Consider the following 57,671-nt stretch of genomic DNA (forward strand, 5'->3'; position numbering starts at 1 on the left):
GACGAATTCGAAGAGATTGTGGATGCGATTACAGCCATTGATGTGGAAGAGCGCGATTATGAGCTGATCGGTCATTTGGGTAGAGCGCTGAACAATCTGGAACGTTATGAAGAGGCAGTTGAACAATTCCTGACAGTTGCTGAAGAGGGCCAGGACGACCCCTTGTGGCATTATCGCATCGGACTGGCTTACTATTATCTGGAGCAGTATGAGAAGGCACGTGCTGCTTTTGAGAATGCAGACCGACTGGACCCGGGAGATGAAGATACACAGGAGTTTCTTGAATGGATTCGCAGTAAAACAGCTGAGAAGCCTGCTGAGGAGACAGCTCAGGAGAAGGTTTACTCCGTCCCGGCAATCTCAATGGAGCAATCAATTGTAAGTGATCCGGATTCCACGGATTTCTGGAACGACCACGCTGAAGCGTTGGAGAATTGGGTAATGCTATCACCCACGGATGAACAAGTTGAGGCTGTGGAAGAGCGGCTGGTTTTCAAATTGCCAAGAGCCTACGTTGACATGATGAAAATACATAATGGTGGGGTCCCTCGTTACCGGTATATCCCTGTTAGCGAGGCAGGATCCGCTGAGAAGAGGCTCATTGAAATCTCGGGAATGCTGGGCATTGGCCAAGAGAAGAAGCATTCACTGTGCGGTGAAGAAGGCAGCAGGTTTATCATTGAGCAAGGCGGCTATCCGGAAATCGGTGTGGTTCTATGTAAGTGTCCATCGGAGTCTGAGGTCATCATGCTGGATTACCGTGCTTCCGATAATGCGGGTGAGCCTGAGGTTGTCCATGTGGATAAGGAAAATAACTATAAGATCACATGGCTTGCGCCAGACTTTGATACCTTTGTTCGCAGTTTGGTCAATGAGGACAATCGCCGTCCGGACATCACCGATTCAATCTAAGTTCATTTCACCCAATACCCTATCTGCTCTTTCAGTGGAAGAACAGAATAGGGTATTTTTAGTTTTGACATCATCCAAAATAAGTTAATCCGGGTTTTGGCATTGCATATGGGATTGTCCGATGTTATTATTTAGACATCTAATGGTTTTATATCTAAATAATAATTTTTGAGGTACGTTGAGCTGCTGATTGCCGGATCTATTTACACAACAATTCATTAAATTAACGTGAGGAGCATATTCCATGGGAAAATTGGAAGGTAAAGTAGCTATTATTACAGGCGGAGCTTCAGGCATTGGTGAGTGTATGGTGGATCTTTTTGCACAGGAAGGTGCCATCGTGATTGCAGCAGATATTAATGAGGCGGCGCTGGAGACAGCTAGCCAGAAGCAGAATGTCTATGGAATGAAATTAAACGTGGCGTCAGACGAGAACTGGGAGGCACTGGCGAAGGTCGTCAACGATCGCTTTGGCAAAATAGACATCTTGGTCAACAATGCTGGTATCTCATCCGAAAAACCATTTGAGGAGATCAACGCACAGGACTGGGAGAAGATGCTTTCCATTAACGGATTTGGCCCGTTTGCGGGCATGAAGCATGTGACTCCATACATGGCCGCTCAGAAGAAAGGCTCTATCGTTAATATTTCATCGTATACTGCAATGATTGGGCAGGGCTTCAATCACTACTCGGCGTCGAAGGGCGCGGTACGTGCGTTGTCCAAAGCAGCGGCTACGACGTTCGGACGTCAGGGCATTCGTGTCAATGCTCTTTTCCCAGGGATTATTGAAACCCCTATGACCCAATCCCTGAGCACGTCCCAAGAACTGCTTGGTCGGCTGATTCAGGCAACGCCTCTACAGCGTCTGGGTCAAGCTATGGATATTGCCAAAGCGGCACTGTTCCTGGCTTCCGATGATTCCTCGTATATTACCGGCTCCGAGCTGGTTATTGATGGTGGATACTCCGCACAATAGTGTGTAGAATAATGACAGCTCTTAATTTTCATTAGGGGCTGTCTTTTTTATGAGGAGGCAGTTATGGAAGAGAAAACAATTTTTGAAATCATACACAATATGGATACCTTCACCAACAAGTTGATTATACAGTGGAACAAATCATTTAATGAGGACCTGGGCGTATCTCATGTTCTTGTGCTTTCCCATTTGAAGCAAAACGGAAAAAGTCGACCATCCGATATTGCGAAAATACTGGGGCTTACCCCGCCGACTCTCAGCTATTTATCGGACAAGCTCGTCGGAAAGAAACTGGCTGTCAGGGTCGTTGATGAATCCGATCGCCGCAATAGTTACCTGGATATCACCGAGGATGGCTCCGAAGTTCTTGGCAGAGCATCCATGGAGGGACAAAAGCTGCGCAGAGCGTTATTTGAAAAGTTAACAGCACAGGACCGGGAGAAGTTGGCGGAAATTTTTGTCAAGCTAAATCGCTAACGCTGTGTTGAGTTTTATATGTAAGAATTGAGTGAATGTTGACAGAGGGCAACTTTTTTTCTTATGATAATTGGGACTGCACCATTTTGCTCTGAAGGAGACTGAGCCGTGATTGAAACCAACACGTCAAGACGCAATGAATCTCTTTTGCAAGTGCTGAACGTGCAGCACAAGGTCACCACTGACAATATTGCCAATGCTGACACACCCAATTACAAAAAGAAATCGGTGGAGTTTGAAGAAGCACTGAGACGTATCGTGGAAAATGGTACAACCCGGGAGCTGGATATGCACCGGACACATCCGAAGCATCTGCCTGCCAAAGATCTCAATTCTTCTGTCGTTCCATACCGGATTGTGGAGAACAACGAAACAACGATGAACAACAACGGCAATAATGTGGACATTGATGCCGAAATGGCGAACCTGTCGGAGAACCAGCTCATGTATAACTATATGGTTGACCGGGTAAGCGGGCATTACAACAAAATGAAAAACATTCTGCAGAGCTTGAAATGAAGAATGTCCAGCGGCCCCGAGGGCTGCTTTTTTTTATTGGCTCATAACGATGCACCATGGTCTATAATTAAATTGCAACTTGGATTGTATTGTAGACTAGAAGGGAAAATGGGTGTAGAGGGAGGCAGGAGATAAGTGCAAGAACCGATAAAAGTATATAATACTGCAGTCGAAGCTTTACTTGAAGTGATCGGCGGCAAATGGAAGCCCGTTATTCTGTTCCATCTTACTTTTGGCAAAAAACGTAATGGCGAATTGATGAAGCTCATGCCTGCCATTGCTCAGAAAGTATTGACCCAGCAGCTCGGTGAACTGATGGAGGCGGGAATCATATCCCGTATTTCCCATCATCAAATTCCACCGAAGGTTGAATATGAGCTAACGGAATATGGGTGGACTCTTAAGGAGATTCTCCATTCGATGTGCAGATGGGGAGATACCCATGTTGAAAAAGTATACGGTAATCGAGCGAAAATTCTGTTTAAGCCTCCCACCTCGGATGGTTAGAAATAAAACAAGCGGATTCCCGAGGTTTGGGAATGCGCTTGTTATGCATTTAATATTCCGTTACGGAATGATCCTGCGCTCACGCAAATTCGCGAATATATCCATAAACATCGATTCGGTTTCGACAAAATCATGAAAGCCAAAGCGGCGGGCTTTGGAACCATCTGCGAAGAAATCATAATCCCACGAGAATACAAAGTCGCCGAAGGCCCAGGAAGAGACGTCATCATAGGAGGTTTCCATCAAGCCATATTTCTCAATCATGGATTTCCACAGACTTTCTTTGTCTGCCATCACCGTTGCGAGCGAGAGCGGCAGTGGAGGTGCCGTTTCCAGTTCAAAAAAGGCAGCGATTTTGGGCCAAAGTTCATTCCAGCGAAATAAATCGCCATTGGTAATATTAAACGCCTGATTGGCGCAGCGGGGGTCGGTTGCCGCCCAAACGGTAGCACGAGCCAGCAGGGCAGCATCGGTCATTTCGAGCAGGGAGTGGTAAGCGCCTGGCTTACCGGGGAAGCGAAGTGGCAGCCCAAGTTCCTTGGAGATGGACGCATATATCCCAATAACCATGGCGAGATTCATTGGATTGCCGAGAGCGAAACCACATACAACAGACGGACGCAGGGCCGACCAAGTCCAGCCGCTTCCGGGCTGCCTTTTCTCAAGAAACTGCTGCTGATCCACATTGAATTCAGGTGGCATATGGTGTGCATCCGTTTCCCGTGCAGGTGTTTTAAACGGACCCAGATGAGCACCGTATACCTTATAACCTTGCATTAGACTGATATGCTGGAGGTTGGGAGCGATAGGCTCGATGGCATTGACCACATTGACGAGCATTGCCAGGTTGGGTTGTACCAATTCGGACCATGTAGGGCGATCTTGATAAGCAGCATAAAAAATATGAGTGACCGTCGTCAATGGACTAAGTTTGGCCTGAGTATCGGCTTCATTCAATAAATCCACCGATATATAACGAACTCTCGGAGAGTTTTGCCCTCCGCGGCGTGATACCCCAATGACATTCCATTCCGGAAGTGTCGTCAGATAATCAATAAGATTACTTCCAATGACTCCGCCCGCACCAATAACGAGAGCAGTGTGGCGTGAAATAGGTTGATCGGGTTTCAATGGGCATACTCCTTTCTTTTCCTGTACATTATTGTGAGCCAGCAAAAGGAAGGTGTGAAGTACGCACCTCAAAGTCATATACGCACTTGAAAGTAATAATCAGCTGTTAGGCAGGTTCACGGGCTTTTGAAATGTAGTAAAAAGACTCGGATGTTGCTATGCTGCATCGCTAATTTTCTAAAGATGAATACGTATGATACTATATACAACATTAGAAGCCCGAACGGTATTTGCAAGCACTAATCGGAGGCATGTAGGAGAAAGATATGCGTAATTGGCTTAAAAATGAGAATGTACAAATGATAGTGATCGCCCTGGCTACAGCCATTGGTGCGCAATTTAAGATAAATCCTTTTCAGGAAGACTATTTTCGAATCGGCTTGGGCGTGAGTATCCTATTATTCCTGCTTATGATCATGCCGCATCTGTCTTACGTGAAAACGGGGATTCTGACGGGCATCGTGAGCTTTCTCGTGCAATCCGTTGATTTACTGTACGATGTAAATTCGATGTCGGTCCTGGAAAGTTTGCATGACAACATTGGAGCTGGCATCTATTATATCGCCTTCTCTTATGGTCTTAGCAAGTTCAAGAACAGGTTTCACGTGATCCAACCACTTCTCCTGGGTGGCTTAATTACATGTGTTGATTTTTCCTCCAATCTCATTGAGCTTTTCATTCGCGGTGTATTGAATGGGACCAGCATCTTCGATATGAGAGAATGGCTGTATCTGCTCGTTGTGGGTGGGCTAAGAAGTTATTTTATCATCGGTTTGTATAACAGTATCGCGGTAAGACAGATGAGGCTCATGCATGCGGAGCAGGAGAAGCGAATGGAGCAGATGCTCAATGTAAACTCAGGCCTCTACGGAGAGGTCTTTTATCTTAAAAAGGCCATGAAGACAATCGAAGGCATAACGGCGGATAGCTACAACCTCTATCGGGATCTTAGGGAACAGGACATGAATCAATACAGTCAGAGGACACTGGGGATTGCTCAGCAGATCCATGAGGTGAAGAAAGACTCGCAGCGCATTCTGGCCGGACTGCTGAAACTATATGACAGCGAGAAGGCAGTCAACATGAGCCTGTCGGAGGTTCTGAATTTCGCGGTGAAGGGCAATCTTAAATACGCTGAGATGCTGGATAAAAGAATACAAATTCAAATGGAGCAGCTGTATGATTGCGAATCGCCCTTTTACATTCCACTCTTAACGGTGATGAACAATCTGATCGCCAATGCTGTGGAAGTGATCGAGCTCGAAGGGACTGTTCGGATACAGGTATATGAACAGGATGAGGATGTACATTTTGCAGTAATCGATTCGGGCAAAGGTATACCTGAAGCCAAGCGAAATATTATCTTCGAACCTGGCTATACGACAAAATTCAATCAGGCAGGCAGTGCCGCAACAGGAATTGGTCTATCCCATGTTCGAGATATTGTCCAGTCTCTGGAAGGGCACATTACCGTCGTATCGGCCGAGCGAAACGGGAAGGGAGCAGCCTTTGTTGTGTCCATCCCCAAGAGGAACCTTATTAAAGGAGCGGAAGCGGAGAACACGTTCCACCCGGATTGAAAGTCATGACAAACACAAACACAAACACAAACACAAACATAGAGATAGCGACTTTAACCACAGAGGGAGAGTCGCTATATTTATGTGATGAATTTTAATCCAAAATAACGTCTTTGGTGGGATGATCCAAAAATTCAAACATGGTCTTCACCTGCTCTGCTGTATTTCTTTCAAGCGAAAGCTCAGGCAGATCATGCCTGTCGAAGAACTGGACTGCACTGGTTTCCACACCGGTTTCAGCTGTACCCCCTGTAATCTCACATTGAATAAACATCTTGTAGATATGATAAGGTTCGGGTGGATGGCCATGGAATTTCTTATCTAGTACAGCTAATAAGCGTAAGGGAACAACATCGAATCCGGACTCTTCCTTGATTTCCTTCACGGCAACCTCCGATGGAGAGAGGCCGATGTCGCTCCATCCACCGGGCAAGGCCCAGGCTCCATCGATTTTTTCCTGCACCAAAAGGATTTTGTTATCCTTGAAAACAACACCTCGAATATCGACTTTGGGCGTTGCATATCCAGTATCACTCGCGAAAGTGAGTGATATCTTCTCCTTGTTTACAGAAGTGTAGTTAGCCAAGATATCCACGCTAATCTTTCTCAATTCCTCGTAGCGTTCGATATCGTAGACATCTTTGCCATAAGTTAAACCGGTCTGAGCAATAGCCTGAATCTGTTTAGCCCAATCGAGCCACTTCATGTCCACTTAGCATCCCTCTTTCTTAGGCAAATCTCAAAATATATTTCCTTGTAGGAAATAAATCCATTGTAGCAGAGAAATTCCAGCGAGTGATTACAAATAAGAAGCAAACCCAGAATGTCGGAGGAGCGAAAATTTCCATTCTGATTGTGAAAAACACATTGCTTTTAGCGAAGGAAATGCGAGATAGTATAGGGAAATGAGATATGGAAGGAGCACGTGAAATGGATATTACGATCCATCAACAGGGTAACTCCAAGGTTGCTATTATTGAGAGTAACGACATCGTCATCAGCGAAGTGCAAGATGCTCTGGATCTGATGGCATCGGTAAATTATCTGAACGAGGCATACAAGCTGATCATCGACAAATCCAACATTACGGAAGAATTCTTCGATCTGAAGACGAAGCTGGCCGGTGAGATTCTGCAAAAGTACGTTAACTACCAGGTGAAGCTTGCCATCATTGGTGATTTTGACGGCTACAGCAGCAAAAGTCTGAAGGATTTCATTTATGAGTGCAATAATGGCAAGCATGTGTTCTTCGTAAAAACAAAAGAGGAAGCGCTTCATATTCTGCATGAATTGAGCTAATCAATTGGAGGAGGTCTACCCATGATAGCTGAGTTGAAATTGGTTTCGAATGACGTTGTGGCCCGTTTTGAGCGCTTGTGGCAGCATGATGTACGGAAGGTATGGTCCTTTTTAACGGAAAACGATAAGCTGCATGGATGGTTCCCCGAATTGCGAATTGAAGATCTGCGAGAGGGCGGGCTGATCAAGTTTGACATGGGCGATGGGACATTTGAAGAAATGAGAATCACACATTTGGAGCCTTACTCCGTTCTTGCATACACCTGGGGAGAAGATGAGGTGAGGTTCGAGCTGCAACCTGTACAGGAGGGCTGCCGTCTTGTTCTGACAGAGATCATTCATTCCATGACAAGCCATACACCAAGAGACCTTGCCGGATGGCATGTCTGTCTGGATGTGATAGGTGCGCTGCTGGACGACCGCACGCTGGAGTCACGCAAGGATGAGTGGAGATCATGGTACGAGAAGTACCAGGAGCATGTGGATCGTTTTCTAAAAGAATAGGATGATGAAACCCACTTACTCAAGTGGGTCAAAACAGGCGGGAGGAATACATGGTGAAAACGAATGACAAGTTACAGGTGCTTGCCCTGTCAGAGATACAGAACCTGAAGGTGCATGGCAGGACAACAGAGCAGCGGGCACCTCTGACGTTATTTTGGACAGGCAGCGCAATCGAACTTCAAGTCACAGGCTCTGAGCTGTGGGTGGAAGTGGAGTCGGACTACGATATCTATGAACCGTGGATCAGTATTCTGATCAATGGTGTTCCTGTAAGCAGGCAGATGGTCACTGCAGAACGGTATTGGATCTGTATCTTCCGGGGCATGAGCGAGGATACAGTAAAAAACGTAAAAGTCGTCAAGGACGTGCAAGCGATGAGTGCAGACCCGGGCTCCACATTGCAGCTTCATGCCTTGAAGTCGGATGGCACATTCCTGCCTGTGGAAGAGAAGCCGTACAAGATTGAATTTATTGGTGATAGCATAACATCTGGAGAAGGCGCGATAGGGGCCAGAGCGGAAGAAGACTGGATTCCAATGTGGTTCAGTGCGATACATAACTATACGTACATGACAGCAGAGGCAATGAACGCGGAATACAGGGTGATATCCCAGAGTGGTTGGGGTACACTCACAAGCTGGGACAACAACCCGAACAATAATATTCCCGATTATTATGAACAAGTCTGCGGCCTGCTCACGGGTGAGAAAAACCAGGCGCTCGGGGCCGGGGAGCTGCATGATTTTGAGTCCTGGCAGCCGGACGTGGTAGTGATCAATCTGGGAAGTAACGATGGAGGTGCTTTCCAGACAGCGGAATGGAGAGATCCGGTGTCCGGAAAGGTACATAAGCAGCGTTTAAACGAAGACGGAAGTTATCATGAAGAGGATTTGGCTGCTTTTGAGGTTGCGGTAGACCGATTCCTGGCCAAACTTCGACAGTACAATCCGAAGGCTCAGCTTGTTTGGGCCTATGGCATGCTTGGTTTTCCCATGATGCCTGCCATCTATCGTGCAGTGGATGGTTATATGAAGCGGACAGGCGACCGAAAGGTATCTGTTCTGCAGCTCCCGGATACAACGAAAGAGACCATGGGAGCGAGGGCGCATCCTGGCGAGTTGTCCCACCGGCTGGCAGCAGAGACGTTAAAAGGATACCTGCAAGGAATGTTGGCTTAACGCAGAATGTTGTATTAGCCCTGGCCTGGATAGAAACAAGGACCACACTTAACCCCTCGTGGGCAGCGTGGTCCTTTTCATATCCTGAGTTGGGTTATACCTGAACCTGATACCGGATGGAGATGATCTGACCGAGTGTCTGCGTCCCGATCATCTTCAGGTTGCTCGGTACCGTTCCCTCGGGAAATAGGGGAATGCCTTCCCCAAGAATTTTCGGAATGACGGCAACCTCAATTTCATCAAGCAGCTGTTTTTCCAACACAGCCTGAACCAGTTGACCACCCCCGACAATCCACAGATCGTCATCGGTAGCCTGTTTTAAATGAGGAATAAGGGTTTCTACAGGCTCGGTTGTAAATTGCACATGTGGTGCTGTTGGCTGCTCCGAACGGGAGAGTACATAGGTGGGCCGGTCTGCATAAGGAAAATCTTCGGATAGCTTAAGTACATCTTCGTACGTGGTTCGGCCCATGACTACCGTTCCAATCGTTTGATAAAATGCAGCATACCCGTTATCTCCACCGTCACCTTCCACGTCAAACAGCCAATCTACCGAACCGTCCTTTCTTGCAATATAACCATCCAGACTCATCGCAATGTACAGCACTACTTTATTGGACATGATTTTATCGCTCCCTTCTGTTACGTATGATACACTTAAACTATGACAAAAGTTGACGTAGTTAGGTGGTGAACCCATGAATGGCCGAAAGCTCGCCATTATGAGATTGATGGATTCCAGAAAGAAGTTCACAGCCCGTGAGTTGGCAGAACGATTCGGTGTATCCGTCCGTACCATTCAGCGCGATCTGAATGCGCTGCAGACACTCGGTTTTCCTTTGTATACGGAGGTCGGCGTGAATGGGGGTTACAAGGTTCTGCCTAATCGGATCCTGCCGCCACTGCAACTGACACAGCATGAGGCACTGGGCCTGTTTCTGATGATTGAATATTTGCAGCGGGTTCCTGATTTTCCGTATGGATCGATGCGAGAGCATTTGGCAGAGCAGTATTTCTCCAGCTTGCCGCAGGATGTACAGGATCTGATTGTACGAATGAGAGAACATGTGACGTTTGTACAGCATCCTGGCGAGCATTTAGAGATGCTGACGACAGAGATTTTGAATGCTGCCGTAGATAAAAGAGAGATTGAATTCACGTATCGTTCCCGGAATGGCAATAAACCAACAAGGGCTTATCCGATCGGCATCTATTATGACGGTGGATTTTGGTACATGCCCGCACGCCATAAGGAGCGGGTGCTGTTATATCGTGTGGACCGCATGCAGCTGCTGAGATTGCTTGATTCCACAGATGAGTCCATTCCCAGTTTGCAAGCATGGTTTAAGTCCAAAGACGAAAGGGAGGCAGTAGAAGTGGTGCTGCACTTCACCGAGTTTGGGTCCAGGCTCGCGCGTTCCGATGTGCTGTTCAATTCGATTCAAGGCAATGAATGGAGAGGGATGGTCCCTCTGGAGGAGTTCCCGTTCACCGCCCGGAAACTGCTTGCCTATGGCCCGGAAGTCAAGGTGGTCTCGCCAGCAACCTTGCAGCATGCCGTCCGGGAGATGCTGGAGAAGAGTTTGAGCCAGTATTCATGATGCTTGTTTAATAAGAGGATATTGCTGTGCTTTGATCGAATGGTTCATGTGAAGGGATCAAACTGCACCTATATATGGGTGCCGAATGGGGGGCTACCATGATTCAATTCATAAGAGGTTTCAAGATCCGCTCTATGCAGAGTCCATGCGATGAACAACGGCGGTTGTTTGCATAGAGCCATGTCTTTCCTTTCCGCCACTATAGAAGTTGTAAACGTACGTCGTATGACTCTGCTGCCTTAAAGACTAATTTTAAGGAGCGGAGCAGCATGAAATATATCAATGCAGATGCCATCTTGCCGGAAGAATTATTAAAAGAGATACAGAGACACATTCCAGGCGGATTGGTCTACATTCCCAAACCTAAGGAAGCCCACAAAAAGTGGGGCGAAAATTCGGGCAGCAGAGCGGTTGTCAGAGAGCGTAACAAGCAGATCCGCCGTTTATTCGCCGGAGGCTTAACCGTGCATGAGCTGACCGAACGTTTCTTTTTATCTATCGACAGTATCAAGAAAATCGTGTATTCCAAAGAATAAGGATGAAGAGCCACATTAGAGAAATCTAGTGTGGTTTTTTTATGCAAACAATCGTTATAAATGTTCGTTAAACTGAAGTTTGGATACTTGAAATCTAATTAGAATCCGATAATGTGTCTAAATACTGGACAAATTAACCAAATAAAGGTGATAATTGAAAGTAATGAAGATGCGAAAGGATTTGGTAAGATGCGCAAGTTAGTCTGTGTAATGAGTGCTTTATTACTTTCAGGGATGATTATGGGATGTACTGAATCGAAGACGAGTGATCCTGTTCAGGAGATACCACCCCCAACCAGCGATCCGAGTATGGTAACGAACGATAAGGCAACGGCTCAGGATGAACAGAAGGCTCTCGATATGTCACTGGAGTATAAAAAAAAGGAATTGACCGTGGATTATGCCGATTATGAAGATACTCTAACCGTAGAGGGGCTGCTCGCCAAAGGGGAGACCATGAAACCATTTTTGACGGAGAAGAACTATGAGGCCTACATGGCTAATCGGTATGCGACGTTACCTCTAATGGTGGCAGACAAGGAGAAGGCTCTACTGCATCCCGAAAATATACTCGTGGAAATCAAAGAGAGCAAGAACGATTGGATCCTTGTAGAATATAGACTGAATCTGGTCTTTACTGATCGCGAAGGCAAACAGTTAAAGAACATTCCATTATCAGGTGATATCACTTTTTTACAGGACCAAGGCGAATGGCGTATTCAGGACGACACCTATAATATCAAAGAATTGCAAGATATCGCTTATGAAGTAAAAGAGTAGCGTGATACGATCCGATCAAAATAACAAAAGGCTGCAGTCTTAGATCAGATTCTAAGATGCAGCCTTTATAACAGTGGGATCTTACGGATCAGATCAGGCTTCACCACGTCAAACTAGAAGTTGGTTCGCCCAAATGTGGCATCACTTTTCACGGTAGAGCTGCTGGATGCATTAATGGTATCAAGCTGAAGTACGTAGGCATAGTGCCGGATGTAATACCCGGGTTGGCTGTACGACTGAAGTGATATTTTGGAGCTGTCTGCCCAGCCGGGGCTGCTCAGAAAGGTTGCATCTCCCTTATAAGCGGCTGTGTCTGCATAGGCTTCAAGGACGATTTTGTTGCTGCTGTTTCGCTTCAGGAAGTATCCCGGGAAGTTGACGGACTCCAGCGAAATACCCGTAGAGCTGGCCAGACCTGGGACAACCCGGAACTGGGAGTCCTGTACAGGCGAGATATTCGCATCAACACGAGCTGTGAAATTGGAATGCCGGATATAACGGTCCGGATAGTTATGTGAGCTGAACTGGCTGTAGCCTGTCGCTTCTGGTGCAGCAGGACCCAGCATTTTGACCTCATGCAGCGTTGGAGTATACCAATTACCGGGGTTGTTCCACAGCACGGCATTCAACATGTTGATACGTACATAGCGGGCCGTAAAATGCACTGCATCTGTGGTAAACCCGTAGGTCAGGTTATTGGTTCGATCCAGTGTGGAATAGTTGACACCATCGTTGCTGATCTCAATCTTGTATTTGTAATACCCCTCCGATCCCTTATACATAAACCAGGAGATATCGATCTCGGTAATGGTCTTCGGCGCTCCGAAGTCAACCTGCCACCATGCAGGCCATGTATTGGAAGAGGCCGCCCACGAAGTCTGGTAGTTGCCGTCATTCACATGGGCAGCGGACGAACCGGAGGCTGTCGATATGGCCGTAGCTGTTTTGCCTTGAGCGTGGTTGACGAGAGAGGACGGCGCTACCGTACCTGTAGCAGCATCGATACTCCAATCCTTATACCACTCCAGTGATGCCGTTCCGTTGGTATCGTTCAGGGTCAGAGGGAGCCAGATATGTTTATGCTCGCCCAGATTCATTGGATTCCAGCGGTCTCCCATATAAATATAGGACGTAGTGCTGCTGCCTGTAATCGTGGCAATATCATGAATCTGCGATCCGAAGGCAGAAGGATTGCCATAAGGGGTAAGTGCAGACCATGGACCTGTCATGGATGTGGCTGTAGCGTAAGCGCCCTGATTCGGATACCAGCCAGCGGCCTGGGAAGTGAAGAGGTAATAGCGGGTTCCCTTTTTCACAACGGCAGGAGCCTCTCGGTAGCTGTTCTCAAATAACCAGCCAACAAAGGATTCTACGCCTGTATAGCTTGCGTTCATTTTGAAAATGGCCATCGTATCGTTCGCGCCGCCATTCTTGCGTGAGGCACTGATGAGATAGCCCGTACCATCGGTATCCACGAACACCGTCATATCGCGTGACTCATAGTCCAGTGGCCGGAAACTGCCCTCATACGTGAATTTGCCACTCGGTGTATTGCTGGTCGCTACGGCGACACGTCCCAGATTATAATCCGTTCCGTTCTCATAATGTGCCCAGAGCACATACTGCTGCGTAGCGGGATTGTAGATCACTTTGGGGCGCTCAATCTTGCTGGAGGCAAGCTCCGTTGCGGAATCCTTGGTGAGGATGGCATTGCTGAATGTCCAGTTTCTCAGATCGGTTGAAGTATAGACGTTAACACTGTCAAACTTGCCACCTACCGCATGCTCGCCATACCAGTAATACGTGCTTCCCACTTTCAGAATATTACCGCTGTTCGCTTGAATGGGGTTACCTGCGGTATCCAGCCAATCGGAGCCGTTGTTAATGGTCACACTTGCCGCGTCCGTTCGTTCCGGATGGAGGCCAAACATCGTCAGTGTCAGGGTCAGAACCAGAATCCATGCATACTTCCTGCTTCTCATTACATGCACCTCCCCAAGGATATGAGCAAAAGTAGAGCGCTTTCATGTATATTCTAGCTGAACTTCCATTCGTTTCAAGTGAACAATTCATCCATTGCTGAACAAAGAAGTGCTTTTCGATATAAAGCGGCGAGAGCGGGGAGCTTTTTATCAGACGTGTTCATCTACTTGCTGAAAACCTGCATAAATCAAAGAAGGAGTGCCTCAAGGCACTCCCTTTTTTAAGGTATATTAAATTCGTATCTTCCGCTTACACATGCTTCCCTTTGCGGACCTTCAGCTGTTTACCCTTGACGGTTGTGTTTTGCATCATTTCCAGTACAAGCGGGCCTTTGCCGTTTAAAATCTCCACATCGGTCACATTATCGAGAATGGTGATAATCCCGATATCATCTGCGGTGACGCCTTCCAGTTTGGCAATAGTACCTACGAAGTCTACGGCACGCAGCTTTTTCTTCTTGCCGCCGTTGAAGTTCAGTTTCATGATCTGCTGGTTCAGCTGCTCACGCTTGTCTTTTTTGCGTTCAGGTACAATCTTCAGACGCTTCTCGAATTCTTCCCTGCGGCGATCAACGGCCTCTTCAGATGGGGCCGGAACAACCGGGATCTCGAATCCGATATAGGATTCAATCTCGGCCAGGCGTCTGCCATCCTTCGGCGTTACCAGCGTGATGGCCTTGCCTGTCTTACCAGCACGTCCGGTACGGCCTGTACGGTGCACATAGCTCTCTTTTTCCAAGGGAATATCATAGTTGATGACATGAGTGATATTCGTGATATCGATCCCGCGGGCCGCAACATCGGTTGCAACCAAATAACGGAATTGGCCTCTTCTGAATGCATTCATGACTTCGATCCGCTCGTCCTGCTCCATGCCTCCATGGATTCGGTCTGCTGGGTAGTCCAGGTCAGCCATCACCCGGAACAGTTTATCCACGTTCTCCTGTGTACGGCAGAATACAATGCAGCTGTCCGGATTTTCCACGATAAACAGATCCTCTAGCACAGCGGTCTTGTTGACTTCGGATACCCGAACAACCTCGTGTTCTATTGTAGCTGTTGTGAGACCACTTGCTTTGATCTCGATCTCTACCGGATTATCCATATACTTGCGTGAGAGACGGGCAACGTCCTCAGGGAATGTAGCGGAGAATAACATCGTTACGCGCTCGCGAGGCAATGCCTGAATGATAGTTTGTACTGTCTCGATAAAGCCCATGTTCAGCATTTCATCCGCCTCGTCAATGACGAGATAGGCAATCCGCTCGAGCGGCAGCGTGCCGCGTTCGATATGGTCCAGCACACGTCCCGGCGTACCTACGGCGACATGTGTTCTTTGTTTTAGCTCTGCTTTTTGAATATAAAAAGGAGATTGTCCATAGAGTGCCGTGGCTTTAATCCGCTTATAGCGTCCAATGTTGGTGATGTCTTCATTGACCTGCAAGGCCAGTTCACGGGTTGGCGTGAGAATCAAAGCCTGCGGTTTATTTTCATTCCATTCCACCAGCTCACAGATCGGAATACCATACGCAGCTGTTTTACCACTGCCTGTCTGGGATTTGACCACGAGGTCTTTATTTTCCAGAGCGACCGGAATCACTTCAGTCTGTACCTCGGTTGGCGTTTCATAACCCAGACTATCCAGTGCCCGGACGATCTCTTCACCAAGCTTATAATCTTTGAATTGTTGCTTGCTCATTGTTAACCTCTTTTGCGTTAGTTTTAAATGCTTAGACCAGAGACGTGCAGGATGCTTAATATAAGCATTGCACCATAACTATATCGTATACCTGTTCATTATACTCTATATGCAGGAAGGCCAGTGGAGGAAATGACCTAGGTACATGGCAAATCAGGAAATTCATGCTGGAACCAGGAATTGGAATATGTTAGCATAGGGATAACTTACTGAACGGAGGGATACGTGTGGCACATTTTTTCCGATTGAGATAGTAGCGAAACGTTTGTTTACGCGTGCTGTTTGCTGCCTGTGTGCAGATAATCGGGAGAGGTTTGCCTATTTACACGTATGCCGTATCCATAGTGGACACTCTTTCATTTAAGAGTGGTTCTTTGATGTACCACTATTGGACTACACATATTGAGGCATATCCCTTAATCCGAGATCAAGGCACAGGCGTGAATGTCTGTGTTTTTTTATTTTTCTGAGGAAAAGAGGAGAAATGGGTATGACAGGACCAATTTCGAATGAACAGGTAAAACTTCAACAGGATATATGGCTGCTCGCGGAACAGAATGGGCTTCAAATTCGCAAAGACTCGATGGAAATCAATGAGTCCGGGATGGACTTCAGGGTGGCCTTTGCTGCGGATGAGAGTGGGCAAAAGTGGGTTTTGCGCCAGCCAAGACGTGGAGATGTATGGGGGCGTGCCGAGAATGAGCGCAAGGTATTGGGGGTTGTGAAGGAGCACTTGTCTGTTAAGGTGCCGGATTGGCGAATTTGCACACCGGAGCTGATTGCTTACCCCTTGCTGGACGGTGAACCGATTGCTGTGGTCGATCCTGCTGGGGGAGGATATGCATGGCGCTTTCCGCAGGAAAACCTATCGGATGTATTTTTTGATTCGCTGGCTGCTGCACTCGTACAATTGCATGGCATTGATGCCAATGAAGCGATACAAGGCGGAGTGCGGTGCAAGACGCCTAGGGAAGTGCGCCAGGAGTTTGCCGCCAATATGGAGCAGATTAAGCAGAGCTTCACAGTGCCGGAGCGACTCGCCGAGCGGTGGGAAAAATGGGTGTCTACAGACCATTTCTGGCCTGAGCACATCACATTCAATCATGGTGATCTGCATCCACCGCATATCATCGTCGATCATACACAGCGGGTAACCGGGCTTATCGACTGGACGGAAGCGGAGATCGCTGATCCAGGGAAGGATTTTGTGATCTTGTATGGGCTTTTCCAGGATGCTGGATTGCGCAATCTGTTAAAGCGTTACGAAAAGGCAGGGGGAAAAACATGGCCACGGATGTTTGATCATATTCGGGAGCAGTGGGCTGCTTACCCGGTACTGGTTGCACAATTCGCACTAATCACAGGGGAAGAGTCGACCATGGCGATGGCGAGAGGCATGCTGGCTAACTGGGATGTGCCTCAGGATTAAACTGGACTGTATGAACCTAAGTACGCTGGATCAGGGAGGAGGTGGGGTTGTGGAACGGGTCCGTGCCATGCATTGGTTAATAAGTGTTGTATTACTGATTGGATTAACGAGTTGCTCTATCCCTTTCTCCAACTCTCGCGATGATGCAGGAAACAGACTGTCCCTGAACCGGATAGCGGAACTTAGAGAAGAATATCCACTCTCCACTGGCGTCCCGCCGACAATCAATATGAGGGAAGTGAGTTTCAGAGAGATGATGGATTTCGGGGAAGCGGTCATTATTGCAGAGGTGATGAGCGAACTCCCAAATTTTAGCGTCGATTTGACCGCTGTACCGGGCACACCTGAGGGAGATTCCGCAGAGAAGGATCAGGCTGCCGGCATTGCTCCTTATAAGCCTGAGTTCATTTCGTACAAGGTGAAAGTGCATCAGGTTGTAACAGGCGAGGATGTGAATGAGGACACATTTCTCTTTTATAATGCTGACTTTGCAGGTATGGAACCGGAACTCAAGCCAGGCATGAGAATCGTCACCGTGGTCAAGAAAGGGACAGCAGGGGAGCAGGTCGGAGGTTATTCGTTTACCCGGTACGGAACGTACTATATTGTGGATGGGGATTATGTGCTATCTGCATATGAAGGGGAATCTGAGGAGCTGCGTGAATTTACGGAACAAACAAATGGCATCCAGGTGGACTCTTTTATTCAGGAGATCAAGGAGCTAGCACACAGCTAGAGGCCTTCATTCAGAGGAGATCGCCGCTCTATCCCTTGTTCTGCAAGAGACATAGCAAGAAAATAATAAGCCTATCGCATGTAGTTCATACAAGAACCTGCGATAGGCTTATTTGTCGTAACACCTTTAAGATTCAATACTGTTGTCCACCTGTTTATTTTCAAAAATCAGAATCGTTTTGCTTCTCCCGATATATCCGACTGTCGTATTAAGCTGCTCCGAAACAAAGCGAACAGGTACAAAAGCCGTACCATTTTCGATCAACAAGGGAGCATCATTCATCAGGAGCGAACCATCTACAACCACCTGTTTGTTGCCGGCAGTCCAGCGAATGGTTTGTTCACCTTGTGTGATTACGGCCTCCTGTTTGTTGCGATCCCAACCCACCTGGGCATTCAGTTGTTCGGACACAAATCGCAGTGGCACATACGTACGCCCTTCATGGATAAAAGGTGCAGCTTCCAGGGCGTATGTGCGATCACCCACATAGGCTGTGGTTGATCCTTCGATCAGACGCTGAAAACGGCCTTGCGGTGTGCGTTTCTGTTCCCGGACATTCATCTGGTTAAGGAGGCTCATGGTATTGCTGCCACTCGATACGTCCAGGTAGTTATTTTGCACGGTCAATCCGCCGGATTCCGCTTCCGTCATCGGGGTCAGTACGTTAGGCGATACAGAAGTGGAAGCTCCAATGTCCTGTACCGTATTCACGGGAATAGCCTGTGTAAAATTAAAGTCGGCAATCGGCGTCAGATCCCATACACGATTGTTCGCAAGCTTCAGCACTTCCAGCTTGGTGAGCTGTCGTAATGGCTCCAGATCATAGATCTGATTGGATTCCGCATTAAGCTCGGTTAACCGCACCAATCCTTCAAGTGCCTTGAGGTGCTGAATTTGGTTACTCGAGATGTCGAGCTCCTGAAGACGCGTCATATGCTGCAAGGGTGACAGGTCCGAGATTGCATTGCCTGCCACGTTTAGTCTCAATAATGTATTGTCCATATCAGCCAGTGGGGCCAGTGATTGCAGCTGATTATTTGCTACGTTCAGCTGCAGCAGCCGGGATTGATTAACCAGTGGAGTCAGATCTGCAATCTTGTTATTGGAAATCTCCAGCCATTTCAGATGATCTAGTTCTGACAAAGCAGATAAGCTGTAAATTTGATTGCCACTGGCATAAAACGTATGTAATCGGGTAAAGCCACGAACCACCTCTATAGAAGAGATAGAGTTGTTGCTGATGTACAGCCGTCCGAGTTCCTTCAGGTCAGCGAGTGCCTCAATGGAGGTAATATAATTGTTGCTTACGTCGATTTCCCGGAGCTGGTCCAGATGCTTCAGCGGAGTCAGATCCTCAATCTCATTGCCGTATAGGCGGAGATGTGTCAGGTTGGTCGCATATTCGAGTCCCGACAGGCTCTGTATCCCTGCATTACTCAGATCAACAACGGTAAGCTGTTCCAGGTCGGAGGAAGTTAAGGGTGAATCTACCGGTTTGTTCAAGATCAGTTTAAGTCCGTTTTCCAGTGCAGGATCTTCTATGATGCCTTTGCCTGAGTCCATCGTTGCGTAGGCCATGGCTTGCCCTGACGCACCGATACTTAGAATGAATATTAGACATAGTAGTGCCATTCTTTTCATTGCATGCATTCCCTCCGATATTCAAAAGTTCTTCTAGCTTTTATGTAATCCACGCATTGTAAAGGTCAGGTCAACAGGAATGAATCTTCAACATTTCTCTAGTTATTAACCCGTCTGGCGAGAAAAGGAACATCCATTTCAGGGGACGGGTAACAACTCTACTTCTATTCTATATGAAACAAGCCTTGATCTGTACTCCTTCAGGTGAACTTTACCAAAAAAATCTTTTGGCCTGCGAGCCTTATTCATCCTACCCCGAGAAAGGGTATAGAAGAAGTAAATATGTGCAGGTGGAGGGAGAGGCGTTTATGCGTCAAGCCATGATCATTAGCAATCCGTCATCGGGAAAAGAAGAGGCGCAGCAGTACGTGTCCCAAGTTCAGGCGATTTTGGAATCGCAGCAATATCAAGTGATGATTAATGAGACAGCCGGGGAGGGTGATGCAACCAGTTACTGTCTGGACGCCTGCCAAGGCGGCTGTGATCTGGTCATATCCATTGGGGGAGACGGCACGCTGCATGAGACCATTAATGGCATGATGGATCAGAAGCATCGTCCCAGGCTGGGTATTGTGCCACTAGGTACAGTAAATGATTTTGCCCGTGCGCTCCATCTGTCTCTCGATCCTGATGAAGCCATTAAGCAGCTTGGTTCAGATCAGGTACGCAAGGTGGATCTGGGGAGGATTAATGATCGTCTCTTCGCCAACGTGGTGGCAGCCGGTTCTTTGGCTGAAGCGTTATCTTCCGTCTCATCGGAAGAAAAGTCGAAGCTGGGCTCCCTGGCTTATTTGAAGGAAGGATTGAAGGACCTCGTGTCCTCGCCCGCCTATCCTTTGAAGATTGAATACGATGGGCTGACGTGGGAGGGTGAATCCCCGTTGTTTCTCGCTGCGCTAACCAATTCGGTTGGCGGATTTGAGAAGCTGTCTCCGGATGCAGTAGTGGACGATGGACTGATTCATTGTTTTGTGATCCGCAATATCAGTGTGTTCAACAGCCTGACACTGGGAACCTCCTTATTGTTTGGGCATCTGAAGGACCATAAGGATGTGGATTATTTTACGGCAAAAGATATCCGGGTAAGCTGCACTGAATCGGTTCGCACCAATGTGGATGGGGAGGAAGGGCCTGCGTTACCTATCCAGATCAGCGTCTTGCCTCAACATATTGAAGTGATCGTGCCTCAAGAAACGTAAGCCTGTCTAGAAATGGAGAAAAAACGACCATTTTTCCATATAAGATGTCTAAAAATCCATTGAAACCGATTGCAGATCTGTGTCACAATCAAAGCTGGAAGACAAGTATATACCAATATCCGAATATGGAGGGAAATCACCTTGAGAACAATAAAACTTGGCAGCAGCTCACTTGAAGTACCAGTTGTGGCCGTAGGCTGCATGCGCATCAATTCACTCAGCAACAAAGAGGCAGAACAATTTGTTCATTCCGCCATGGAAGTCGGTGCGAACTTCTTCGACCATGCTGATATTTATGGAAACGGGGCATGTGAAGAGATTTTTGCAGAGGCGGTACAGATGAATCCCCAGATTCGTGAAAATATGATTTTGCAATCCAAATGCGGTATCCGCAAGGGCATGTTTGATTTCTCCAAAGAGCATATCCTGAATTCGGTGGATGGCATTCTGCAGCGTCTGAAAACCGAGTATCTTGATGTTCTGCTGCTGCACCGTCCGGATGCTCTCGTAGAGCCGGAAGAAGTGGCAGAGGCATTCGATCTGCTTGAACGTGAAGGCAAAGTGCGTCATTTCGGCGTATCCAACCAGAATCCGAACCAGATTGAACTGTTGAAAAAATACGTGAAACAGCCACTGGTAGCCAACCAGCTTCAGCTGAGTATTACCAACACAACAATGATCTCCAGTGGGATCAACGTGAACATGGAGAACGATGCGGCCGTGAACCGTGATGGCAGTATTCTGGATTATTGCCGCTTGCACGATATCACGATTCAGCCATGGTCTCCGTTCCAATATGGCTTCTTCGAAGGCGTATTCCTAGGCAGCGACAAGTTCCCGGAACTGAACGCCAAGATCGATGAGATTGCAGCCAAATATGATGTGAGCAACACCACCATTGCGATTGCCTGGTTGCTGCGTCACCCAGCTCAAATGCAGCCTGTAACTGGCACAACGAATATTGAACGCCTGAAGGACTGTGTCAAAGCTGGAGATGTTCATCTTACACGCCAGGAGTGGTATGAAATCTATCGTGCTGCCGGCAACATCCTGCCTTAAATCTGATTCACAAATAGAGTCGTAGAGTCTACTCTCTTATACGAAAACACGAGCATTTATTCGGCCCGTGTTTTTTGTTTTTTCCTGATTTGATGCGAGTTCATTCCCGGTATAAAATAGGGGAACGGGGTTTATTTTATCAAAAGGATTAAATTGTAATTAATACAAATTAGTTGAAATTATTATGTTGACCCTTTCTTTTGGATTACATATAATTACTTTTGCATACCGTTAATCCTGTATATGGCTTTAATTTGGGAGGGTGGTGTTCGTTTGGAGCCGACAACCACGATTCGCGATCATTTAGAGAATTATCTGAAGCGCGAGCAGATGTCCATCAGTTTTTTTTCGGAAGCATCGGGTATTAATTCGGGTACGCTGAGCAATATTTTGAACAAAAACCGCCCGATTGCGATGCAGCAGTTGGACCGAATCACTTCAGCCATGAAGCTTGAAGAAGGCCATTTCTATGAATTGTATATAGATGAGTGTTTCGTTCATGCTACCCCCGATTGGCGAAGACTGGGCCCCTTCCTTCACCGTTGTGCGGAGTTAGACAAGCTAAATTGTATTGAAGAGGTTATCCGATTAATGATGGATAATCTATCGTATATTCCCCTTTTATTTGATCTGGCTGAGGAATTCTACCACGAAGGTAGATTTAAACCAGCCATCCTCTTATATGAAACGATCGCTGAGAGTGAGAAAATGCAGCATTCGGAACGTCTCGCTCTATGTCAGTATCGGCTGTTCAAGTTGGGTCTGACCAATGACCAGCAGAGAAACCTGATCATCGCAGCCAAATTCGAGTATTATGTTGATCGCCTGGATGAACGATATCAGTTGGACGCTCTTAATGAACTGATCAATGCTTTTGGAGCATTACACCGATGGAGCAAAGTACAGGAGCTGTCCGAGAAGCTGAGGGTGAAGGCAACCATTCATTATGAATTGAATGGCAGAAGAAAACAGGAAGAAACCAAAAGGCCCATTGTTTTCTATATCCTTTATTCCGATTTGGCTGCTGGAAGTGCATGTTATCATCTCAAGGATTACGATAGTGCTTTGAAATATGTTTCATTATATGCAGATAACAGCTGGGTTAAAGACCCCGATCAGGATGAGATTGTGGTTATTAATCAGTTCCAGGAATGGGCTGAAGCTAATCGTTATATCTATCAATTGATGGCTGGGCAGTTCGAGGTACTTCCCTCCTATTTAGAATATATATCTACCAAGGAAAACGAAATTTTCCCTGCGCTTTGCGATATAGTCACCGCTGCTAATCGTTATGGTGAAAATATCGATGATGTTCTTGAACGGTATCAATCCTATTTTACGTATCAGGAACAGAGTAATCGAATTGGAAAGGTTAGCAAGCAGGTTACAGATGATCGTTATTTACGTCTTTTAGTTGATCTCGGAGCGTATTATCTAAAGAAAGATGAATATCATAAAGGCTTGGGATTTGTGCTTGATAGTTTGAGATTTTCTATTGAAATTAGCAGCGGCAGGGGTATGCTAAGGGGTATCGGATTGTTTGAACAGTATAGGGATTATGCAACCGATACAGCCAAGCAGCAGTACAAAATGATCATTAGTGAGGTGCAGAAACTCAATGAAGAGAAAGTTGGCTTTGCTGATAGCTACATGTAGCATTGTGGTAAGCATACTAACTCCTGCAAGTGAGCCTGACTTAAGTACGGATGCTCCAAACCCCTCAATTATGAGAACCGCTGATCATGGATTTGGCACTTAATCCCATTAGGGAATTGGAACGCTTCTGAATTTTCATTCAGAGGCGTTTTTTTGTTTGCCTTTGCCACGACAAAGGAGGGGTGGCTCCTTAAACGGATGAACTCACACAATCCTGCAGATTCAAAAAAAAGTAAATACGGGATATTCGGCTATTTACTTTTGGATATCTGTGTACTATAGTTAGTTACATGAGTAATTAACCAATTAACCTAAATAACGAAAGTTGGATTGGCATGAAATCGACTTTGGATGAATCACAGCCCATATTTCATCAGATTGCCATGATGATTATGGATGATATTGTGGAAGGCAGATTACAAGCGGAAGAGCAGGTTCCATCGACCAATGAGCTCTCACGTTTCTACAATATCAATCCGGCAACAGCGCGCAAAGGGCTGCAGGAGCTTGTGGACAGAGGAATCATTTATAAACAGCGAGGTGTTGGGATGTTTGTCGCCAAAGGAGCAAGAGATGCACTGCTGGTTGAACGAAAACAGCATTTTTACGAAGAATACATTATGCCACTGCTCGAGGAAGCCAGACGGATTCATATGAATGAAGACATGATTATTGATCTGATTAAAGGCAAGAGAGACAAGGAGAGTGAGTCATGATTCGTGTAGATCAGGTAAGCTACGGTTATCATCAGACACCTGTTTTGGACCATGTCACATTGCATGAAAGTGAGCCGGTCATTAGTGCGATCTGGGGGAGGAACGGAGCCGGGAAGACAACACTTATGAGTTTGCTTGCTGGACATAACCGTCCTGATCAAGGCAGCATTCAAATCATGGGGGAGGACCCCTATAATAATCTGGCTGCTCAGAAGCATCTCTGCTACGTTCAGGAGAATCACCCGCTGGGCAGGAACTGGACAATAAGTGACCTGGTACGATTCGGTCAGTATTTCCATCCAGAGTGGAATCAGGAATTGGCGGAGCGGTTAATTGATCTGTTTGAATTACCATCCAAAAGGAAGATCATCAAATTTTCCAAAGGGATGAAAACAGCTGCCCAGATGGTTCTTGGCCTCGCAAGCCATGCGAGTGTTACCATTCTGGATGAGCCGACCAACGGATTGGATGCAGAGAAACGCAAATTTTTCTATAATGCCTTGCTTGAAAGTTATGAAGAGCATCCCCGTTTGATTCTGGTTTCAACCCATCATATTGAAGAGATTCAGCCGTTATGTGAGTCACTCATCGTGCTCCATCAAGGTGGCGTACTGTGTCATGAACAGATGGAAGAGATGCGCGAAAAGGGAATTCTTCTAACAGGGTTAATTCGAGATATAGATCAGGTTACCCAAGGCGAAAACATCATGGAGTCTGCACAGCTCGGGTCAACAAAAAAGGTGATGATTGACGCCTCTTACTCCAAGGAGTGGAGAGATATAGCGCAGGCGCATGGTCTTTCTATTGAAAAAGCGACCCTGCAGGACTATTTGGTTAACCTGACGCGGAAACAGGAGGTGCTTAAGGGATGAATGCAGTAAAAGGTACAAATCGACTGATTCTGGATGATATGCGTTGGTATCTGATGCTCTTCTCACTCATTACACTTATGCTTACGGCCGTATATCTGGCAGTGGGCTTCATATTTGATGTTGCTTTTACCACTCAGCTGTTCGGGCCGATGTATGGGGGGATCTGTGCATTTGCTGTGGCAGGTCTAATTACGCTGTACCCCGTTGCAATTGGACTGGGGAGCACCCGGATTCAGTTTCTGAAATCCTTCTACCTCATCTCTGCATGGATGGTGGTTGGTACCATTACCATTCTGAATGTGATCTATCTTATCATGCATCTGCTTCATGAAGCTGGATGGCTTGGTGTAACCTTTTATCAGTTGGGTAGGCTGCACTCAGGTCATTATCAATTCCTGTCTTATCTCTGGATGGACTTGATGATTGGATTTCTTGTCCTCGGGTTATCTATCTTTTTGACGGTGTGCTGGATACGGCTGGGAATGCGCAATTTCCTGATCCTGTTCTTCGGCTTGGGCCTGATTCTTACGCTGGCGTTCGTTTTGTCCGATCTGAGTGCTCTGGTACAGTGGTTCACGAGTATCAACATCCTGGTGTTTGCCACGGTTTTGGGGGCTTTGAGCTGGGGGTTAATTCTATGCACCTATCCCATGATGAAGAATACGCCGCTTACGATGAAGGGCAGAAAAGAGTAGTGGTTATCGGTATCCGTTAGAAGGCTATGTGGATCTATGAAATCAAACGTAAACAAACACGAGTGCATCACTGCCTCGTGTTTTTCTGTTTATATAATTATTCCTGCACCTGTAATCTTCTTAGCTTGTTTCAAGCAAAATGCTTCGTCCGAGTTCTTTCAAGTGTTCCATGGCACTCTGATAAGGATAAGGTCCATAGCTTACCCGGGCTACCCCGAGACTCGCGAGCTGTGCTGGTGTTGGCTCATTAGATGTCACCATTACGTTGACTGGAATAGGGGAGCGTTCACACAATTCCTGAATGAGTTGTGGATCCTGTAGACCTGGAACGAATAGCCCGTTGGCTCCTGCCTCTGCATAAGCGTGGGATCGTACCAGGGCTTCTTCCAGATGGGATGAGGTATGCTGCGATGGGGGAGTTTGCAGAAATATATCCGTGCGAGTGTTAATGAATAGGGGAATGTCCATTCGTTCAGCGGCTTCCCGAGCGGCTCTCAAGCGCAGAACGAATTCCTCAATGGCATAGAGGCCTGTTCCACCAGGAAGTTGATCTTCGATGTTAATGCCGATAGCACCATGCTCAATTACCCGGAGAACGTTTTCCTTCACTTCTGACGCATACCTGCCATGCCCTCCCTCAATATCGATGGTAACAGGCAGTTTAGTGCTGGATGTGATGCGAGCCAGGTTGGAAAGTGCCCATTCAAACGGCATGATCTCTCCGTCCTGCTCACCATGAGCCGCGGCAACAGACCAGCTTCCGGTGGCTACGGCTGCGGCTCCAATCGATTCAATGGCTTTTGTACTTCCGGCATCCCACACATTGATTAACACGAGTGGATTACCTTTGATGTGCAGCTGGTGAAATAGCTGTGCTTGTTCTTTCAGGGTCTGCATAGAATGAATTCTCCTCCGTTATATCGTTATTAATCAATTACTTTCACTGGCGATGTCTTAACGAATGTGTTCATAAGCATTCTTCTCATGGGTTAACAGCCAGTTCTTGCGAGTAAGGCCACCGCCGTACCCACCGAGATCACCACTTGCATTAATGACCCTGTGGCACGGGATGACAATGGCCAGTTGATTCGCCCCATTGGCCTGTGCGACTGCACGGCATGCGGACGGTTTACCCAGCGCGATAGCAATATCCTGATATGACCTTGTCTCGCCTGGCGGAATCGCCCTAAGCTGCTCCCAGACGCTCTTTTGGAATGGTGTTCCTAAACAGAACAACGGAGTATTGAATGCCGTTAAAGTCCCGTCAAAATACGCCGCCAGTTCTCTTTCTATGGACCGAATGGGTTCAGTTACACCAGGTACGATAGCGGACTTGGTTCGTTTACGAAGGCGCTCTACTTCCCGCTCCAGACCTCTACGATCGACAAATTCAAGCAAATACAGGGCTGTATCATCTGCCACGGCCATCATGGGTCCAAGACGGGTATCGATCCAGGAGGCCTTCAGCACCCGCCCGTCATCCACATGAGTAGGAGCGGCGCCCATAATTCGGGAGAAAGCATCCCGGAAGCCGCTGCTGGATTCGTAACCTGTTGATAGCTGGGTATCGATAATGGTGCGGCCTGAGCGGATATTCTTCAAGGCCAGTCCCATACGACGAGCGCGAGCATACTCCACAAAGGTCATGCCGAACCGCTTTTTGAACTGGCGGCGTGCTGTGGACTCATCGATGGATAGATCCTTGAAATCCTGACCTTTCCAGCGCTTTTCCGGATTGTTCTCCACGGCCTCGACCAGAATTCGGACTACATCGGAAACCTGGTTGGGGTGAGATAATGGACGGCAGCGCTGGCAGGGACGAAATGAAGCCAGCAGTGCCTGCTGTGCGGTCTCATAAAACTCACAGTTTTCATATTTGGGCTTCCGTGCAGGGCAGGTAGGGCGGCAAAATACCCCCGTCGTTTTGACACCAACATAGAATAAACCTTCGTATTCCGAATCTTTGGCAACCAGAGCCTGATAATATTGTTCTTTCAGTTCAGCAGAGATCATTAAACGCACGTCCTTACGATTTTTGTTCCAGCCAGCAAGATGCAGTCCTATCGGAAGTCACATCTGTCTTTGTTATTATAAAAAAACGATGCGCATGGCATCGCCGAAAATCAGGCATGAATATTTTAATTCAATGCAATGTGTTTCTTTCCTCCAGTCCAGTTTACCAAAAAGATCCCCAGGAATATAAATAACCCGCCAATATAATAGTTCAGAACTCATCGAAGTGTGGCTGTAATGATCAAATTCGGATGGTTTACATATTATGGAGCTTCATGAGGGACGATATGGTGTAGTGATTAATAAGGCATGTGTCGTTTAGATGGATTAGACCAAGAGGAAGGAGTTCCAATGATGAAAAAAAACACGAATACATTTGCTCTTTGGGCATCGGTGCTTTGCATTCTGCTGCTGATCAGCGCTTGTGGCGCGAAAAATAACAATGAATCGGTTCAGGAACACGCTTATCCGCAATCCAAGCAGCCTATCGAGGAAGCGGGAAAAGGCTCCATTCCGAACTCGGATGCAAAACAGGGCAATGAGGACCCAGCGAATACGGCGGATGGTGATGGAGGGAAGCTGTCTGCTCAATCCGAATCATCAACAAATGACGAACAAATCACCATTCAAATTGACCAATCGGACAAGCCGACAGAGAATAACCAAAGCTTTGACTTCTCCGTGAGTCAGGTACCAGAGGGCTACACCCTCTCTGAACTGCGGTGGACGTCCAACCAGATTACCATTATTAACTCGCCTGCAGAGGCGATTCAGCATGGTGGTGACGGTAAAGAAGGCTTCTATATTAGCGGGAACGGACAGTTCTCCGGCTTTATGTACTCGGATGAAATGAAGGGTGAACGGGGTAAGATCACACTTGTCTACAAGAATGAAGCGGGTAAGGAAATCCTGGCTGAGCAGGAAGTTCAGTTGAAAAAATAACGTATAAGCAGCCGATATTGAACTGCATCCCAATTGTTGGACACCCATCTAACAATTGGAGATGCAGTTTTTTTGTTTGGCACAATATCTAAAAAGGCATCTTGTGTTAAGCGTGGTCTTCTCTACATGAAATCGAAGAAATAACGAACGACATGAAACATGACCGGAGACGTATAGGTCAGGCTGTCGACCCGGCTCAGATAGCTTTTTTTGAGTGCATCGAATTTGTTGTCGTCCCCGATTAACAGGTCGCGCTTGAGTACAGACACCGTCAGACTGCCGAAGAAACCGGCAAGGCTGATCAATACACCGATAAAGATCCCGAATTGCCAATCGAACGGAGTCAGATAAGGGTGAATGAAATAGGAGGCTGCTGTTGTGATCACGAATGCACAGGCGAATCCTTCCCATGTCAAAAATGGATTAGCTGTGGGCACCACTTTTCGTTTGCCCAGATAGAGGGAGACCAGATAGTGGACCACATCGTTAAGCTGTGTTAACACGACCAGGAACAAGACCAGCTTCGACCCATACTCCGGTGTTGCGAACGGAAAGTAGGCCAGATGGCTGAGTCCAAATACCATTAGCATCAATCCCCACTGCGTAGAACTTACACTTCGCAGGAAGCCGACTGTTCCCTTATTAATCAAGCGGGGCAGAGGCAGCACGAGGAAGACATACAGCGGAATAAAGACGATAAACATCCCATACCATCCAATATAGATCCAATAGAACTGCACCGGTATAGCCAGATAAGCCCATAGGAACAGCCGGCGGTCAGCCTTTCGGGTGCTGCGGATCATGGAGAAATACTCTTTGAGCGCGAAGAACGCGAGTACCATTAACGAGATAAGGGAAACAATCGGATTGAAGAGCGTAGCGAGACAGAAAATGACGAGCATGCCCCACCAGGTCTTGATTTTGTTGCCGATGCCCGAATAATCCTTATCCGGCTGAAGCCTGGCAATGATTTTGTACACGATATGTATGACGAGTAATGCTGCAAAAATGAGCGTTAATGTGAAGAGCGAGCTGCTCACGAGCCAATCACCTGCTTATTCCAGAAGTAAGATCCCATAATTGGGTACCTATGTTATTATGAAGGAATAGTGCCAACTTGATAAGGGGAAATTTCGTTATGACAGCCGACCGTTCAATCTACATCCTGCTTACGAATACAGGGACACTGTTTACCAAGGTTATTCAGAGTTACACCAGAGCACCATACAATCATGCCTCGATCTCTTTCAACCGGGAATTATCCGAGCTGTACAGCTTCGGCCGCAAGCACCCGAACAATCCGCTGAATGGCGGTTTTGTGAAGGAGGATATTCAGACGGGTAGATATAGCAAATATCCAAATACAACTTGTGTCATTTATGAGCTTCAGGTTACGGACCGCGAGGTGGAAAAAATGAAACGTGTGCTGCAAATTTTCATCCGCAGCCGTCAGAAGTACATGTATAATCTGCTGGGGGTCATCGGCATTACCCTGAAGGAGCCCGTGGAATTCAGCAACTCCTACTTTTGCTCCCAGTTCGTGGCGGAAATCCTTCAACGCTCAGGAATTAAGCTGTGGAATAAGCTGCCTGCGCTGGTGACGCCCGATGATTTTCGTCAAAGCGATCGCCTGAAGCTCGTGTACGAAGGAAGGTTAAGCGACTATAAGCCAGTCACCTAACGCACAACAGCCTGCTGCCTCGAATCATTGGGCAGCAGGCTGTTGTGCATATGCACAATGAATTTCGTCCTTTCATCAATATTTATTTAATGCGCCAGCCTCTATAATGAAAGCGTGTTCAACAAGAGCAAGGGGGCAATCACAATGGAGGCTTTAACTATTAGTTGGATTGGCGCACTGGCAGGACTTGCTATTGCCATCATATTGATCTTAAGGAAGCTGAACCCGGTCTATTCTTTGTTTCTGGGAGCAATTGTAGGCGCTTTAATTGGTGGAGCAAACCTGGAAGAGACCGTAAACATATTGGTCAATGGTACGCAAAGCGTCATGGGCACCGTGCTTCGCGTTCTTGCGGCAGGGGTTCTGGCAGGTGTCATGATGGAGTCTGGAGCGGCAGAGACCATAGCTCAGGCGATTGTGCGAAAATTTGGCGGAAGCAAGGCAATTCTGGCATTGGCACTGGCCACGATGATTATTACAGCTGTTGGGGTGTTCATCCCCGTTGCCGTACTTATAGTGGCACCTATCGCCTTGTCTGTGGGTAACAAAATGGGTATTTCCAAACTGGCCCTGATTCTTGCGCTATCTGGCGGTGGTAAGGCGGGGAATATTATCTCTCCGAATCCCAATACGATCGCAGCGGCACGTGGATTCGATCTGGATCTCAGCAATGTCATGCTGGCAGGTGTGATTCCGGCCATCTGCGGATTAATTGTAACCGTTATCGTGGCTTCGATGCTCAAAAATAAAGGCGTAATGGTTACTGATCAGGAAGCGGAGCAGGGGGAAGTGGATACCTCGCAGTACCCGCCGCTGAAAAAAGCGATTGTTGCACCTCTGGTAGCTATCATTTTGTTAATGATTAACCCGATTGGTTCAATAACAGGGGTAGAGGTACTATCCACGTTCAAAGTGGATGCGATGTATATTCTGCCGCTTGCCGGCATCATCGGCATGCTGGCGATGGGACAAGGTAGAAACATTGTGAAGTACACAACTTCCGGATTAAATAAAATGACAGCGACCGTGCTTATTCTAATCGGCGCGGGCGGGATTGCGGGTCTGATCTCTGCATCCGACCTGTCAGGTCAGGTGGTTAGTTTAATTGAAGCATCCGGCATCTCAGGTACTTTCCTGGCGCCGATTGCGGGTATTCTGATGGCAGCAGCTACTGCCTCTACATCAACCGGTGTCATTCTGGCAACAGGCTCGTTCGGCGACGCGATTCTGAACATGGGAACGGCTCCGCTCGCTGCAGCAGTTATGGTACACACCGGGGCAACCGTCATTGATTCTCTGCCTCAGGGGAATTACTTCCACGTTTCGGCAGACAGCATGAAAATGACGATCCGGCAGCGGATGGGTGTCATTCCATATGAAGCTATTGTAGGTGGGACGATGGCGATTGTAGCCACATTACTATACGGATTTATCCTCTAATATCAAGGATGGGGTGAGAAGAATGGGAGAGAAGACATTTGTACTGGCACCAGATTCATTCAAGGAAAGCATGACGGCGAAGGAAGTCTGTATTGCGATGGAAAAAGGATTGCGTAAAATCTACCCGACCGCCCGTTACATCCATGTGCCCATGGCAGACGGCGGGGAGGGGACCGTGCAATCACTGGTGGATGCTTCGAATGGTGCTATTCACCTGAAAGAGGTGAGCGGACCGCTTGGTCAATCGGTCATGGCGCAGTATGGCATTCTGGGCGACGGCACTACGGCAGCCATTGAGATGGCATCAGCCAGCGGCATTCATCTGGTAACCCCGGACAGCAGGGCCCCTCTCCGCACGACCACTTATGGAACAGGAGAACTGATTCGGGCATGTCTGGATCTTGGCATTCGCAAAATCATTATCGGGATTGGTGGCAGTGCCACCAACGATGGCGGCACAGGCATGGCGGAGGCGCTCGGGGCGAAGTTTCTGGATGCCCAAGGGCAGCCACTTGCTCGTGGCGGTGGGGATCTGAACAAGTTAGCCCATATCGATGTGTCGGGTCTGGATCCGCGTTTGCAGGAAGTGGAGCTCATTGTAGCCTGTGATGTGACCAATCCGTTATGCGGAGAGCATGGTGCTTCAAGGGTATTCGGGCCGCAGAAGGGGGCTACACCGGAAATGGTACAGCTGCTGGATGCCAATCTCTCTCATTATGCGGAGGTGGTGAACCAGCAGCTGGGCAAGGATATTCGGGATGTTCCAGGCGCCGGAGCAGCCGGTGGACTGGGCGCAGGTCTGCTGATATTTACCCAGGCCGTTCTGCGTAAAGGTATTGAAATTGTCATCGAGTATACAGGTTTGCAGGGCAAGCTGGATGATGCAGATGTGGTGTTTACAGGTGAAGGGGGAATCGATTTTCAAACGAAATTCGGCAAAACTCCTTACGGTGTTGCACAGGCCGCCAAGGAAGCGGGCAAACCGGTGATCGCCATTGCAGGGTATGTTGGTGAAGGGATTGATACGCTGTACACGGAAGGTATTGATGCCATATTCGGTATTGTACCGGGTGCAGCTGATCTGGGTAAGCTGCTTCGTGAAGGGCCGGAGAATGTGGAGCGTACCATGGAGAATATTGCAAGAGTGCTGAAGTTGGGTCTGTGATCTTGATGATTTAGTTATGAAATAATAAATGAGAGTATAATGGAGACGGGTTGCGGATCTGCCAGCGTGCAGATGCTGCATGCCCGTCTCTCTTTGTTATGATGGCTGGTGTCACTGATGGAGTGAGAGTAGTCCATGGGTAAGCTCGATCAGTTCGAACCAGTTGTGAGGGTCTCTGCCCGTAATGCTCTCTATGCGTTTGAGGCGATACTGCAGCGTATTGCGATGAATGTTCAGATCGGTAGCCGTCATAGTCATGCTGCCGTTATGGTGGATGAAGCTGCGCAAGGTTTCCAGCAGATCTGCATGGTCTTCCAGCCTGCTAATGATGTTGGCTTGAGACGTCAGTCGAGCCTTGCTGAAGCTTACCAGAAAGTGCACATCATTATAATAGAGGAGAGGAGTAGCCGGCTGAAGTGCCATCAGAATATTCATGACGGATCTTGCCTGCTCATAACAAACGGCAACGTTGGGTTCTTTACGGCTGACCGAAATAAAGCAGTGAGGCTGTTCTTGACGTATTCGCTCAAGGAGTGAATCAAGATCCGTCTCGCTTTGAATCATGATAATCTGTGCGTCACCTTCGTCCTCCATGGAGAAAGAGGGAAACTGCAGCAATACTTTGCCTATACTTTCATTGAATTCAGGAGTACTTCCACTGGCCTTGATGTAGAGGAGGGTCGTTGGCAGCTGCAGATCCAGGTTGTATTGCAATGCTTCCTTCCTGATCTTCAAGGAATAGGAGCCGTAATGATTCAATAGGCGTTCCAGAAAGGCCTTTTTGCGCGATGTTTCGTGAGCCAGACTCTCCAATTGGTTGCGTTGTTCAATGAGGAGCGCTACCGTTGTCCGTACAATGTTACAGAACGGGCGAACCTCATCCGGATGGCCGGAAATTCCGATGACACCCACATGCTGGTTGTTGATCGTAATCGGTTCATTGGTACCCATTTTCTCTAATTTCCCGTCCTGCCAGACCTCAATTCGGGTTCCGGTTGTCAGTGCCCGAACAGCGCCTTGATGAACGGTTCCGACCCGCTCTCTCTGGCCGCTTCCAATAATAATGCCCTGTTCATTCATGATGTTGATGTTATACGGGATGTCCTGCATCATTTTGTCGACGATTTCCTGTGCCTGTCTCTCGGTGAGCTGCAGCAACGCTATTTCCCCCTTTCTATTCATTTGGCTTAAATATAGGTCAACCGTTATTTCGAATGTTGGCATATCGATCTACATTGTTCATATGAACGAAATTATAAATGATTGATAAGGCTTACACAAATGACATATTCACCTCGATTCCGCGAGTGATGATATGATCCTGTCCCATTTCCCGCTCTTATTCGTTAAGGGTCCTTGAACTACAATCTTGTTGATGTTCTCTCCACGTTGATTTGATAGGCTCGACATAGAGGGGAGTAGGCCTTCGAGATTATCTGTCAATTAAAAAAATGATGAATAATGACGAAAAATGTAGATATTCAACCTGTTTTTTACCTTTAAGGAGGATATTTTTCCATTTTTTAGATCGATTGTTCAGAATCCGTTCAGAGTTGTGTACTACAATAGACCTAAATTGCGGACCATTTGAATGGAATAGAGAAGGGGAGGATGCAGGTTTATGTTTTACAGAAAGCTAGTAAGCTGTTTGTTAGTTGCGGTTCTGTTATTGCAAGTTGTTAGTGTAGGTGGGGTAGCGAATGCAGCATCTACACCACTGGAGCAATTAAATGAAATCAGAAAATCAGATCAGGATATTGAACAATCCATTTCACAAGTTCAAAGTCTCATAGAGAACAGCAGTCTAATCGATAATACCGATAAAACAACGCTCTATGACGGGCTGGATGAAGAACAAAAGAGGGAACTGGCACGAGGAATGACTCTATTACTCCCATTGGGGACAGATTATGTGAATCAAAGTCAAGCTAATGACATTTTCTTCCTCTTATACTTTTTAGTAGAATTGCCTAAAGCGATGGATTTAAGTACCGCACAATTTTATTTGGATAATATATATAATTATTTTTATAGTCAGGCTGGTAATTTCCTTCCTGTCGAACAAGCACAACCAATGGTTGAGGCGAGTGCTGCCTACAGCATGCTAAGAGGTGCTGATAAGGAAATATTCACAAATATTGTGATGTTTGGACCTGCTTTAGGTCAACACCAAACACCCATTAATTATAAGGGTCAGATTCAATTATTGAACGTGCTGATGTCGGATTTTCTTCCAATTAACAGACCCATCACTGGATCAGACATGGAGGCTGCATTGAATAGTCTCTATGCACACTATCAAATGACTTGGATGATTGGTATGGATCCAAATGCTACAGTTCAGCCTTTTCCAATCAACATGGAGAAGATGTCTACCATCCAGAGTAATGAACAGAGACGGGCGGAACTGGCAGATTGGATGATTTATAAGAGACCCGGTGTTGAAGGCTACAATACCACAGCAGAAGTACAAGCTGCCTTTGACGCATTCTTCGCAGTGGCTGCACCAGCAGTAACAGCGGATGATGAAGCCAATGCAATTGTAGGTGCGGACGGTACAATGGAATATAGCACGAATGCTGGCGTAGATTGGTTTGTTTACAGTTCTACTAATCCGCCTCAATTTGAAGGTGCCCAAACGGTATGGGTACGTGTGAAAGCAACTGAAAATACTCCAGTAGGTCCTTACGTGACATTGACCTTCACCGAGAATAGAGGAGCAGATCCACTTGAGGCACTAAACTTGGCAAAAAGTAATCAAGATTTAGACGGTGTACTTGCAGCAGTTCAAGACCCACAAGTCGGAGTAATTCTCCCTCAGGATTTTGGCAACTGGACCAAGGATGAGAAAAAATCCATGGCTGAGTTTCTAACGCTTATGAACGGCAGCAAAGGATATGTAAGTAAAGATCAAGTGCAATATGTGATTGACCTGGTTGTTTACCCTCGGAACCTGCTTCAAACGCGTGATTTGCTGAGCGTGGAGCAGAGGGTTACAACGTATTTTGACATGCTGAGAGGTCTGCCTGACGTATTCAGTGGAAATATGGATTCCAGCATTCCGGAGTACTATAGCATCGGGAAAAAGTATAACAATCTGTCAGCAGTAGATAAGCAGATTCTGACCTACAAGCTTAAATTCGATATTATACGCAGTTCATTACCAGTATATAAGTATAGTAAGCAGTTATCTGCTAATCTTTCAACGTATGGACCAATTAACAGTCTGACTAGCAAACCTCAAATGTATAGTGCACTGGTACGTCTTCGTTTATTACAGAAAGAATCAACACAGTATAACCGTGATTTGTCTACAACAGAATATATGGATGACTTCCCACTTAACCTTAGTAAGATTGATGACATTACCAATGAAAAATATCAAGAACTCGCCCAGTGGATGATTGATAATCGTCCAGTACAGGGTTACGAAAGCTACCAAGCAATTCAACAAACGTTCAATGCTTTCTTTGGCCCATTATCACCCATGGAACAATTAAACGATGCAGTGGATGCAGAAAATGTAGATGAGGTTCTATCTATTATCCGCAACAGCCCTGAGTTTGTAACACTTCCTGCGGGTTTCAATGATCTTACGCTAGAAGAGCAGTTAGCTGTAGCTCAAGCTTTGATTGATTTGCTTCCGGATAAATATGATTATGAAAATGAAGGACAAGTAAGATACACCGTTGAGCTGGCATATGAAGCTGTGCTTGCCTATAAGGCAACGAGTCAGGCCGAGATGCAAAATCATTTGGATAATTTCTATTTGAAGCTTTCTCAAGTCAATGAATATATCTCGATGGAAGACTTCGAAGACTATGAAGAATTCCGTGAGCTTAGCAAAAAGTACGTAGAGGGGTCTGTTGTAGATCAGAAATTGATCGCTTATATGGCTCGTCTCATTTTCAAAGAAGAGGGTCTGTCAGTAGATAAGGCTGTGCTCGGCATGGTTATGATCTTGACCATTTCTCCATCTCTTAATGTAAACACAACAGACGAGATGAGCCAGACCTTGTTTACACTTCTGATGATTCAACAAGAGGTGGAAGAGTACAACAAACAATCGGATCATGAAAAATTGGATGACTTCCCATTGAATTTTTCGAAATTAGCAGATGCATCGAGTGATGAGTCTAAGATCGAAAAACTCGCACAATGGATGCTGGATAAAAAACCAGCTAACGGTTATGGAAGCTATACCGAGGTTCAATCGGCATTTGACGAGTTTTTTGAACCCAAGACCCCGGTGGTCACTCCGCCAAGCAGTGGCGGAAGCGGTGGTGGATCTTCATCTACACCTGTAACATTAACGCCTGCAACCAACAAAGAAACACTTACGGTGGATGTGAATGGTACCAACGGGACCAACTTGGTGAAAACAACAATTACACGCACAACAGAGCCAAATGGTAAGGTGAAGGACCTCGTAACGATGTCTGAAGCGACAGCCAAAGAATCTGTAGAAAAAGCAAAACAGCTTGGCATGGATACAGCACGCATCGTCATTCCGGATGCCAAAGATTCCATATCCGAGACTCGCGTTGAACTGCCAAAAGCAGCAGTAAAACAGCTGAATGACGGCGGACTTAAGCTGGAGATCTCGACAGAGAGTGCAATCATTTCGATTCCTACAGCTTCGACTGCTGGTTTCGACCAAGACTTGTACTTCCGCATTGTGCCAATGAAGCAGGAATCCGAGCGCAAGCAAGTGGAAGAACGCGCGAAGCAGGAGCGATTGATTCAGCAAATTACGCCTGATGCAAATGTCAAAGTACTGGCTCGTCCAGTCGAAATCGAAACGAATATGCAGAGCCGTGAAGTAACCCTGACATTGCCACTGCGTGATAGTCTGCCGACAGATGCAGCAGCACGTCAGAAGGCCTTGGACAACCTGGCCATCTACATTGAACACAGTGACGGCACCAAAGAATTGCTGCAAGGCAAGCTGGTTCAGCTGAACGATGGCAGTGAAGGCATCGAATTTACAGTGAGCAAATTCAGTACGTTCACACTGGTTGTGGTCGATGGACTGAAAGCGACAGAAACACCAAATAAACCGTATATCAAAGGTTTTGGAGACGAGTTCCGTCCAGATGCATTCGTGACTCGTGCTCAAATGGCAGCCATGCTGGCGCGTAACCTGACGGGTGAATCTAAATCTGCGATTTCCGGTAATTTTGCCGACGTAGCGGCAACTCACTGGGCAAACAGCGAAATTGGACAAGCTCAATTCGCAGGGATCATGAATGGCATGAGCGCAACTCAATTTGTACCAGAAGGTTCGATCACACGTGCGCAGATGGCGACGATTGCATACCGCTGGATGCAGCAGCAATCGGGCAGTGCAACTGTAGCAACGGAAGCTAGATCATCCTTTACGGATGTGTCTACAGATTCCTGGGCTGCAGAAGCGATCGCATATGTACAATCTGCTGGCCTGATGACTGGATACACCGATGGTACGTTCAGACCGGATATCCAATTGACCCGGGCTGAAGCAGTAAAAGTATTGAATGTGTTGTTCAAGCGTACCCCAGCAGTGGGTACAGGTTCACAATCGTTCTCTGACGTACCCGCGTCTCACTGGGCATACGCAGATATCGAAGCTGCAGCACAGCAATAATCATCCGTAAAATCAATAATAAATAAGGCCACCCATCGGGTGGCCTTATCTGTATTCTAAAGAACGAATCATATCTTATTAGATGCAAAATTCCACATAACCTTACTGCAACGAACCGTATTTCTCCTACTGTCTGCTCTCTTTAGCCACTCCATTTACACGGCTCTAATCATGTTCAACTGGGGCATTGCCATAAAACCCGCCATCCCGCAGCTGGTTTACAAATCCCTGCAGCCACTGATAATACTGCTCCGCATGCTGAAGTTTATGCAAATCCCGCAAAGCTTCTTCCCGCTCCTCTGGCAGGGTTGTTCTGGCAAGGATAATCTCGGATAACGCCGGGATGACCTCCTGAAGACTTTCCTGCATAACGTCAATCTCCCGTTGGAGTTTGGCACCAAAGAAGTTTTGAAAGGTACGGAAAAAGTCTGTTTCCGCCAAATAGAGATCCTGCCGTTCTCGCTTCTCCTCCAGTTTGTAAACCATCTGTGACTCGGTAAGAGAACGGACCGCATAGCTCATATTGCTTTTGCTCATGTTCATCGATGTCTTCATTTCTTCCAATGTCATGGGCCGATCTTCGAAATACATAATGCCGTACAGCTGGCCAAAGGAATGATTAACCCCGTATAAATCCATGGTATGGGCAATGGCGTCTATGACTTTCTCCCTGAGTTCCTGCCGATAGGACACCATCGTAGGCTCCTGTTCTCCGGCCGTTTCTTTTCCCACAATCTCACCTCTAGTATATGGATGGGATTTCCTTTTACGTCTTCATATTTTACATGACTTCCTGTGATTTTAACATAACCCGGAAATTGATTTTTCAAATGTATTATACAATCATTTTTGTACAGAAGAGAATAGAGAGCATTTTTAGCCAAGCTTATCCCTAATGTTAAATAAAAATTGAACGACGAGGAGTGTATGAATTGCGTGTGAAATTATGGAGGGAAACAGAGGCAATTCTGTTCACCCTTCCCGCTCTGGTCCCGCTGCTAGTTTTCTGGCTGGGGCCTCTGGGATACATCGTTTATCTAAGTTTTACGGATTGGGATTTTATGAGTCCGGATAAACTGTTCGTTGGTCTGGAGAACTACAGCTATCTGCTGACCAACTCTGAGTTTTACAAGTCGCTGAAGGTGACCCTGCTGTTCGGATTAGGGAGTGTGATCCCTACTATCGTTGGCGGGCTGGCACTGGCCATGCTCATGAACAGCCGAATCAAATCATCCGGTCTGTTCCGGACGCTGCTGTTTTCCCCTTGGGTTACACCAACGGTAGCCGTATCCATTGCATGGTCATGGATTTTCGAACCCGAGGTGGGGCTTGCCAATCTGATGCTGGGCTGGGTCGGCGTATCTCCCATCGGCTGGCTTAGGGATGCGGACTGGGCACTTGTGGCCGTGCTCATCGTTACACTGTGGAAATCCATTGGCTGGTCCATGGTGTTCTACCTGGTTGCACTGCGTAACCTGCCATCCGATCTGCTGGAGGCAGCATCCATTGATGGTGCAGGCAGCTGGGATAAATTTCGAAGCATTACACTGCCATTGATCTCGCCAACCACGTTTTTCCTGTCGATCATTCTGACGATCCAGTCCTTGCAGGCCTATGATCAGATCAATGTAATGACGCAGGGGGGACCTGCCGGATCAACGAGAACACTGCTCTATATGTATTATCAGTCTGCGTTTGAATCCTTCAATGTAGGCGAGGCATCAGCCATTGCTGTTGTCATTATTCTGATCTGCGTACTGCTGTCGGGTGTATCATTCCTGCTCAGCAGACGCCTGGTGCACTACTAATGGACATGACCGCGATAAGTAAGCAAACAAGTAAGGGTTCGAGCCGTGAAAATACACAAAAAGAAAAGGTTCCCCGCGCAGGAAAAATACTGGGTACCGCCATCCGATATCTGCTGCTGGCGTCAATCAGCCTGGCCATGGCCTTCCCTTTTTACTGGATGGTGATCAGCGGCTTCAAGACCAATGATGAGATCTGGCAATTCCCGCCGACCTTCTGGCCCGAGACGTTCCGCTGGAACAATTATGTGGACGCATGGCAGTCGGCTCCATTTGCCCGTTACATGCTGAACAGTACAGGTGTTGCAGCTGCAATCTGTCTATTCCAGATCATCAACTCCAGCATGATGGCTTACGCCTTGACTCACATGCGTTTTCGAATGAAGGGCATACTCACCGGACTTATTCTCGTCGGGTATATGATTCCGAGCACAGCAGTTTATCTGCCCAGTTATCTGGTTCTCAGCGAACTCAGACTGCTGGATTCCTATACAGGCTTGATCGTATCCAACTGTGTCAGCGTGTTTTCCATTTTCCTGATTCGTCAGGCATTCATGCAGGTGTCTCATGAGCTTGTGGAAGCTGGACAGCTCGACGGTGCATCGCATTTCCGCATTTTGTGGACCATTATAGCTCCACTGGTTCGCTCAACATTTGCCGTAATGGTATTGATTACGTTCATCGACCAGTACAACAACTACTTCTGGCCGATGCTGATTACGAAAGACCCGAATCTGCAGCTGGTATCCGCAGGTCTGCGCAGTTTCTTTGTAGAAGGCGGAGCCTATGGACTGGCATGGCCACAAATTATGGCGGCGAGTGCGTTCACTATTGCACCACTGCTCATTCTCTTCCTGTTTACTCAGAAAACGATCATGCAAAGTGTAAACATGACGGCTGGTGTAAACAAAAACTGATTTTTACAACATATTTATATAGGAGGAATCACAATGAATTGGAGTCTGGCGAGTACAGCGTGGAGGAAAAAATTGAAACTCAGGTGGAAAGGCGGCATGTCACTGGTACTGGCGGCGAGCTTTGCCCTCATTACGGCTTGTGGTTCCACAGCGGACAGCGGTTCAGGTACAGGCTCAGATGCAGCAGCAAGCGGGGCGGATTCGTCATCCAGCGGTCCGGTTGAGATTGAGTTCTGGTATGGCCTCGGAGGTAACCTGGGAGATAACATGAAGAAAACGATTGACGCCTTCAATGCCTCGCAGAACGAGGTTGTCGTGAAAGGTATTGTACAAGCGGACTATACGGAGACGGAACAAAAGCTGCAGGCAGCAATTGCTTCCAAAAAGGTACCCGCAGCTGTACTCAGTGCCAATATGGACTGGGCTCGCAAAGGATATTATGCATCCATGGACGAGATGATTGCTGCCGATCAGGACTTCAATAAAGAGGACTACGTCCAAACCTTCCTGGATCAAGGGAAAGTGGACGGCAAGCAGTACTTTTTACCGATGTACGGAACCACTCAAGTCATGTATTACCGGATGGATACCCTGAAGGAGAATGGGATCGACCCTGCAAGTCTGACAACATGGGAAGCGCTGGCGGAAGCTGCCGCGAAGATGACCAAGCAGGAGAACGGCAAAACGACTTTCTATGGCTGGGAACCGATGTGGGGCAACGAAAACATGGTTGATGCCGTACTGGGCAAAGGCGGGCAAATTCTGAGTGATGACGGCAAGACCGTGATGATCGATTCACCGGAGTGGGTAGAGACATGGGAGCTGTTCCGCAAATGGATCCACGATGACAAGATCATGGGCATTCACTTTGGCGGACAAGGATGGGAGTACTGGTACAAGACGATTGATGATGTCATGAAAAATAAAGCAGCAGGATACACCGGCTCCAGCGGTGATCAGGGCGACCTGGACTTCAGTATCGTGGCAGCCATGGAGCAGCCGGGCTGGGAAGGTGTAGGACAAGGCAAACCAGTAGCAAGTGCAATCATGGCCGGAATCCCGGCTGCAGCAAGTCCTGAACAGCAGCAGGCGGCATACCAATGGCTGACGTATTTCTCGGAGACGGCCAATACAGCGGCTTGGTCCATGAACACAGGTTACATCGCCGTTCGTCAGTCTGCGCAGGAAGATCCGGATTTCAAAGCGTTCAGTGAAGAGAATCCACAGATCAAGGTTCCGCTGCAGCAAGCAGCGCATGCTTCCGCTCCATTCCAGGATCCGACGGGTGGCAAGATCAACGAAGCGTTAAAGGATGCGGCAGACCAGGTGCAGATTAACAATATGCCTGCTGAACAGGCCCTAAAGGAAGCCAAAGAGAAGGCTCAGAAGGAACTGGATCGGGTGAAATAAGGAGCTTAAACGAGATGTCTGAATTAAATTTATGGAACCTGTCTATCCCGATTGAGGCCATTCTGTTTGACAAGGATGGAACCCTGCTGGATTTTACGGTGATGTGGGGATTCTGGACGGATAGTGTAATGGAGAGCTTCAGGGAAGAGCTCGCCGCCCGGGGCCTTCCGTTCGCTGAGGATGAGATCCCCCATATTTGGGGGACGCGCCACGACGAGCATGGCCGGATGAATGGATATGATGTGCGGGGGCCGCTTGCCATGGGAACGATGGAGGAAGTTTATGCTGTACTGACGTGGCATGGGTACCGAGCAGGGTTGAGCTGGGCAGAAGCCAAAATCATCGTAAGGGAGTGTCTTTTGCAGGCGGAATATGCCATGAATAAGGCACGTCCCGTTCAGCCCCTTCCGGGAGTGCGTGCATTTCTGGAGCAATGCCGAGACAAGGGGTTGAAGATGGGTGTAGTTACTGCAGATGAGACGGAGAGTGCTCTCCGTCATCTGCAATGGATGGGTATCGAGTCCTTTTTCTCCGTAGTGGTGGGAACCGATCAGGTTGGACGGGGCAAACCGTTCCCTGACATGTTATTGCTGGCCTGTGAGCGCATGGGTGTCTCGGTTAGCGAATCCGTTGTGATTGGGGATACGGACGGGGATATGGAAATGGCCCGCTCTGCAAGGGCAGCATGGAAGATTGCTGTAGGTGATCCTGAACAGATCCGACTCTCCGACCTGACGGTACGGTCATTTCATGAACTGCTCGAAGTTGGGGTGACTGGATGACGAGCCATGCCTATATAGGATGGATATTGCTCGCGCTGGCCATCGGACTGGAATTAAGCGGTACAATTCTGATGCGAGTATCCGATGGGTTTACCCGCCTGTGGCCTTCCATTCTGATGTTTGTCTGTTATGGCGCAAGCTTTACCTTGTTGAACTTTGCAGTGAAGTATATGCCTCTTGGGGTTGCCTATGCGATCTGGTCAGGGGTAGGCATTACGCTGATTGGAGTTGTAGGCCATTACTTTCTGGGTGAACGCTTGAAGGCAATGTCAATAGTCTGGATGGGCTTCATCCTGATTGGCATTATTGGACTGAAATGGAGTGATTCCTGATGAAAAATGAACAACTACGTGAGCAACCGCTAGTCAGCTTTCAGGTCATCACGGACACTCATGTGAGAGATCAAGCTGATCATATCTACAACCGTCATTTGGAGAAGGCATTAGCCGACATTACATCGTATGCCAAGGACAGCAGCGGAATCATGCATGTGGGTGATGTGACGGATCGTGGTCTGCCGGAAGAATACAAGGAACTGGAGCGTATTCTGGACATGTACCGGAATGTGCTACCTGAGATACATTATACCGTAGGCAATCATGATATAGGAGCCATCCTCTGGCAAGATCCCCCGATTAATCTAACCACAATGACATCTCATGAGGTCAGTGAAGTGTTGGGCCATGTAGATCAGGTGGGGGACAAGGAAAGCGAAATTACAGATACCCTCATGACGACGGAAGGCATCTGGCAGAAACGATTGAATGATTTCACCGCCATCACAGGCATGAAGGGTTCATATCATGACCACTGGATTGAAGGATATCATTATATCTTTTTGGGTTCGGAGCAGCCCCATCCGAAGGACTGCGATATGTCTGCAGAACAGCTGAATTGGCTCGAGGCAGCATTATCCGAACAGGCATCCCCTGACCAGCCGATCTTTGTCTTTTTGCACCAGCCACTGATGGATACAGTAGCGGGTTCAATGAAAGATCAGGGATGGTTTGGTGTAAACCAGGATGCTGAAGTGAAGGCCATTTTAAGTCGCTACCCTCAGGCCATTTTGTTCTCGGGGCATACCCATTGGCAGCTGGAGGCACCGCGCACCATGTACGGAGGTGGTGGTCATCTGCCAACGATGTTTAATGCTGCATCTGTAGCGTACTTGTGGACGGATGAGGATGAGCATCTCGAGGGCAGCCAGGGTTTGCAGGTGGATGTGTATACCGATCAGGTCGTCATCAGAGGACGTGACTATGTAACGGGAACTTGGATTGAGGGTGCAGAGTACACGATCCCATATCCGGTGAAAGTGCAGGTCGACATGTAGGTTAATAGAGCATAGGAGGCTTCGCCCGATCCCTTGGCGGAGTCTTCATTGTGTGCATAAAAGTTCCACGTGAAACGTCTCAACCCGAGTCCTTTTGGGTAAACTTGTAAATTGGTCTTGCGGGGCTCTATACTCAATAGTATGTAGAACATTTGATAGCAGAGAGGATGTATACGCCGCATGAGAGAACTTCAAGTTAACACACGGTACGGTACAGTTGAGGGAGAACATCTGCATGGAGCGAGTGTATGGAAAGGCATCCCTTATGCCAAACCGCCGGTGGGCGAATTGCGATTTCAAGCTCCGATTCTGCCTGAATCCTGGGATGGAGTCAGGGAAGCGAAGCAGTTCGGACCTGAAAATATACAGCCAAGACATCATCAAGCAGAAGGGATATTTGGGGAGCCTCCTGTGGAGTCCGAGGACAGTCTCTATCTGAACATCTGGGCACCGGAAAAAGAAAGCCAGCATCCTCTCCCCGTTATGGTATGGATTCATGGAGGTTCATTCACTTCGGGTGCGGGAAGCCAGCCCTTGTACGATGGAACCCATCTGGTCCTGCGTGGCGATGTCATCGTTGTGACGATTAACTATCGTCTCGGTCCTCTTGGATTCATGCATATGGCTCCACTAGGGGAGGGGTTCGCAACCAACGTGGGCCTGCTGGATCAGGTTGCTGCCCTGCAATGGGTGCAGGATAACATCGGAGCCTTTGGCGGTGATTCTGGCAATGTTACTGTATTCGGTGAATCGGCCGGCAGTATGAGCATTGCTGCATTGATGGCCATGCCGGCGGCCAAGGGCTTGTTCCACCGTGCCATTATGCAAAGCGGAGCATCGCAGTTCATGCCTGCAGAGCAGGCTGCCGAGATCCGGAGAGGTGTATTGAAGGTTCTGGGCGTCACCCAGGATGATCTGCATAAATTGAAAGATATCCCGGCGGAGCAGATCCTTGCTGCTGGAGAAACGGTCAAAAAACACAGCGGAGCAGCCATGGCATTGTTATTTCAGCCCGTGCTGGATGATGTAACGCTTCCGCAATCTCCACTTGAAGCTGTTCGTACGGGAGCAGCCCAAGGCATCCCTGTCTTGATTGGAACCACCCTGCATGAAGGTGCGCTGTTCATTCAGCCGCATGTGCCTTACTCGGAAGAGATCGATATGGTACAGGCCGTCGACTTCATGACGCCTGATCTGGAGAACCGAGCAGCGATTGCGGACAGCTATCCCAAAACGGCAGATGGACAGGCTCAGGTCATGACCGATCTGTTCTTCTGGCGCTCGGCGCTTCAATACGCAACTGCTCAACAGAAATATGCCCCCGTGTGGATGTACCGTTTCGATTGGGTCATGCCGGAGCATCCATTGCTGAGAAAGTCGATCCACAGTATTGATATCTTCTTTGCTTTCAATACACTGCATGCGCTGAAATCCATGAACGCCGAACCGGATGCAGCAGCTGCAGAACTGGCGGGCAAGGTGCAGGATGCCTGGATCTCCTTTGCCAAGAATGGCCGTCCGGAAACGGCTGGAGTAAACTGGACTCCTTATGAGGAGAATCGCGCGACGTTGATCTTCAATCATGAGATTGAACTTGCGCATGACCCAGAGTCATCCAAGCGGGAACTGCTTGGCGTGTAAACGAGCAATTATAGCGTCATGGTACACAGATCAAAGGCGTCTTCCGTCATGCTTGATGGAAGACGCCTTTTCTTGTGTCCATTCAATACACTGCTGCTGTCTGAAGTGTCCGATGTAGGGCGTAATTCATTTACGGGAGGCTCTGATATTGGATACATGATCACAATAGAATGAACGGCTGCCTCTAGAGAAGAGTACCAGTATGACGTGAATGAAGAGTGCTCCGAACAGAAGCATATAGAGACCGATCATGCCGATCGAAATCCATACTTTATACGGCTCAAGCACCGATTCATGATTGACAAAGGCATAATCGTTGATGAGCCGGATCATGGTAAAAATGAGCCAAGGCACATAAAGCGCGAGCCAGCGTTTAAACAGCAAAGGCATGGAAGGTTTCCCTGTCTGCCTGCGAACATACCGGAAGCGCATAAGTGCGGAGCCTGGCGTGTTACCGTCCCGGATACTCGGAATGAGAAACAATACAATGAGCATCGCGATGGTTGTATTAGCTGCGCTGTTGATCACATCGGTACTGGATAGACTGAAGATCGAGAGGAGATTCGATAGAAATACCACCACAACACCGTCGATGATGAGTGCAAGCAGCTGAGGGATCGGGAACACTTGGTTTTGCTCCACAATTTGCTCGCTTTTCGCCTGAATGCTGGCACGTGAAGGGAATAGGGCAAGCAGGATCGGGGCTGCGAAGAATCCAAGTACCGCTCCTGACGTATTCGACAGCAGGTCATCGACATCAAACAGTCGATAAGGGCAGCTGTAATAGCCGTAGAATCCGGTGATTTGCGTTATCTCAAAAAACAGGGAAAGTCCAAATCCGCCAAGCAGGGCATATTTCCAGTAGGATCTCTTTTGAAAAAAATACCGGATATATATGCCGAGAGGCATGAGCAGCAGGACATTAAACAGAATTTGCAGAAAAGCTCTGCCTTGGATCATCCCCATGTAGGTGGACGGCTGGGACCATACAATCGGTGTTTCTTTCATAACATCTTTTACAAAAGCAAAGGGAACGAGATTGTAATATACGGTATCGGCTGCCTGCTGGGCACACGTATTGCGGGTTGTCGGAAAGGGCAGGATGACGAGACAATACGCAGCGAGAATATAAAAGATGAATGAAAAACTGACGGCAAAGCGTGACCAGCTAAAGAAGCCGTCTTTGCGATAGCCATAAATGAGCCACGGAATAAGCAAAAACATGGCAATGATTACGAAGATAAAGAAAGCCGTTTGTACAGGGAAAATATAAGAAGACATAGACATGGACATAACAGGGAACTCCTTTGGAAAAATATTTCACGGACGGGCAGCGGCCCGATCTCAATGTATTTGAACAAATACGAATCTGAAATGATTGGGAATCCGGATGGGTTTCGGGAATCTCTCCGGGATAGGTATATCGTATAGGATGCGTTTTAAAGTAAGGAGAGGTGAACCTTAAATTTCGTTTAAATTCCATTAACCGAACGCAGAATGGGGCTAACATGGATTTAACGTGATCAAATCGCTGGAAGGAACATGAGGAATCCCGTATACTTGCGAGAAGCCCAAAAAAGGAATGGAGAGTTCAAACAATATGTCCAATTTACCTAACTGCCCCAAATGCAATTCCGAATACACATACGAGGACGGTAATCTGCTGGTATGCCCGGAATGTGCGCATGAGTGGACGTTGGAATCCGAAACCGAGCGTGCAGAAGAAACCAAAATAGTACGTGACTCGAACGGGAATGTTCTGAATGATGGAGACACCGTGACAGTCATTAAGGATCTGAAGGTGAAAGGCAGCTCGCTGGTTGTCAAACAGGGGACCAAAGTCAAAAATATCCGATTGATTGACGGTGACCATGATATCGACTGCAAAATCGATAGTTTGGGTGCGATGAAGCTGAAGTCTGAATTTGTGAAAAAGATCTAGAAGGTTACATATTTAAGGATGTAACAGAATGAACAAGGTGTGAGCGTATTTAATTTAATGAGGTACATGTATTTCGTGTTGTAAGAATCTTTCGAGATGCATTGACAGGAAATATATGGATGATATATACTTTCTGAAATTTAACAGGTAAACGCAATGATCAGGAGTATTAAGGACTAAGGCTGGCCCAGAGAACTGCTGCATGGTGCAAGGCAGTCCAACCTATCCCCAACTCGCCTGTGAGCGGCAGGATTGAGCAGCAGTCATTCAGACGGACTGAGATTAGATCCTGACGGGGTAACCTCCGTCATCAGTGTTCCTGAGTTTCTGTGGCCCAGTAGATACAGAGAGATCTGTCATTAGCATGGTCCATGGATGAAGAAGAGTGGTACCGCGAAGGTCATACCTGTCGCCTCTTAGTTGAGGTGGCAGGTTTTTTGCATTTTTTGACCCTAAATGAAAAAAAGGCAGGTGTCGAATGAATGACAAGAGAACGCATTATTGACTATTATTCCGGGTTTGACGAATGGGGAAGATTGGAGCGGGAGCCGCTGGAATTCATCATTAACATGCATTACATCAGGGCACATCTCCCAGCAACTGGCCTTATTCTGGATAATGGCGCAGGACCGGGAAAATACGCGATGGAGCTTGCGAGGAAGGGATACCGAGTAACCCTGTCAGACCTGACACCTGCTTCCGTGGATATCGCAAGGCAGAAGGCTAAGGAGTATAATCTGACGAAGCAGTTCGAGGGATTCCACGTACTGGATGCAACCCGTCTGGAGGGGCTGACTGACGATACATACGATGCATCGCTGATGCTGGGACCGCTGTATCATCTCCAGACTGAACAGGAGCGGGTAGCGGCTGTAAGGGAAATACACCGGGTAACGAAGCAAGGCGGCATGGTGTACATCGCGATGCAAAGCCGAATGAGAATGGGCATTAACTCGCTGCAGTTTCCCCAGCACTGGAAACCGAATGATCATATGGGTGCCATTCGTGCTTTTATGGAAAAGGGGACATTCGACCATCAGGATCAGGGCCGATTCACAGGGGCGTACTATTTTAACATTCAGGACATTCAACCATTCATGGAGCAGCACGGATTCGAAACGGTGAATCTGATTGGATCATCCAGCCTCGGAGCCATGCTCACAGCAGAACAGCAGCAGTATTGGAAAGAGCGCGGGGAGTATGAGGAGCTAATCCAATTCATGATTGAGAAGGCAGCAGATCCTTCAATTCTGGGGATTTCCTCTCACCTGCTGTACATCGGGACCAAGAAATAATCATGAATGTCACAGAAATAGAGAATAATATATCAAAATCATGCCCTCTGGAGAAAGAGGGCTCTTGTGTTTTTCTTCAAAATAGTTCAATATTAAGATACATAACAAAAGGTGATCTACTTACAATAGGTTAGATGAACGACGGATCGCTTCATAAACAGGGAGGAACAGAACATGGAAATCGGAATTAGTACCTTTGTCGAGACCAATCCAGATGTGAAAACCGGAGAACTTATAAGTCACGCACAGCGTATTCGTGATGTTGTAGAAGAGATTGTCCTGGCTGACGAGGTCGGTCTGGATGTATACGGCGTAGGGGAGCATCATCGTGCTGACTATGCAGCATCATCCCCGGCAGTGATTTTGGCAGCAGCAGCTTCACAGACCAAGCGCATCCGGCTGACCAGTGCCGTAACTGTACTGTCATCGGATGATCCGGTACGGGTATTTCAGGATTTTGCAACGCTGGACGGCATCTCGAATGGACGTGCGGAGATTATGGCGGGCCGGGGTTCATTTATCGAATCCTTCCCTCTATTCGGCTATGATCTGAACGACTACGACGAGTTATTCGATGAGAAACTGGATCTGCTGCTTAAGCTGCGTGATTCGGAAAAGGTAACCTGGGAAGGCAAGCATCGTCCTTCCTTCAATAATCTGGGCATCTACCCGCGTCCAGTGCAGGAGAAGCTGCCAGTATGGATCGGTAGTGGTGGTAACCAGGAATCGGTTGTACGCGCAGGTCTGCTCGGTCTGCCGCTGGTACTCGCGATTATCGGTGGTCGTCCGGTTCAATTTGCTCCACTGGTGGAGCTGTACAAAAAAGCAGCAGCTCATGCAGGGCATGATGCCTCCAAACTGACGGTGGCCTCACACTCTCACGGTTTTATCGCGGATACGACGGATGAGGCTGTTGAGAAATTCTTCCCACCTGCTCAGGCTGTCATGAACATGCTGGGCCGTGAACGTGGCTGGGGGCACTACAGCCGTGCAACATTTGATGCTGCACGCAGTCTTGAAGGCGCATTGTACGTTGGTGACGTAGAGACCGTGGCTCAGAAGATTATTTACTTGCGCAAGGAAGTTGGCATCACTCGTTTCATGCTGCACACGCCTCTCGGCACGATGCCGCATAATGAGGTGATGAGAGCCATTGAATTGCTTGGTAAAGAGGTTGCTCCAATCGTTCGCAATGAAATTGCACGCTGGGAAGCGGAGAATGGTGAAGCGCGTTAATTCTGCTCGTTCGTCCGATTAGAGAAAAGAGAACATCACTTATTTTAACGTAACAAAAGGAGTAGGAGGCTCAGCATACCAAGCTGGGCTTCCACTCCTTTTTTTGTTTTGGGCTGTTTTACAATTTCATGATACCAACCAGAATGCTGGCTCCTGCTGCACCAAGGGCAATCAGCTGAATTTTCAGGCCTAATCCATCAAAGCTGAATACTTTCGGCATCAGCCAGTACAAGCTGATTGTTGTCCAGAGCGTGTACAAGAATGCTGCAGCAAGCAGCTGTCTCCCGGAGATTTCCCTGATTGCGGAACCCAGCAGACCCGGAAAGGTTGCATCACCAATCATTTTCAGATTCCAGTAGGAGAGAAGAAAATAAACAAGCACAACGCCCATCGTTCCCACAATCATCAGTGTATCCTTGCTCAGCAGTAGACTGCTAAGCGTCCGTGACCTGTTCTTCATTTCCCCGAAACCGACGAGGAAAAAAACGAAGCCTACAATTATTCCTACACCGGCTCCCGCCGTGCACAGCGTAAGTAGAACGATACCGAGGATGCCAATTGCCCATAACATGTCATCACCTTCTTCAGAGCCTTGCGAACTTCCCGCTCGCAGAGCCATACCATGCTGTTCATTCTACGCCTGAGTGTACGGATCATCAATGAAGTGCCTTCCCTGTTATATGGTTCCCGCTTTTGAACAGCGTATAGTGAATGACCTCACCGCTCCAGAAATGGAAGGCCAGATCAATCTGCCCAATATGCAGTTCATTGAGCCATTCCGGCTGCAGAATCAGTTGATTTGTTTCATAAGAAGGTGCAAATGTAGTCAGGAATTCTTTGTAAGGAGTCCAGTTCTGCGGAGCAGTAAACTCTCCAGAGGAATAGACGGCTTCCATGGTAGCAAGCTGATCGCCATGAAAGAGCGCTGGGATGGAGAAAGCCTCTGTAGTACCGAATGCATTCTCCAGCTCGGGCTTGGCCGATACGACGAGCTTCCATGTCCAGTCTGCGCCTTGATTGAACTTCGCCGTGATGATGGCCTGTTTGCCGAGCTGGTCTCCCTTGCTAACCATACGGGATAATGCATCTGCTTGGATAACCAACGTACTCCCGCTGAATGAATAGTCTGCGTTTTGTTTCAACAGCTGCTCACCCGCATAGAGCGATACGAGTTTGGTTCCATTTAACTTGACTGTCAGCTCCGTATCCTGAATTGGGTAGCCTTGTCTCAGGTACAGCAGATCACGATCTCCAATTGCAGAACGGCCTGTCCAGCTTGCCTGAATCATCTCGAATAGAGCCGGATCGGACCACACATACGTCTCCCGGTTCAGATGCTGGCCATTGTCCCACAATATGGACGCGATCTTTTTGTCCTTCAGCTCATGCCCGATGAATTCGAAATATTTTAGCTTCTCGCCCTGTTCAATAACATCCGTATGTTTATCGAATCCCAGAAGTCCGTACTCGCCAAGAATGACCGGAATTCCCTGCGTGACGAGTGTCCTGTACATATTATTAAACGTGTTGGCCGCATCATTCTTAGTATCGGTATCAAACGTGGTGTGTCCTGCGATATTAACGCTAAATGGCCAGTAACCATAGTAATGCACGGTGGCAATCAGGTTTTTGTCTTTCAATTCAGTGATGGTATGCCTCAAACTGTTCAGCCTTGCCTGTGTCGGTAAACCCTCAAGTGTAGGCAGCAAAAGTGCACGCTCTTCGTTATTGCCGCCTGTGCTGCGAATCAGCTTCACAAACGTCGTGTTTAATTCATGCAAAAGGGCAAGCTGCCTTGGCTCATCGATATTGCTTCCTGCTCCCATATCACCCGCCTGAGTGATTCCACGATTGAAGCGCGGTTCATTCACATTTTCGAACATCAGCCTCAGTGGAGCATCCTTGAATTGATTCGCAATTTGGGTCCACACTGCTGTGTAACGAGCGAGTACCTGGTCATGATCGGTTTCCAGCTGACTGATCCAGAGATAAGAATCATGATGGAGATCCAAAACGACGTACAGATTGGCATCCAGTGCCCATTTGATCACTTCCTGGACCCGTGCCATGTAAGCAGGATCTATCCGGTAATCCGGGGCGGCACCAATATGCTGGTCCCAAGTAACGGGGATTCGTATGCTTTTGAATCCTTGAGCAGCAATGTTTCCGATTAATTCCGAAGTAACGCGTGGATTGCCCCAGTAGGTTTCATCCGGACCTACCGTATCCAATGAGTTGCCGAGGTTCCATCCGGGCTGCATCTGATCCACAACCGTTTGCAGTGGACTGAAGGCGGTCATTTCACGCTGCCTCGCAAGCTCGGATTGGGCTGCAGACGCAGGTAATGGCAGCAGGATGAACAGATACATCGCGATGCATGTCAGTGTGATGGAGATAGGGCGACTAGGTAATTTCATGAAGGCTCCTTTAGCTTGAGTGATCTCATTATGTTTTCGTCCTGTAGATCGACGTAAAGCATTATATCAAAAGGAGTATCGGGATGAGCCATGTATTTTTTACCCAAGTGCCTATTCGTTCTCCGATTCATACTTTTCCCGGTGCTGCTTCTTCATTTCAATATAATCCGGGTCAGTCTTGGCAATCTCCCACTGCGCCTTGAAGATAGCTGCAGCTTCCGCTTTCACTTTGTCATTCTGATAGGGAAGAATCGAACCGTCCTCTTTCGAATATTTGCGTCCACCTTTATGGTTCGTATATCGCCGGGCCCGTGTATATCCCATCTGCAGAAACTTGCGCGCCATATCCATGCCAACGAAATCTTCCTTTTTTTTATACTCCAAAAATAGCTCGTAGATCTTCTCCGATGATTCGGTCGCGATCTCGGGTGTTTTAAAACGCCAATAGGGCAGAATCTCGCTCTTGTAGGGTTCCACCATCAGTACGCCCTGCTCTCCCCGTCCGACGGTATATAGCTCTGGATGTTTGCGCAGATCGAGCTCTTCATAATTCAGGGTGTAATCGAATTTTTTCATCGGTGTTGTCCCTCCTTGAGATAACATGTATGGTATTGCCATGCTTGATCATGGGATTTTGTAATCGTAATATGACTTCTACCTCTTTTTACCCCGATTCTTTTGGAACATACACGGTTAATGGGGGACAGAGAAGTAAAACCATAGGAGGGATCATGATATGGGAATGTCCGGCAGATATCTGGTGGTAACCGACGAGTTGATTGAATCGATCAAGTCAGGCGAGATCAGTGTGCATGATTGTTCCGTCGACCTGGATATTGATAAAACGTGGCAGATGCTTCAGTTCACATTAACCGGTAATCTGGCGGATGGAGAGCCGCCTCTGGGATATGTGGTGCCGATGTCAGGAGAGCAATATCTGGGAAACTATTCTGATATGGACCTGTTTTTGCTCTCAAACGAACAGGTACTGGAAGCCTATATGGCTCTGGAGCAGCTGGACCCTGCTGAACTGAAGGCACGTTTTGACCTGGACCAAATGGTTACGGAAGGTGTCTACCCGGTCATGGAAGGCTGGGATGCAGAGGAGACGTTCAGGGAGATCGTTCAGACAATGAATGATGTTCAGGCTCTATATCAGGCCACTGCAGCCGCCGGGAATGGAATCGTCTTTTATATTTTCTGAAACGGTTCATAAAGATGACGCGCCTTCATGTTTGAGCTGCTTCGGTTCGGGTTATTGATAGAACAAGGCTAATGCCTTGATGATGATTATCACGAAAATCCGGTAGAAGAGAGGGATTGCGGTATGACACAGGACCAGAATGAAGAGAACAAAGCCATTCAAGACGACGAGCCGGATCAATTTGAAACCCCTGTAACGACAGAGGACAATGAACCGACTGAAGAGGTTGCCGAGGAAACCAAAGAGTAATGTACGAGGTCGTCTAAAATAAATTCTTATCCAAAGGTCGGACACATTTCCGGCCTTTTTTGGCGTTTTTACGTTCCACTGGTTTACAACATTTACCTGATGGCCTCATAATAGGAATGAACCACATTTTTCCTAAGGAGGAGATCGTATCAAAAATCGAAGGTTAGCCAAGTGGATCGCCGTACCACTCGTTTTGATGATGGTTGCGCTTACGGGATGTCAGGCTGTTGGTGGGGTGGATATTAGTAAAGCCATGGTCAACAGTACAAACGTAAAATCCGGTGAATCTAAACAGTCCATGCACATTAACATAGAGCCGGCTAAAGAATTCGCTACCGAGAAAGACAACGAAATGATTGAACTTATTAATTCCGTATCCGTGGACATTGAAAATGCCAAAGTGAAGGATGCCCAAACGGCATCGATCCAAGGTTCTGTGAGTTTCCAAGGAACTAAATTGCCTTTCCATCTATCCATGGATGAAACTCAAATGGTGATCGACCTGGACGGTGCGCAGAAGCCGCTGTACATATCACTTGAGGCTCTGGAAGGCGCGCAAACACTTCCGATGATGGACACCAAGGCTCTGGAAAAGCAGATCGAGGAGCTCTCTCCCAAATTGCTTTCTTTTGTCTTGAAGCATCTGTCCAATCCGAAAAATATCTCCGTCACACCTGTACAGGAATCGGTCAACGGTGAGTCCCTCAGCCTCTCCAAGCTTCATATGGAGATCACTGGAGAAGAGATTCTTGCCATGGTTAAACCGTTCCTGACAAGTGTTGCCAAGGATGAGCAAGGAATCAAGGATCTGATCGGCGATCTATATGAGGTGTTCTATCCACTGCTGACAGCAATCAATCAAGTGGAAGAAGTGGACACAGGAGCCATGACCTCTTTAATGCCAGAATCCAAGGAGGCAGCTGTTGCAACCATGTACCCGATGATCAAGGCAGGACTCGACGAGCTTCTGGTTAACTATGATCAAGGGTTGAACGAATTGTTGAATGAAGTGCCCGAACTGAAGACGGTATTTGGCACAGATACAACATTTAAGCTCGATTTCTATCTCGACAGTGCGCTGAACATCCGCAAGCAGAATGCTGAGTTGAAAGTGGCACTGCCCGCCTCCGAGGATCTGCCTTTGCAATCCGTGACGCTATACGCAGACAGCGAGCAGTGGAATATCGGTGGACCGGTAACCGTGGATGCGGTTGATACAACAGGTGGCGTAATCGATCTGATGAAGGAAGATATCACTCCGGGACAGATGCTGCGCAACTTTGATTCCAATTCTGTCGTGTATCAGCTGCTGAAAGACGAAGCCGGCATCACTCGGAAGAGCATTATGCTGTATCCGGAAGATGAGATCTACGGTGCCATTACAGTGAAAAACACAACATTTGTTCCTCTGCGTTACCTGTCCGAGGAATTGGATGCTGAGGTGAAATGGACCAAGGGATCGGATACCATCGTTGTTATTGACGATATTACAGGCAATGAGATTGTTCTGACTGTGGGTTCCAAGAACGCAACGGTTGCGGGTAAGGAAGTAACCATGGTTGAATCCGCCTATGTGGGCAAAAACGGTAAGACATACGTTCCACTGCGCTTCATGGCAGAGTCTCTTGGCGCAACGGTGGATAAGGAAAAAGAAACCGGCTGGATCTTTATCGATCGGCCATAAGTTATAACATCTGTACGACATCTGTATGTGCGAGAGGGGATTTCAGAGTATGCCAGATTCCTTGTAATCTCCGTCATCAGAAAGCGCCTGTTCCCAGCAAGTTGTTGGGGACAGGCGCTTTTATTAGTATGATCGAATATTAGGCAGGCTGAAGAGCCTGCGGCTTTTTGCTGAATCCAGTACTTCCGGCGGTAAAGCCCATCTGCCGATAGAACTCATGAGCTGCTTCACGGTCGGGACGGTTACCGCTGTTCAAGGAGAGCGAGTCTATGCCTTGGCTGGCGGCCCATTGCTCTGCTGCCAGAATCAGCTGACGGCCTATCCCGGTGCCTCTGAACTGGTCATGCACGATGAGTGCCAGGATGCGGCAGTGCTGACCGTTTTTCTCATACAGGTAAGAGGTCTGCATGCCAATCAGTCCGACTACACGTCCACGAACCTCGGCGACGAGCGTATTAAAATTTGCATCAGCTGCAATGTGGGCATAACGCTCCTGCATTTCAGCATACGTCGTGGGATAGCCGAGTTGGTCCATGAGAATGACCATATCCTGCAGATCTTCCGTTGAACTGCTGCGTATTGTTACATCCCGGCTCATGATAGCTGTGCCTCCTTATTTCGTTCCTTCAGCGAAAGTTCAATGATGGTATCCAGCAGCTCTGTAAAGGAAATACCTGCAGCGGCTGCACTTTTGGGCAGCAGACTGTTGCGGGTAAGACCTGGAAGCGTGTTGACTTCAAGTACATAAGGCATGCCATCACGGATGATCATATCCACGCGGGCATAGACGCTGCATTTCAGCACACGGTAACAGGCCAGAGCGGCATCTTCCACGCGCTGGTGAATGTCGGCAGGCAGCTGAATCACCTGTTCCTCGGCTCCGCCGTCATTATATTTGGAGCTATAGTCGAAGAACTCGGCGCTTGAACGAATGGAGATGATCGGGAGCATCTTGCCATCTACAATGGCACAGGTAATTTCATCCCCTGCGATATATTGTTCAATCATGACCGTGTCATCCCATTTGAGTGCAGCTTCAACCGCGGCTTGAAGAGATGAAGCCTCTTGAACAACCTGGGTGCCAATGCTGGAGCCGCCTGAGTTCGGCTTCACAACGACCGGATATGTCAACTGTTGAACCGCTGTAGATGACAGTTCTTCCAGATGGTTCACCTGCACCCACGCTCCAGTAGGTATGCCCG

Annotated in this window: 55 protein-coding genes (2 of these 55 cut by a window edge); 38 read left to right on the forward strand and 17 right to left on the reverse strand. The window is 47.6% G+C overall.

Annotation, left to right across the window (positions count from 1 at the left end; translation table 11 throughout):
• From AC3WQ3_RS00505 to AC3WQ3_RS00525, 5 genes are all read left to right on the forward strand, one after another.
• Positions 1 to 912, forward strand: partial view of an SMI1/KNR4 family protein gene (locus AC3WQ3_RS00505; protein WP_336782563.1) — the 3' portion only. 45 nt of this gene lie to the left of the window's left edge; 912 of the gene's 957 nt are visible here — the last part of the coding sequence; its start codon lies beyond the left edge, outside the window; its stop codon occupies positions 910 to 912.
• 244 nt (positions 913 to 1,156) lie between these two features.
• Complete coding sequence (locus AC3WQ3_RS00510) at positions 1,157 to 1,891, forward strand: SDR family NAD(P)-dependent oxidoreductase (RefSeq protein WP_492471127.1); 735 nt, start codon at positions 1,157 to 1,159, stop codon at positions 1,889 to 1,891.
• A 63-nt stretch (positions 1,892 to 1,954) separates the two neighbouring features.
• Positions 1,955 to 2,368, forward strand: a complete 414-nt coding sequence (locus tag AC3WQ3_RS00515; RefSeq protein WP_492471128.1) for a MarR family winged helix-turn-helix transcriptional regulator — start codon at positions 1,955 to 1,957, stop codon at positions 2,366 to 2,368.
• 108 nt (positions 2,369 to 2,476) lie between these two features.
• Positions 2,477 to 2,887: a flagellar basal body rod protein FlgB gene (gene flgB / locus AC3WQ3_RS00520; protein ID WP_095360296.1), complete on the forward strand. Its 411-nt coding sequence runs from the start codon at positions 2,477 to 2,479 to the stop codon at positions 2,885 to 2,887.
• A gap of 135 nt (positions 2,888 to 3,022) precedes the next feature.
• A complete protein-coding gene (locus AC3WQ3_RS00525) occupies positions 3,023 to 3,394 on the forward strand; it encodes a winged helix-turn-helix transcriptional regulator (RefSeq protein ID WP_183523119.1) in 372 nt (123 codons plus the stop codon).
• A 60-nt stretch (positions 3,395 to 3,454) separates the two neighbouring features.
• On the opposite strand, the gene AC3WQ3_RS00530 is transcribed toward AC3WQ3_RS00525, so the two are convergent.
• Positions 3,455 to 4,525: an SDR family oxidoreductase gene (locus tag AC3WQ3_RS00530; protein WP_492471129.1), complete on the reverse strand. Its 1,071-nt coding sequence runs from the start codon at positions 4,523 to 4,525 to the stop codon at positions 3,455 to 3,457.
• Positions 4,526 to 4,791: 266 nt separating this feature from the next.
• Between AC3WQ3_RS00530 and AC3WQ3_RS00535 the strand changes: the two genes are divergently transcribed.
• Entirely contained in the window at positions 4,792 to 6,105 is a 1,314-nt protein-coding gene (locus AC3WQ3_RS00535; protein WP_492471131.1) for an ATP-binding protein, read from the forward strand.
• Between the two features lie 94 nt (positions 6,106 to 6,199).
• Here the strand turns inward: AC3WQ3_RS00535 and AC3WQ3_RS00540 are convergent, their stop codons facing one another.
• Positions 6,200 to 6,817 carry an NUDIX hydrolase gene (locus AC3WQ3_RS00540; protein ID WP_492471132.1) on the reverse strand — a complete coding sequence of 206 codons (618 nt, stop codon included), beginning with the start codon at positions 6,815 to 6,817 and terminating at the stop codon, positions 6,200 to 6,202.
• Positions 6,818 to 7,035: 218 nt separating this feature from the next.
• Here AC3WQ3_RS00540 and AC3WQ3_RS00545 point away from each other — a divergent pair, with 218 nt between their 5' ends.
• Genes AC3WQ3_RS00545 through AC3WQ3_RS00555 form a run of 3 tightly spaced genes read left to right on the forward strand, consistent with a single transcriptional unit; the run spans position 7,036 to position 9,086 of the window.
• On the forward strand, positions 7,036 to 7,404 hold the full coding sequence (locus tag AC3WQ3_RS00545; protein ID WP_492471133.1) for a DUF4180 domain-containing protein: 369 nt from the start codon (positions 7,036 to 7,038) through the stop codon (positions 7,402 to 7,404).
• A 21-nt stretch (positions 7,405 to 7,425) separates the two neighbouring features.
• Positions 7,426 to 7,908: an SRPBCC family protein gene (locus AC3WQ3_RS00550; RefSeq protein ID WP_492471134.1), complete on the forward strand. Its 483-nt coding sequence runs from the start codon at positions 7,426 to 7,428 to the stop codon at positions 7,906 to 7,908.
• A gap of 50 nt (positions 7,909 to 7,958) precedes the next feature.
• Complete coding sequence (locus AC3WQ3_RS00555) at positions 7,959 to 9,086, forward strand: SGNH/GDSL hydrolase family protein (protein ID WP_419720045.1); 1,128 nt, start codon at positions 7,959 to 7,961, stop codon at positions 9,084 to 9,086.
• A gap of 94 nt (positions 9,087 to 9,180) precedes the next feature.
• On the opposite strand, the gene AC3WQ3_RS00560 is transcribed toward AC3WQ3_RS00555, so the two are convergent.
• Entirely contained in the window at positions 9,181 to 9,708 is a 528-nt protein-coding gene (locus AC3WQ3_RS00560) for a dihydrofolate reductase family protein (RefSeq protein ID WP_336782550.1), read from the reverse strand.
• A 76-nt stretch (positions 9,709 to 9,784) separates the two neighbouring features.
• Here AC3WQ3_RS00560 and AC3WQ3_RS00565 point away from each other — a divergent pair, with 76 nt between their 5' ends.
• From AC3WQ3_RS00565 to AC3WQ3_RS00575, 3 genes are all read left to right on the forward strand, one after another.
• Complete coding sequence (locus tag AC3WQ3_RS00565) at positions 9,785 to 10,687, forward strand: helix-turn-helix transcriptional regulator (RefSeq protein ID WP_492471135.1); 903 nt, start codon at positions 9,785 to 9,787, stop codon at positions 10,685 to 10,687.
• A 269-nt stretch (positions 10,688 to 10,956) separates the two neighbouring features.
• Entirely contained in the window at positions 10,957 to 11,223 is a 267-nt protein-coding gene (locus AC3WQ3_RS00570) for a CD3324 family protein (RefSeq protein WP_492471136.1), read from the forward strand.
• A 210-nt stretch (positions 11,224 to 11,433) separates the two neighbouring features.
• The gene (locus AC3WQ3_RS00575) at positions 11,434 to 12,003 is read left to right on the forward strand and encodes a hypothetical protein (RefSeq protein WP_492471137.1); all 570 of its coding nucleotides are present in this window, start codon (positions 11,434 to 11,436) and stop codon (positions 12,001 to 12,003) included.
• 113 nt (positions 12,004 to 12,116) lie between these two features.
• Here AC3WQ3_RS00575 and AC3WQ3_RS00580 read toward each other — a convergent pair whose 3' ends face one another.
• Together AC3WQ3_RS00580 and AC3WQ3_RS00585 are read right to left on the reverse strand one after the other, a co-directional pair.
• Entirely contained in the window at positions 12,117 to 13,985 is a 1,869-nt protein-coding gene (locus AC3WQ3_RS00580; protein WP_492471138.1) for an AbfB domain-containing protein, read from the reverse strand.
• A 250-nt stretch (positions 13,986 to 14,235) separates the two neighbouring features.
• Positions 14,236 to 15,684 (reverse strand): DEAD/DEAH box helicase, encoded by a 1,449-nt coding sequence (locus AC3WQ3_RS00585; RefSeq protein ID WP_492471139.1) that lies wholly within the window; start codon positions 15,682 to 15,684, stop codon positions 14,236 to 14,238.
• Between the two features lie 490 nt (positions 15,685 to 16,174).
• On the opposite strand from AC3WQ3_RS00585, the gene AC3WQ3_RS00590 reads away from it, so the two are divergent.
• Both AC3WQ3_RS00590 and AC3WQ3_RS00595 read left to right on the forward strand, forming a co-directional pair.
• Entirely contained in the window at positions 16,175 to 17,113 is a 939-nt protein-coding gene (locus tag AC3WQ3_RS00590; protein ID WP_492471140.1) for a macrolide 2'-phosphotransferase, read from the forward strand.
• A gap of 10 nt (positions 17,114 to 17,123) precedes the next feature.
• Positions 17,124 to 17,849, forward strand: a complete 726-nt coding sequence (locus tag AC3WQ3_RS00595) for a hypothetical protein (RefSeq protein WP_492471141.1) — start codon at positions 17,124 to 17,126, stop codon at positions 17,847 to 17,849.
• 126 nt (positions 17,850 to 17,975) lie between these two features.
• On the opposite strand, the gene AC3WQ3_RS00600 is transcribed toward AC3WQ3_RS00595, so the two are convergent.
• On the reverse strand, positions 17,976 to 19,490 hold the full coding sequence (locus tag AC3WQ3_RS00600) for a leucine-rich repeat domain-containing protein (protein WP_492471142.1): 1,515 nt from the start codon (positions 19,488 to 19,490) through the stop codon (positions 17,976 to 17,978).
• Positions 19,491 to 19,798: 308 nt separating this feature from the next.
• Between AC3WQ3_RS00600 and AC3WQ3_RS00605 the strand changes: the two genes are divergently transcribed.
• The 6 genes from AC3WQ3_RS00605 (at position 19,799) to AC3WQ3_RS00630 (ending at position 25,687) form a co-directional block, all read left to right on the forward strand.
• Positions 19,799 to 20,689 (forward strand): diacylglycerol/lipid kinase family protein, encoded by an 891-nt coding sequence (locus AC3WQ3_RS00605; protein ID WP_492471143.1) that lies wholly within the window; start codon positions 19,799 to 19,801, stop codon positions 20,687 to 20,689.
• A 141-nt stretch (positions 20,690 to 20,830) separates the two neighbouring features.
• Positions 20,831 to 21,748 (forward strand): aldo/keto reductase, encoded by a 918-nt coding sequence (locus tag AC3WQ3_RS00610; RefSeq protein WP_095290677.1) that lies wholly within the window; start codon positions 20,831 to 20,833, stop codon positions 21,746 to 21,748.
• Between the two features lie 273 nt (positions 21,749 to 22,021).
• A complete protein-coding gene (locus AC3WQ3_RS00615) occupies positions 22,022 to 23,404 on the forward strand; it encodes a helix-turn-helix domain-containing protein (RefSeq protein WP_492471144.1) in 1,383 nt (460 codons plus the stop codon).
• A gap of 335 nt (positions 23,405 to 23,739) precedes the next feature.
• Positions 23,740 to 24,120: a GntR family transcriptional regulator gene (locus AC3WQ3_RS00620; protein WP_095290679.1), complete on the forward strand. Its 381-nt coding sequence runs from the start codon at positions 23,740 to 23,742 to the stop codon at positions 24,118 to 24,120.
• Entirely contained in the window at positions 24,117 to 24,992 is an 876-nt protein-coding gene (locus AC3WQ3_RS00625) for an ATP-binding cassette domain-containing protein (protein WP_492471145.1), read from the forward strand. Before AC3WQ3_RS00620 ends, AC3WQ3_RS00625 begins: the two co-directional genes overlap by 4 nt.
• Positions 24,989 to 25,687, forward strand: coding sequence for a hypothetical protein (locus AC3WQ3_RS00630; protein ID WP_492471146.1), 699 nt, complete (start codon positions 24,989 to 24,991; stop codon positions 25,685 to 25,687). Before AC3WQ3_RS00625 ends, AC3WQ3_RS00630 begins: the two co-directional genes overlap by 4 nt.
• A 120-nt stretch (positions 25,688 to 25,807) precedes the next feature.
• On the opposite strand, the gene AC3WQ3_RS00635 is transcribed toward AC3WQ3_RS00630, so the two are convergent.
• Entirely contained in the window at positions 25,808 to 26,584 is a 777-nt protein-coding gene (locus AC3WQ3_RS00635; protein ID WP_492471147.1) for an isocitrate lyase/PEP mutase family protein, read from the reverse strand.
• 57 nt (positions 26,585 to 26,641) lie between these two features.
• Positions 26,642 to 27,700: a bifunctional transcriptional activator/DNA repair enzyme AdaA gene (locus AC3WQ3_RS00640; RefSeq protein ID WP_492471148.1), complete on the reverse strand. Its 1,059-nt coding sequence runs from the start codon at positions 27,698 to 27,700 to the stop codon at positions 26,642 to 26,644.
• A gap of 354 nt (positions 27,701 to 28,054) precedes the next feature.
• On the opposite strand from AC3WQ3_RS00640, the gene AC3WQ3_RS00645 reads away from it, so the two are divergent.
• On the forward strand, positions 28,055 to 28,642 hold the full coding sequence (locus AC3WQ3_RS00645) for a hypothetical protein (RefSeq protein ID WP_492471149.1): 588 nt from the start codon (positions 28,055 to 28,057) through the stop codon (positions 28,640 to 28,642).
• Between the two features lie 122 nt (positions 28,643 to 28,764).
• Here AC3WQ3_RS00645 and AC3WQ3_RS00650 read toward each other — a convergent pair whose 3' ends face one another.
• A complete protein-coding gene (locus tag AC3WQ3_RS00650; protein ID WP_492471151.1) occupies positions 28,765 to 29,682 on the reverse strand; it encodes a phosphatidate cytidylyltransferase in 918 nt (305 codons plus the stop codon).
• Between the two features lie 98 nt (positions 29,683 to 29,780).
• Between AC3WQ3_RS00650 and AC3WQ3_RS00655 the strand changes: the two genes are divergently transcribed.
• From AC3WQ3_RS00655 to AC3WQ3_RS00665, 3 genes are all read left to right on the forward strand, one after another.
• A complete protein-coding gene (locus AC3WQ3_RS00655) occupies positions 29,781 to 30,323 on the forward strand; it encodes a hypothetical protein (RefSeq protein WP_492471152.1) in 543 nt (180 codons plus the stop codon).
• 114 nt (positions 30,324 to 30,437) lie between these two features.
• Positions 30,438 to 31,763: a GntP family permease gene (locus AC3WQ3_RS00660; protein WP_343226060.1), complete on the forward strand. Its 1,326-nt coding sequence runs from the start codon at positions 30,438 to 30,440 to the stop codon at positions 31,761 to 31,763.
• A gap of 22 nt (positions 31,764 to 31,785) precedes the next feature.
• Positions 31,786 to 32,928 carry a glycerate kinase family protein gene (locus AC3WQ3_RS00665; protein WP_492471153.1) on the forward strand — a complete coding sequence of 381 codons (1,143 nt, stop codon included), beginning with the start codon at positions 31,786 to 31,788 and terminating at the stop codon, positions 32,926 to 32,928.
• A 111-nt stretch (positions 32,929 to 33,039) separates the two neighbouring features.
• Here the strand turns inward: AC3WQ3_RS00665 and AC3WQ3_RS00670 are convergent, their stop codons facing one another.
• Positions 33,040 to 34,086 carry a CdaR family transcriptional regulator gene (locus AC3WQ3_RS00670; protein ID WP_336782521.1) on the reverse strand — a complete coding sequence of 349 codons (1,047 nt, stop codon included), beginning with the start codon at positions 34,084 to 34,086 and terminating at the stop codon, positions 33,040 to 33,042.
• A 463-nt stretch (positions 34,087 to 34,549) separates the two neighbouring features.
• On the opposite strand from AC3WQ3_RS00670, the gene AC3WQ3_RS00675 reads away from it, so the two are divergent.
• The gene (locus tag AC3WQ3_RS00675; RefSeq protein WP_492471154.1) at positions 34,550 to 38,554 is read left to right on the forward strand and encodes a DUF4073 domain-containing protein; all 4,005 of its coding nucleotides are present in this window, start codon (positions 34,550 to 34,552) and stop codon (positions 38,552 to 38,554) included.
• 165 nt (positions 38,555 to 38,719) lie between these two features.
• Here AC3WQ3_RS00675 and AC3WQ3_RS00680 read toward each other — a convergent pair whose 3' ends face one another.
• On the reverse strand, positions 38,720 to 39,250 hold the full coding sequence (locus AC3WQ3_RS00680) for a GbsR/MarR family transcriptional regulator (protein WP_492471398.1): 531 nt from the start codon (positions 39,248 to 39,250) through the stop codon (positions 38,720 to 38,722).
• A gap of 236 nt (positions 39,251 to 39,486) precedes the next feature.
• Between AC3WQ3_RS00680 and AC3WQ3_RS00685 the strand changes: the two genes are divergently transcribed.
• From AC3WQ3_RS00685 to AC3WQ3_RS00715, 7 genes are all read left to right on the forward strand, one after another.
• Positions 39,487 to 40,362 carry a carbohydrate ABC transporter permease gene (locus tag AC3WQ3_RS00685; RefSeq protein WP_336782517.1) on the forward strand — a complete coding sequence of 292 codons (876 nt, stop codon included), beginning with the start codon at positions 39,487 to 39,489 and terminating at the stop codon, positions 40,360 to 40,362.
• Positions 40,362 to 41,276, forward strand: coding sequence for a carbohydrate ABC transporter permease (locus AC3WQ3_RS00690; RefSeq protein ID WP_261779984.1), 915 nt, complete (start codon positions 40,362 to 40,364; stop codon positions 41,274 to 41,276). Before AC3WQ3_RS00685 ends, AC3WQ3_RS00690 begins: the two co-directional genes overlap by 1 nt.
• A gap of 33 nt (positions 41,277 to 41,309) precedes the next feature.
• Positions 41,310 to 42,686: an extracellular solute-binding protein gene (locus AC3WQ3_RS00695; protein WP_154894494.1), complete on the forward strand. Its 1,377-nt coding sequence runs from the start codon at positions 41,310 to 41,312 to the stop codon at positions 42,684 to 42,686.
• Between the two features lie 14 nt (positions 42,687 to 42,700).
• Positions 42,701 to 43,468 (forward strand): HAD-IA family hydrolase, encoded by a 768-nt coding sequence (locus AC3WQ3_RS00700; RefSeq protein WP_154894495.1) that lies wholly within the window; start codon positions 42,701 to 42,703, stop codon positions 43,466 to 43,468.
• Positions 43,465 to 43,800 carry a DMT family transporter gene (locus AC3WQ3_RS00705; protein WP_492471155.1) on the forward strand — a complete coding sequence of 112 codons (336 nt, stop codon included), beginning with the start codon at positions 43,465 to 43,467 and terminating at the stop codon, positions 43,798 to 43,800. The genes AC3WQ3_RS00700 and AC3WQ3_RS00705 overlap by 4 nt, the downstream gene beginning before the upstream one ends.
• On the forward strand, positions 43,800 to 44,801 hold the full coding sequence (locus AC3WQ3_RS00710; RefSeq protein WP_492471156.1) for a metallophosphoesterase family protein: 1,002 nt from the start codon (positions 43,800 to 43,802) through the stop codon (positions 44,799 to 44,801). The genes AC3WQ3_RS00705 and AC3WQ3_RS00710 overlap by 1 nt, the downstream gene beginning before the upstream one ends.
• A gap of 180 nt (positions 44,802 to 44,981) precedes the next feature.
• The gene (locus tag AC3WQ3_RS00715) at positions 44,982 to 46,442 is read left to right on the forward strand and encodes a carboxylesterase/lipase family protein (RefSeq protein WP_492471157.1); all 1,461 of its coding nucleotides are present in this window, start codon (positions 44,982 to 44,984) and stop codon (positions 46,440 to 46,442) included.
• A 126-nt stretch (positions 46,443 to 46,568) separates the two neighbouring features.
• Here the strand turns inward: AC3WQ3_RS00715 and AC3WQ3_RS00720 are convergent, their stop codons facing one another.
• Positions 46,569 to 47,735, reverse strand: a complete 1,167-nt coding sequence (locus AC3WQ3_RS00720; RefSeq protein WP_492471158.1) for a VanZ family protein — start codon at positions 47,733 to 47,735, stop codon at positions 46,569 to 46,571.
• Between the two features lie 307 nt (positions 47,736 to 48,042).
• Here AC3WQ3_RS00720 and AC3WQ3_RS00725 point away from each other — a divergent pair, with 307 nt between their 5' ends.
• From AC3WQ3_RS00725 to AC3WQ3_RS00735, 3 genes are all read left to right on the forward strand, one after another.
• Complete coding sequence (locus AC3WQ3_RS00725; RefSeq protein WP_492471159.1) at positions 48,043 to 48,384, forward strand: zinc ribbon domain-containing protein YjdM; 342 nt, start codon at positions 48,043 to 48,045, stop codon at positions 48,382 to 48,384.
• Positions 48,385 to 48,866: 482 nt separating this feature from the next.
• Positions 48,867 to 49,679 (forward strand): class I SAM-dependent methyltransferase, encoded by an 813-nt coding sequence (locus AC3WQ3_RS00730; RefSeq protein ID WP_492471160.1) that lies wholly within the window; start codon positions 48,867 to 48,869, stop codon positions 49,677 to 49,679.
• A 174-nt stretch (positions 49,680 to 49,853) separates the two neighbouring features.
• Complete coding sequence (locus AC3WQ3_RS00735; protein ID WP_154894501.1) at positions 49,854 to 50,915, forward strand: LLM class flavin-dependent oxidoreductase; 1,062 nt, start codon at positions 49,854 to 49,856, stop codon at positions 50,913 to 50,915.
• A 118-nt stretch (positions 50,916 to 51,033) separates the two neighbouring features.
• Here AC3WQ3_RS00735 and AC3WQ3_RS00740 read toward each other — a convergent pair whose 3' ends face one another.
• From AC3WQ3_RS00740 to AC3WQ3_RS00750, 3 genes are all read right to left on the reverse strand, one after another.
• Positions 51,034 to 51,486, reverse strand: coding sequence for a hypothetical protein (locus tag AC3WQ3_RS00740; RefSeq protein WP_492471161.1), 453 nt, complete (start codon positions 51,484 to 51,486; stop codon positions 51,034 to 51,036).
• Positions 51,487 to 51,571: 85 nt separating this feature from the next.
• Positions 51,572 to 53,332, reverse strand: a complete 1,761-nt coding sequence (locus tag AC3WQ3_RS00745; RefSeq protein WP_492471162.1) for a cellulase family glycosylhydrolase — start codon at positions 53,330 to 53,332, stop codon at positions 51,572 to 51,574.
• Positions 53,333 to 53,443: 111 nt separating this feature from the next.
• On the reverse strand, positions 53,444 to 53,908 hold the full coding sequence (locus AC3WQ3_RS00750) for a DUF4385 domain-containing protein (RefSeq protein ID WP_354480636.1): 465 nt from the start codon (positions 53,906 to 53,908) through the stop codon (positions 53,444 to 53,446).
• Positions 53,909 to 54,068: 160 nt separating this feature from the next.
• On the opposite strand from AC3WQ3_RS00750, the gene AC3WQ3_RS00755 reads away from it, so the two are divergent.
• From AC3WQ3_RS00755 to AC3WQ3_RS00765, 3 genes are all read left to right on the forward strand, one after another.
• Positions 54,069 to 54,536, forward strand: a complete 468-nt coding sequence (locus tag AC3WQ3_RS00755) for a YfbM family protein (RefSeq protein WP_492471163.1) — start codon at positions 54,069 to 54,071, stop codon at positions 54,534 to 54,536.
• Between the two features lie 123 nt (positions 54,537 to 54,659).
• On the forward strand, positions 54,660 to 54,785 hold the full coding sequence (locus tag AC3WQ3_RS00760) for a hypothetical protein (protein WP_261779986.1): 126 nt from the start codon (positions 54,660 to 54,662) through the stop codon (positions 54,783 to 54,785).
• Positions 54,786 to 54,981: 196 nt separating this feature from the next.
• Positions 54,982 to 56,469 (forward strand): copper amine oxidase N-terminal domain-containing protein, encoded by a 1,488-nt coding sequence (locus tag AC3WQ3_RS00765; protein WP_492471164.1) that lies wholly within the window; start codon positions 54,982 to 54,984, stop codon positions 56,467 to 56,469.
• Between the two features lie 139 nt (positions 56,470 to 56,608).
• Here AC3WQ3_RS00765 and AC3WQ3_RS00770 read toward each other — a convergent pair whose 3' ends face one another.
• Entirely contained in the window at positions 56,609 to 57,067 is a 459-nt protein-coding gene (locus tag AC3WQ3_RS00770) for a GNAT family N-acetyltransferase (protein WP_492471165.1), read from the reverse strand.
• Positions 57,064 to 57,671, reverse strand: the 3' portion of a protein-coding gene (locus AC3WQ3_RS00775; RefSeq protein WP_492471166.1) for a D-alanine--D-alanine ligase. It continues 313 nt past the right edge of the window; the window shows 608 of its 921 coding nt (coding positions 314-921); the start codon falls outside the window, past its right edge; it ends in the stop codon at positions 57,064 to 57,066. The genes AC3WQ3_RS00770 and AC3WQ3_RS00775 overlap by 4 nt, the downstream gene beginning before the upstream one ends.

It is taken from the genome of Paenibacillus sp. FW104-T2, from assembly GCF_058789975.1.

Bases quoted from the DNA above. Each gene is read 5' to 3' on its own strand.
- AC3WQ3_RS00510 (WP_492471127.1), top strand. From the start codon at position 1,157: ATGGGAAAATTGGAAGGTAAAGTAGCTATTATTACAGGCGGAGCTTCA.
- AC3WQ3_RS00515 (WP_492471128.1), top strand. From the start codon at position 1,955: ATGGAAGAGAAAACAATTTTTGAAATCATACACAATATGGATACCTTC.
- AC3WQ3_RS00535 (WP_492471131.1), top strand. From the start codon at position 4,792: ATGCGTAATTGGCTTAAAAATGAGAATGTACAAATGATAGTGATCGCC.
- AC3WQ3_RS00545 (WP_492471133.1), top strand. From the start codon at position 7,036: ATGGATATTACGATCCATCAACAGGGTAACTCCAAGGTTGCTATTATT.
- AC3WQ3_RS00550 (WP_492471134.1), top strand. From the start codon at position 7,426: ATGATAGCTGAGTTGAAATTGGTTTCGAATGACGTTGTGGCCCGTTTT.
- AC3WQ3_RS00555 (WP_419720045.1), top strand. From the start codon at position 7,959: ATGGTGAAAACGAATGACAAGTTACAGGTGCTTGCCCTGTCAGAGATA.
- AC3WQ3_RS00560 (WP_336782550.1), bottom strand. From the start codon at position 9,708: ATGTCCAATAAAGTAGTGCTGTACATTGCGATGAGTCTGGATGGTTAT.
- AC3WQ3_RS00565 (WP_492471135.1), top strand. From the start codon at position 9,785: ATGAATGGCCGAAAGCTCGCCATTATGAGATTGATGGATTCCAGAAAG.
- AC3WQ3_RS00570 (WP_492471136.1), top strand. From the start codon at position 10,957: ATGAAATATATCAATGCAGATGCCATCTTGCCGGAAGAATTATTAAAA.
- AC3WQ3_RS00575 (WP_492471137.1), top strand. From the start codon at position 11,434: ATGAGTGCTTTATTACTTTCAGGGATGATTATGGGATGTACTGAATCG.
- AC3WQ3_RS00580 (WP_492471138.1), bottom strand. From the start codon at position 13,985: ATGAGAAGCAGGAAGTATGCATGGATTCTGGTTCTGACCCTGACACTG.
- AC3WQ3_RS00585 (WP_492471139.1), bottom strand. From the start codon at position 15,684: ATGAGCAAGCAACAATTCAAAGATTATAAGCTTGGTGAAGAGATCGTC.
- AC3WQ3_RS00590 (WP_492471140.1), top strand. From the start codon at position 16,175: ATGACAGGACCAATTTCGAATGAACAGGTAAAACTTCAACAGGATATA.
- AC3WQ3_RS00595 (WP_492471141.1), top strand. From the start codon at position 17,124: ATGAACCTAAGTACGCTGGATCAGGGAGGAGGTGGGGTTGTGGAACGG.
- AC3WQ3_RS00600 (WP_492471142.1), bottom strand. From the start codon at position 19,490: ATGAAAAGAATGGCACTACTATGTCTAATATTCATTCTAAGTATCGGT.
- AC3WQ3_RS00605 (WP_492471143.1), top strand. From the start codon at position 19,799: ATGCGTCAAGCCATGATCATTAGCAATCCGTCATCGGGAAAAGAAGAG.
- AC3WQ3_RS00620 (WP_095290679.1), top strand. From the start codon at position 23,740: ATGAAATCGACTTTGGATGAATCACAGCCCATATTTCATCAGATTGCC.
- AC3WQ3_RS00625 (WP_492471145.1), top strand. From the start codon at position 24,117: ATGATTCGTGTAGATCAGGTAAGCTACGGTTATCATCAGACACCTGTT.
- AC3WQ3_RS00630 (WP_492471146.1), top strand. From the start codon at position 24,989: ATGAATGCAGTAAAAGGTACAAATCGACTGATTCTGGATGATATGCGT.
- AC3WQ3_RS00635 (WP_492471147.1), bottom strand. From the start codon at position 26,584: ATGCAGACCCTGAAAGAACAAGCACAGCTATTTCACCAGCTGCACATC.
- AC3WQ3_RS00640 (WP_492471148.1), bottom strand. From the start codon at position 27,700: ATGATCTCTGCTGAACTGAAAGAACAATATTATCAGGCTCTGGTTGCC.
- AC3WQ3_RS00645 (WP_492471149.1), top strand. From the start codon at position 28,055: ATGAAAAAAAACACGAATACATTTGCTCTTTGGGCATCGGTGCTTTGC.
- AC3WQ3_RS00655 (WP_492471152.1), top strand. From the start codon at position 29,781: ATGACAGCCGACCGTTCAATCTACATCCTGCTTACGAATACAGGGACA.
- AC3WQ3_RS00665 (WP_492471153.1), top strand. From the start codon at position 31,786: ATGGGAGAGAAGACATTTGTACTGGCACCAGATTCATTCAAGGAAAGC.
- AC3WQ3_RS00675 (WP_492471154.1), top strand. From the start codon at position 34,550: ATGTTTTACAGAAAGCTAGTAAGCTGTTTGTTAGTTGCGGTTCTGTTA.
- AC3WQ3_RS00680 (WP_492471398.1), bottom strand. From the start codon at position 39,250: ATGGTGTCCTATCGGCAGGAACTCAGGGAGAAAGTCATAGACGCCATT.
- AC3WQ3_RS00690 (WP_261779984.1), top strand. From the start codon at position 40,362: ATGGACATGACCGCGATAAGTAAGCAAACAAGTAAGGGTTCGAGCCGT.
- AC3WQ3_RS00695 (WP_154894494.1), top strand. From the start codon at position 41,310: ATGAATTGGAGTCTGGCGAGTACAGCGTGGAGGAAAAAATTGAAACTC.
- AC3WQ3_RS00700 (WP_154894495.1), top strand. From the start codon at position 42,701: ATGTCTGAATTAAATTTATGGAACCTGTCTATCCCGATTGAGGCCATT.
- AC3WQ3_RS00705 (WP_492471155.1), top strand. From the start codon at position 43,465: ATGACGAGCCATGCCTATATAGGATGGATATTGCTCGCGCTGGCCATC.
- AC3WQ3_RS00710 (WP_492471156.1), top strand. From the start codon at position 43,800: ATGAAAAATGAACAACTACGTGAGCAACCGCTAGTCAGCTTTCAGGTC.
- AC3WQ3_RS00715 (WP_492471157.1), top strand. From the start codon at position 44,982: ATGAGAGAACTTCAAGTTAACACACGGTACGGTACAGTTGAGGGAGAA.
- AC3WQ3_RS00720 (WP_492471158.1), bottom strand. From the start codon at position 47,735: ATGTCCATGTCTATGTCTTCTTATATTTTCCCTGTACAAACGGCTTTC.
- AC3WQ3_RS00725 (WP_492471159.1), top strand. From the start codon at position 48,043: ATGTCCAATTTACCTAACTGCCCCAAATGCAATTCCGAATACACATAC.
- AC3WQ3_RS00730 (WP_492471160.1), top strand. From the start codon at position 48,867: ATGACAAGAGAACGCATTATTGACTATTATTCCGGGTTTGACGAATGG.
- AC3WQ3_RS00735 (WP_154894501.1), top strand. From the start codon at position 49,854: ATGGAAATCGGAATTAGTACCTTTGTCGAGACCAATCCAGATGTGAAA.
- AC3WQ3_RS00740 (WP_492471161.1), bottom strand. From the start codon at position 51,486: ATGTTATGGGCAATTGGCATCCTCGGTATCGTTCTACTTACGCTGTGC.
- AC3WQ3_RS00745 (WP_492471162.1), bottom strand. From the start codon at position 53,332: ATGAAATTACCTAGTCGCCCTATCTCCATCACACTGACATGCATCGCG.
- AC3WQ3_RS00750 (WP_354480636.1), bottom strand. From the start codon at position 53,908: ATGAAAAAATTCGATTACACCCTGAATTATGAAGAGCTCGATCTGCGC.
- AC3WQ3_RS00755 (WP_492471163.1), top strand. From the start codon at position 54,069: ATGGGAATGTCCGGCAGATATCTGGTGGTAACCGACGAGTTGATTGAA.
- AC3WQ3_RS00760 (WP_261779986.1), top strand. From the start codon at position 54,660: ATGACACAGGACCAGAATGAAGAGAACAAAGCCATTCAAGACGACGAG.
- AC3WQ3_RS00765 (WP_492471164.1), top strand. From the start codon at position 54,982: ATGATGGTTGCGCTTACGGGATGTCAGGCTGTTGGTGGGGTGGATATT.
- AC3WQ3_RS00770 (WP_492471165.1), bottom strand. From the start codon at position 57,067: ATGAGCCGGGATGTAACAATACGCAGCAGTTCAACGGAAGATCTGCAG.